Source organism: Actinomyces sp. Marseille-QA0893, from assembly GCF_976954355.1.
The window spans coordinates 172,245-229,915 of the sequence record NZ_CDRJSY010000002.1; the positions used below are offsets into that span (position 1 = coordinate 172,245).

Genomic DNA, 57,671 nt, shown 5'->3' on the forward strand with positions numbered 1-57,671 from the left:
CCTCGATGAAAGCCGGTGCTTCGAAGGGCGAAATATCGCGCCACGTAATAGGAAAAAGGGGACGCGAAACAATCTCGAGGACCTGATTGCACACAGCGTCAACAACTTCGGGGGTAAGACCACCGGAAACAGAGCGGCCGAATTGGGCGGGGATCAAACGCCCCTCGTCGAATTCAAAGAGAGCCATGAAGCCTCCAACCCCTCATGCCCTGCCGGCAGATATGTGTTGATGAATGAATAGATGCGATCTGGTCTTATTGTTCCACAATCACGCGGGGGCATGGTCGAAGACGAGCCGGGGAAGTTGAGAGTGGTGACAGGTGACGGGGCGGATCGAGATGCAAAAAGCGGGTCCGCATCGTTCGGATCTGATACCTCGGTACCAGGGACGATGCGAACCCGCCCAAGCAAGCACGGCCTGTTAAGACCGGCTAGAAGGACTGAGTCCTACGAAGGATCACTTCGCCTCGACAGCTTCCTTTGCCTTCGAGCGACGGTTGGAGAAGACCAACGCGTAGGCGCAAGCAGCACCAACAGCGGCAACACACAGGGTGATCAGGAAGATGATGTGGTAGCCGGCTGCAGGATCTGCAGCGTGGGAATCAATGATGTTCGAGGTCGAGTAGTTCGCCCAGATGACGGGTGCGTAGACCAGGAAGGAACCAACCGACATTGCGGAACCATTGATGTCTTCAGGCAGGTGAAGCTCAGCGATCGGAGCAAGGATCACGGACTTACCCAAGAAGACGCCGAAGGCCATAACGATCAGGAAGATCATTGCGGGCCACATCATCGAATCCGAGACGGGGAGCAGGTAAACCACACCCACACCGATGGCGATGACGGTCAGAGCGACAGCCATCATGGTGGTGGAGGACTTGAAGATGTAGTCAGCGAGGACACCTGCAACCAGGCCAGCAATGATGCCGACGAAGCCGGTCGAGAAGATACCGAAGGTCGAGGCCTGAGCGGTGGACGCCTGGTAGACGCGGGTCAGGTAGGGTGCGGAGGAGTAAATCAGGTTGACGTAGCTCCAGTAGACGCACATACCTGCGATGCCTGCGAACCACACGCGGGGCTGGATCAGAACCTTGCCGAGGCCCATGAGGGCTGCGGTGTTCTTGGAGTGGCCTTCGGACTCTGCAACAGCGTTTGCGGGGACGAAGCGGAGGATGGCGAAGATGTTCGGGATCAGCAGCAGGGAGTAGCCCAGGCCGAAACCAATCATGATGCCGTTAGCGTGAGCCGGGAAAGCAGCGATGCATCCGATGACGATCAGGTTCATGCAGAACTCGAGGCCACGACGCAGAGACTCGAGGAGGCCCATGGCCAGGCCGCGGCCCTTGGAGTCAGAATCGGAGGCCATGAAGCTGACACCGTTAACGACGGCGGGCCAACCGATTGCATCCCACACTGCCCATGTAGCAGCGATAACAAGAAGGGCTGTGAGGTTCAGGTTGTAGCCCAGAACCGGGGAGAGCCACAGGAACAGGAAGGTCAGCAGTCGCCAAGAAGCGAAGGCGATGAGGATCTTGCGGATCGGGAAGCGGTTGTTCACCCAACCTGCAGGAACGTACATGAACATTGCGAAGCCGAGGACGGTCATGATCTTACCGAAGTCAGCAACGCTGATGCCCAGTGCCTGGGTCATTGGGTCAAGCAGCGAACCCTTGAATGCCTCGAAGGAGACGTAGACAAATTGTCCGGTGAGGACGACAGTAAGGTAGCCGCCGATGCGGCCCTTCTGCATGAACTTAGGAAGGCGCGACTTTGTGCCTACTGAGGTTTCCGACATGTTGTTCAATTTACCTTTCGAGTTTTACTCACTGAAGATGGGCAAAAGAGTCTGCAACATCGGTGAAGACACCGGTTGCGCCCCAATTGAAGAGCTCGTGCGCTCGATCAATTGAATTCACAGTCCACACGTTCACTCCGAAGCCCGCCTCGCGGAATGCCTCGACCTTGGACTTGGTCAGACCGCGATCCTCGGGGTGAATGTACGATGCGCCGACAAGCTCAAGCATGGACTTCCAGTCATCGTAGAGGGCAACCGTCTCGTAGAGGCAGCCGACCTCGTACTGGGGAGCACGTTCCTTGATCTTCGCCAACAGCACGTGGTTGAAGGAGGAGAAGAAAACTTCGCGCTCGGGATCCAGCCCGGTCAGAGCATCGAGGATGGAATCGATGAGACGCATCGACATGGCACCGCCGGCCTCGTTCGACTTAATCTCAATGTTCGCATTCAGACCACGACGGTTGAGGAGCTCGATGAGCTGCTCAAGAGTCGGCAGGGGCTGCCCGACGAACTCGGGAGAGAACCATGCGCCTGCATCGATCGATGCAAGGTCGGACTTCTCCAAGCCGTAGTAGGAGCCACGGCGATTCGTGGTGCGATCCAATGACGTGTCATGGATGACGATCGGAGTGCCATCGCCCAGGATGTCGACGTCAGTCTCAATCCAGGTGAGTCCAGCGTCTGCAGTCTTTTCGAAAGCTGCAAGAGTGTTCTCGGGTGCGACACGGTTCAGACCGCGGTGTGCAAAAATGCGACGTTCCATAGTCAGTTCACTGACTTCCTTGTCGAGGGTGGACAAAATCAAAAATCGGACCAATCAATGTCCGATCTCCGTTGTTAATTATGAAACGCGTCATTTTTCGTGTCACCCGGTTATGTGTGTAGTAGGACACAGAATTGGACTTTATTTCTCAAGGTGACACCCTGTTATTTAGCGCATCTTCGCAGGTCAGAGACACTTCGATCAAAATTGCCCACGAGCATCATCAGTGCCTGCACTTATGTGCAAAGGCTTGTGCACATAAGTGCAGGCGGCCGCATCTATGACATCGCCTCTATAAAAATGCTGCTCGTCACATTTTGACTATCCCTGCACGCTCCGCAACCCAAGCACCAAAGCCCCTCAACATCTGACGAAGAAATGCACTGAAGGACGACGCAGAACCCGACGACGACGTTCAGGAAGGTATCAGCTAGCACAAATTTCACATTGTTACGGTGGCAACATGGTGTTGGTCGCTCTTTTGCTCGTGCTCTTATTCATCGTCGTGATCTTCTTCTACATGGGAATGCTTCTGTGGATGCTCTTCTCCCCCGACTATCTGCTTGTCATAGGGTTGTCCGGCATTTTCACGGCGGATCACATGGGTTGGCTGACATCCTCAGAAAAGGCCCACTTCATTTGGGCAGTTCTCGCGATGGTTGTTGTTGGATTCGCCTATCACAAGCTCAATCACCTGCTGTACTCGGTCTCTCAACGCCTCTACGCGATTGTCAGTTTCCCGATTGTGGTCGTATCAAGCCTGATCCTCATGCTGAACTTCGCCCTGAAGCTCGCAGAAGAAGTTGCGCCCAACCTTGCAGATGATCCAACCGTCGAACACGCAATTTATATTGTGTTTGCCATCATCATTGCCGTTTTTGCATGGCGTAAACGGCAAACGGCTATGGCTCGTCTGCACTCCCCTGCCAATATCGTGCTCACCAACGGCAATGTGATGGTTGTGGAGAGCAGTAGCGCGATGCCCGCGTCACCGTATACGCCACAAGCCCCGACAGTCGCTCCCGCGTCTGGCCCAGCACCCCTGCACACACCACCGACCACTTTCTCAGCGCAACCTGGCGCAAACTCAGGACCGAAGAAGTACTGAGACAGCACCATTCAGAACACGCACGAGGCCCCGCCAGCGCAAGCTGGCGGGGCCTACGGCATTCAGCACAAACCCCATCCGCCTTGCAGCAAAAATTCGTCCGCTCGCAGCAAAAACACATCCGCCTCGCACGCTTATGCATGCGAGGCGGACGGGGTCAGAACAGTGTCAGTTCATCTCAGACATCACAGTGCGACGTGATCCTCGACGGCTGCACGACCGGCTTCCAGACGTGCGACAGGCACGCGGAACGGCGAGCAGGACACGTAGTTGAGTCCGACCTTGTGGAAGAAGTGGATCGATGCGGGATCGCCACCGTGCTCACCACAGACACCGAGCTTGATGTCCGGCTTGGTGGAACGTGCGCGACGCACGCCCTCGGCCACAACCGTGCCAACGCCGTGAACATCGATCGACTCAAAGGGCGAGACACCAAAGATGCCACCCTCGATGTACTGCGGGAAGAACACGCCTTCAACGTCATCGCGCGAGAAGCCCCACACGGTCTGAGTCAAGTCGTTCGTACCGAAGCTGAAGAAGTCGGCTTCCTCAGCCAGATCCTCGGCGGTCATGGCCGCACGCGGCAGCTCGATCATCGCGCCGATGGTCACGCCAGAGAGGTCAACGCCCTTGTCAGCGGCAACCGAGGCGATAATCTGCTCACCTTCCTCGCGGATCAGCTGGAGCTCGCGCACGGAGCCAACCAGCGGAACCATGATCTCGGGACGCGGATCCTTGCCGCGGGCAACCAGCTCAGCAGCGGCCTCGCACAGTGCGCGCATCTGCAGGGCGAAGAGGCCGGGCAGGTAGATGCCCAGGCGCACGCCACGCAGGCCCAGCATGGGGTTCTGCTCGTGGAAGCGACGCACGGTGACCAGCATTTCCTCGTCTGCGGGATCAACGGTGCCAGCGGCCTTTGCGAGTGCAACCTTGACCTCGAGCTCGGTGAGCTGAGGCAGGAACTCGTGCAGCGGCGGGTCAATCAAACGCACGGTCATCGACTTGCCGTCCATGACCTCGAGCATTGCCAGGAAGTCTTCCTTCTGCAGCTTCTCCAGGGCGTCGAATGCTTCCTGACGCTCAGCGGAGCCTTCCTCAGAGAGGATGACGCGCTCAACCAGCGGACGACGCGAGCCGAGGAACATGTGCTCGGTACGGCACAGGCCGATGCCCTGCGCACCGAACTCCAGCGCGCGCTGCGAGTCCTCGGGGGTGTCGGCGTTGGCGCGCACCTGCAGGCGACGCACCTCGTCAGCATGGGTGAGGATGCGGTGGACGGCCTCGATCAGTTCGGAGGTACCGGGGTCGCCGGCTGCCGCAGCCAGGCCAGCTTCGAGGCCGTGGCTCAGGTAGGTGGTCACCGGGGAGTCGGTCACGGGGACCTCGCCCAGGAAGATTTCACCGGTCTGGCCGTCGATCGCGATAACGTCTTCACCGGTCAGGACGCGACCAGCGACGGTCACGGTTCCGGCCTCGGCGTCGATCTCAAGAGCTTCAGCGCCACAGACACAGGTCTTGCCCATGCCGCGCGCAACGACGGCGGCGTGGGAGGTCTTGCCACCGCGGGCGGTCAGAACGCCCTCGGCTGCGACCATGCCGGGCAGGTCGTCAGGGTTGGTTTCGCGGCGGACCAGCACGCACTTGACGCCTGCTGCTGCCGAGGCCTCGGCCTGAGCGTTGTTGAAGACGATGCGGCCAACGGCTGCGCCCGGGGAGGCGGCCATACCGCGAGCGATGAGTTCCTTGGATGCAGAAGAGTCGAACTGCGGGAACATCAGCTGGGTGAGCTGGTCACCGGTCACGCGGCCCAGGGCCTCGTCGCGGGTGATGAGCTTTTCGTCGACCAGCTGGACGGCGACGCGGAAGGCGGCGGCAGCGGTGCGCTTGCCGACGCGGGTCTGGAGCATCCACAGCTTGCCGCGCTCGATGGTGAATTCGATGTCGCACAGGTCGCGGTAGTGGGTTTCGAGCTTGTGCATGATTCCGCGCAGCTCGTCGTAGACCGGCTTGTTGATCTTCTCAAGGTCGGCCAGGGACAGGGTGTTGCGGATACCTGCAACGACATCTTCGCCCTGTGCGTTCTCGAGGTAGTCGCCGTACACACCGGAGTGACCGGTGGAGGGGTCACGGGTGAAGCACACGCCGGTGCCGGAGTTTTCGCCCATGTTGCCGAACACCATGGTGCAGATGTTGACTGCGGTGCCCAGGTCGTGGGGGATGCGCTCACGGCGACGGTAGATGCGTGCGCGCTCAGTATTCCAGGAGCGGAAGACGGCCTCGATGGCCATGTCCATCTGGGTGCGGGGATCCTGCGGGAATTCCTCGCCGGTTTGCTCGTAGACAATGGTCTTGAAGATATCGACCAGGTTCTTGAGGTCCTCAGCGTTGAGCTCGGTATCGCCCTTAACGCCGCGTTCCTTCTTCATGTTGTCCAGCGCGTCGGAGAAGAGGTCTCCGTCAATGTCCAGAACGGTCTTACCGAACATCTGGACGAGGCGACGGTAGGAGTCCCACGCGAAACGCTCGTTGCCGGAAACTTCAGCCAGGCCGTGGACGGATTCGTCATTCAGGCCGATGTTGAGGACGGTTTCCATCATGCCGGGCATCGAGAACTTCGCGCCCGAGCGGACGGAGACAAGGAGCGGATCCTTGGGATCGCCCAGCTTGCGGCCCATTTCTTCTTCGACCTTGCGAAGGGCGACGGTCACTTCAGTATCGAGACTCTCGGGGGCAGTGCCGTCGTGCAGGTAGACGCGGCATGCTTCGGTGGTGATCGTAAAACCGGGAGGAACGGGCAGACCGAGCTTCGTCATTTCCGCCAGGTTCGCACCCTTGCCTCCGAGCAAGTCCTTCATTGACTTGTCGCCCTCGGAGAAGTCATATACATACTTGACCATCTGGTCCCTCAACTTCCGTTGTTTCGGGGGGATACCCGTCCTCGGGTCCCTGTGTATTCACATAGTAACTAATGGGAAAGTGCCCTCCAAATGATACGGGCCACGCCGCGGAATCCCGCGGGGTGGCCCGTTCAGAATATGGTCAGCGTTTATCGGACGATGAATTCGACCAGGACATTCTCTCCCAAGTCAATAACGTCGCCATCGTTGAGTGCCACGGTGACGCGCGGAGGCACATCTTGAACGTTGCCGTTCGAGCTGCGAAGGAGCGTTCCATTGGCGCTTCCCAGGTCCATGAGCATCCAGGAACCGAATCCGCTGGGCATGACGGCCGCGTGCGAGCGTGAGATTTCGTTCGCGGGGCTGGGAACGCGCATCACGGTCGCGGCGGGGCGACCGGTGAGGACGCGCGCGTTGGGGTCGCGGCCCAAGATCACATCGTGAGTGAGTTCGACGGGCGCGGCACCCGCGTAGACCAGGTATCCAACGCTCGTGTGCGCGGAGTCGTCGCTCACGCGGCGCAGGACAGTTGCGCCAGTGTCCGCGTTGTCGAGTTCGAAGGCGGGCGCGAGCGGCCCCGCCGGCGTGCTTTCTTCGACTGCCGAGGCCGCATCTGGGCTTTCCTCAACAACCGGGGCTTCCTGCGGAGTGACATCCGTCACTTCCGCCACTTCCGCCTGAGGCTCTGCTTCAACCTGCGCCGGGGTTTCGCTCACCACTGGGGCTTGTCCCTCTTCAGCGACCGGGAATTCCTGGGGAACTTCAGTCGCTTCGGGGGCGACATGGGATTCGGGAGCCTGTTCAAACGACTGGGCCGCTTCGTAGGATTCAGCAGCTTCTTCCACCTGCGGAGCATCCGCTTGGGCTTCAGAAACGGCGAGCTCCTGAGCAGCCGACTCCTGCGCTGCAGCGTCTTGCATTGCAGCAAAAGCTTCGGAGGTGATGGTTGCTTCTAGGGCCTCGGGGCTGGTGTATACGGGTGCAGCTGCGGGAGAAAGCACGGCCTGCGTCGCGGCGACTTGAGCACCGGCTGCGAATTCCGGGGCGTCCTCACTCTGGGCGTCATCCGCCTCGGGTTCGGGTGCCCACAGGTACTGCGGAGCCGGTTCGTTTGCGGGCTCCTCAACGGGGGTTTCCACGACGGGTTCAGCGATGGGTTCCCACACACTCTGCTGGGCCTCGGGCTCAGGGGTAGCGGCGGGCTCAACGGAATCCTCCTGCGTCTGCGGAGCTTCCTCGACGGGCTCGGGCGCGGCCTCGTGAGTGGAGGCGGGGGCTGCGGAAAGCTCAGGCTCGACGGGGTAACCGACGCGGACCTGGCTGGCCTCGGCTGCCGTATCGGCGAAGTGTACCCACTGCTGGGAATCGTCGAAGGAGGACAAGGCGATGTCCATGATGGTCCACTCGCCGGGGACGAACTCCCACATGGACAGCGGACCGCCCCAGGTGAAGGGGGTCTCGTAGCCGGGGGCAACGGCGCGCACGTTCGCGCTTCCGCCAAGGGAGAGCAGCGGCACAGCGCCGCGCAGATCCATGTGTGCAAAAGGCAGTCCGGTGCTGGCAGCGTGATTCACCCACGTCGCCAAGTCCTCGTTTGAATCGTTGACAAGGCGCTGAGCGGAATCGGCGAGCTCAGCGGGAACCAAAGCAAAACCGAGAGGTCCGGCAACGATGAACCCACCGTTGCCGCGAACTGCATGGCGGCCCAATTGCAGCATGGAAAAACTCTTTTCTCTTATCGGGCGCGGCGCGCCGTCGTGACCGGGAGGGGCCTCACTGGGATACGTGGACGCACGCTCGCGCGTATGTCTCCATCGTAGCGGCTTCCCACAACCGATTGTGCACGGACGACAAGAGCGGTTGCGTTATCGCGCGTGCCCGCAGCCAAGGCCTGGTCAACCAAGGTGTTTGCGATCTCTTGCGGGGAAGCATTGTCGCTGACCGTGGCGAGGATGTCTTCGTTGCTCAAAACTCCGTGGACTCCATCGGAGCAGACCAGGACAAGGTCGCCTTCGCACATGGGAGTGAGGACGTAGTCGGCCTGCGGGAGCTCGGGCATTGCGGCGCCGAGCGCTCGAGTGATGACATTCGAAGGAGGAAGAACAAGGTCTGCGCCTGTGCGCTGCGCGAATTCTTTTGCTTCTTGAAGGGCCGAGTGGTCCGTCGTGAGCTGAACGATGCTGCCCTGGGCGATCAGGTAGGCGCGCGAATCGCCAATATTAAAGGTCAACCACTGGGGGCCGTCTTGGTCGATGGTGAGAGTCCCGCACAGCGTGGTCCCTGGGGCTGCTGGGTCTCCCTCCTCCCCTAACGAGGCCACGGCCTGGGCTGCGTCGCGGATCGCGTCGACCAGCTCGGCGGGGTTGGGGTCGATAGCGGAGAGGGCCTCGGGGCTGAGTGCGGTGGAGAGAACTTCCAGCGCGGTTGTCGAGGCGAGTTCGCCCTCGGTATTTCCGCCCATTCCGTCTGCGACGGCGAAGAGGGGTTCTTGGACGAGCCAGGAGTCTTGGTTCGAGGAACGTACGGGGCCAATGTCACTGGTCGCACCCCACGCGGTGCGGATCACGGTCCCACAGAGAGGAAGGTCCACAGTGTAACCTCCTTTGACGTACGTTCTCTTTTACGCGAAAATAATCCCATATATCGAAGAACTTGTGCACCTTTGAACGAAAACGCGTGTTTTCAGGTGCCAGGTAAGGTTGAGCTTCCCGTTTCCGGGTCGCACATGGGAGAAAGAGAGTTCCGATGATCGGCGATGTAGATATCAGCATGGTTGAGGAAATCCTTAAGGCCTCTCAAAGCAATCTCAATTCTTCTCGAGACGATTTTTCTTCAGAAACCCCAAAGGAACTCACTTCCCTAACTGCAGTCCAGACCGCAGCGAAGTGGGGCGACGAGTCGGGCCCTCAAGCAGCCCGCACCCAGTATTCAACGTCGATCTGTGAAATGAATACATCTGTCACTCAGCTCAATGCAGAGATTCTTGCGCTCCTTGGCGGCATCACGACCACCATTCAGAATTTTTCTGCGAATGAGCTTGAAAGTGCCGAAGCCGTCAATTATTTGTCCCAGCAAATCGAACAGGCGAAGCTCTCGGCTAATTCAGCTTCTTCTCATGAAGTCTCAGTAGCAATCAGTACTGCTGCTATTGCTCAGGCCGCACAAGCTTTCTCGGGTGTACTTGCTGGAAAGAAGCCAACAGAAGTACCGAAACTCAACCCCGAAGATCTTTCGGGCTTGCTGGAAAGCGCGAACGGCGGGCCAATGCCAGGCCAAGTTACGACGTGTCAGGCTCCGCCTCCGTCTACTACGGCCAATCAGTCCACGCTTGTGACGAATCCTTGGTCTACTTCTCAGAGCACTCCGCAAGTGCCTCCGATGATCGCGCGCCCGACGCCTTCTTCAACGCCAACAACACCTGCTTGGCAAACGTCGTCGACGCCTGACGATCCTTTCGGTGTGAATCTGCCCGGGCCTATCGATCAGAACTTGTATCACTAAATATGCCTTCCTGACGCATTCGTCATCGAGGCCGCTTCACTTAATCTTGTTCGTTCCCTTCAGAAAGACTGCTCATGGATAGCATGCCTGCTTCTCCGCTCTACGACCGATTGACCGACGTCGCCCAGCTTGACTACTCCGATCCCGATGCGGGGATGATCACGAACATCCAAACGCAGATCACATCTCTTCGAGAGGCTTGCACAACCTTCTCGCAAAATCTCGGGGTCCAAGGAGCGACACGCGCAGCTCTTGAGCAGCGCGTATCAGACCTCCAGACCCAATTGGATGTTCTTGAAACTCGCCTTCAGACGGTGAACAACGCGCACACCGAAGCCCGTGCGGCGATGACGACCGCGAAGACAACACACGGGACGCTCAGTCCCGTCCTTCTCACCGCACGCGATCGCAAGATGGCCGAAATGGCCTACTCACGCGAATCTCCGACATTTGCAAAAGACGTCGAAGATCACCTTCGAAGTCTCGCAGCGCAACGCAATACGCAGCGCGAAGCAGCTGCACAGGCAGCGTTGGACACTATGAATGCCGACGTGACAACGGCTTCCTCTGGTTTTACAAAAGAGGCCGCAGAGGCCAAGGCAGTCGGGGCGCCAAGTACCGATAGTTCCCCGGAACAAAGCCCAAGCGGGAGAAATTACCCATCAATTCCCAGTGGTGGTCGCTCTGGATCTACCGACGGTCCAATTGCCGGCGTGACGACTCTGCCCTCCGTTGTGCCTTCATCATCTGTTCTGGCGGGCGTGGACGTTACGACTATGCCGATTGGCGGATACATGACTGCGGACGGCCCGGTTGGGGGATATGTTCCGGCTCCAGTCACCGATGCAAACGACCCTCGTTGGCACTCTGATGATGACATCACCGGGGTTTCTTCACGTTCAAGGAACCTCGCTATTTCGGGCGGTGCACTGTCAACGGGCGGCGTCTTAGCGGGTCTTGGTCGAATGTCAAGCATGACAACCTCCGTCGGAAGCTCCATGGGCGCTCTTGCTTCTCGTGCTGCCTCATCGCAGTTCGGAACGGTTCCTGCTGGCGGTAAGCTCGCCCCTTCGACGAGCGCTCGACTGTCATCATCGAATGTTGTTTCACGGGTGCTCAACGATCTTGAACGTGGAGCAATTACTCCTCGTGGAACTGCTCAGGCTGGAAACTGGGGTAACGCTGCTCGTTCTTTCAATACAGGTGCTCCGCCGGCAAACGGAGCTGCTCGGACGGGTTCTGGTTTCCCGCGCGGAATTGGCGCTCCCGGTGCGACCGGTACTGCTGGTGCAGGTACTTCGGCTCAGGGCGGTGCTGCTTCGACGAACCGCGCTGCGACCATGTCTGCGCGTGCACGCGCTGCAGCGAGCATTCGTCCTGCCGGTGGTGCGGCTACCGGTACGACGGGAGCAACAGCGGCTGCGACGAAGGGCGGAGCAACTGGAGCAAAGGGCACGGCTGCGAGCGCGTCCAGGACTGGAACTGCCGGAGCGAAGGGCGCGGCAGGCACCGCGAAGGGAACTTCGACGGCGGCTGGTGCACGGACTGCTGGCGTTGGTCCTCGCGGGGCAACAACCGCTCAGGGCGCTGCATCTGCCTCTACGCGCGGTGGCGCCTCCTCTGCAAAGGGAGGAGCGACTGCTTCTGCCAAGGGTGCTGCTTCCGCTGCGAAGGCGGGAAGTTCATCGGCCTCTACTGGCGTGAAGGGCAGCGCCGCAACTGCTGGTGGCAACGCGGCAGCCGGGGCTTCGGCTGGACGCGCGGCTTCTTCAGCTATGGGACGCGGCGCTTTTGGCGGCGTTCCTGCTGCAACCGCGTCGAAGGAAGAAAAGGAGCGCGCAAAGCGCCAGGCGCTGGCTGGCTTCAAGGCTGTTCGCGTTGATGGCGTTGAGGAGCAGGTTCCTGTAGCCGCTGGGCTTTCGGCTGGTAGTGCTGCTGCATTGAAGCCGGTCGCCGCACGCGATCAGGGCGACCAGTGGTGATTTTTTCGTGAAGTGAGGCGCGAGGCCGTGGGTCTCGCGCCTCTTTCATTTCTCACGCTGATTCAGCTCGGTATATCGTGAGGGTGTTGTCCTATTCAAGGAGGAAAAATGAAGGTTTTCACTGTCGAATACCGTTACGTCACTGACCGCGATGAGGAAATGGCAGAGGTCCGCCCCACGCACCGCGCGTTTAATGGCGAGCTTGCCGCCCAGGGCCGTCTGATTGCCGCAGGCCCCTACACGGGCACGCACGATGCTCTGATTATCGTGCGCGCGGAAGATGCTGCCGGTGCTCTGGAGCTACTGGAAGCCGACCCGTTTAATCAGGCCGGTTTCATTGCCGAGCGCATTCCCCGCGAGTGGAACCCGGTGATTGGGGATATTCCGACTGAAGTCTAGGAAGCAAAGATCGGTAGCAGCTATTCGATGGCACGCCTAGGGTTCAGGAACGATGTCAGTAGAGGCACAACGCACCCTTTAACTACAAGTGAAATTGGACGTATAGCGCCCCTTCAACCATATCGAGTAAATGATGTGTGGGGCTGGTGCTTTAACCAACCCCACACATCAGTCACTTCGAATAATGTTCCTTTGCGTCCTCCAAGAATTCTTCTCCAGTTGCAATCTCCTGATTGACATCGTGCTGAAGGGCACCTAATGCAGTCTTATCCCCGACATATGAAGTCTTGGCATTGATGTCCTCATCCTTGATAGCACCGCCAAGGAACCTAACATAGGCCTCGCGTTGGTCGTCAGTCAGCTTCTCTAAAGGAGGCATTTCTGCAGCGAACGAGTTAAGCCCCAGATGCGCACCATTGCCTGAAAGAAACTCTCTGTCGAGCTCCGCCTTTGTTTGATCCGATCCAGCAAGGACACCTTTGCGAGCTAGGAAGGCATCAGTCACTGCGTCCTTTACCGCGGCACTTGTATTCTTTTCTTGTTCAATTCGTCGTGCCATATCAGCATCCGACAAATCTGTCGGAGCATACTTGTCCAAGAAAGCATCGACCCCAGTCTTAACACCGTAGTCAAAATCAGCCCCACCGATGGGAAACGGCTGTTCAAGGGGAGCTCTGTCGACCGCATAGTCGATCATGCCGCGAATCACTTTATTACGCGCAACCATCTCATTATCTTCTGCGAGTTTCGCATTAACTGGCGCCTCATCCAAGCCATTAATTAAAGTCTGCCAACCAGCAGTTTTCCTTGCAACAGTTGACGCCCACGAGGTACCGTATTCAGCATTGACCTGCTGCTTAAGTTCGAGACGATAATCCTTCCACGCTTCGGAGTTAATTCTCGACCAGGCAGGTCGGTGCCCACCTTCATAATCTGAATCGTTAGTTCCGTCACCTGAGATCAATGTTGGTTGGTCATGGGTAAGGTCTGTAAAGAGACCAGTTTTCGAAAACATTCTCTTTAAATCTTGATTACTAAGATCCAGAGGCGCGTGCTTATGAGTCTCATCGATGATGTTACCATTGCCCCCCGTACCTTTAGTATCCGTCAGCAAATCAGCAAGTTCGGAAACTCGCGGCGCAACCACAGATCCCATCCAAGAGCGCATCTTTGAATTGCTGTGGCCAAAATTATCTTCACCCTTGTTTCCCCAGTCATTCCAGCTACTATGATCGAGACCGTCTTGATAACCCAACATGAAGTTCTGCGCAATCTTCGCACGGTTCGTTTCATCGATCGTCCAGCGGTTATAGGCAGTTTGGTCCGCAACATACTGAGGATCTTGAAGTCCAAGCGGATAATTGTCAGCAACGGGCCTTTTCATAGTTTCAGTACCATACTGGGAGGCGTCGTTGACAACATCTCCCAAGGCATCACCAAGATCTTGGTATGCCGCTCCCCCGCCGGCAGCATTCCCTCTCCATCCAGTTAGATAGCGAGTCATATTCATCTTGCTTCCACCCACATCAAAGGAGGTATCCACATTAAGCACCGACCGAACTGCTCGCATACGCGCTTCCTCATGTTGCGCAAGGATCGACTGATGATCGTCGGCATTTAAACTATCAGGACGATCGGAAAGCTCAAGTACCGACTGCACCGGATCAAAGACTGACTTGAATTGTTCGGGTGTCAGCTTTTCTTTTCCAGCCAAGCCAAACAGAGCATACTCACTTGGATGCTGAGCCATGTAATCGGTGGTAGTTACACCAGTATGCTGATGGTCCCAATCTACGATATCGGCGAAGACAGATTTGTTCTTCCCATCTACCCGATCATAAAAACCCGGCCCCAGTACCAGCGATTTATTATCCCGGGCCGCAGCTCCAGTTAATTGAGTAAATATGTCGTAGCCATACATAGTGGCCGACGAATGTACTCCAATTTTTGGATGCTCATATTCCTGCCATCCGAACTCCATTAACTGAGAGAGGTTCTTCTGAACAGTCTGCTCGACGCTTTCACCATTTCTCCCAACTAATGCGCCGGACAACATGTCGAAAGACTTTTGAGTATCAGCCATATTCTCAGACAGGTTGCTCCCACCGGCTGCCATAACCATCAGGGAACCTAGATTTCTATTAAATGTTTCGTATCCGCTACTGATAAGGAACCCAGTCTTTTGGTCATAACCTGTCTGCAGTGCAGCAAGCGCCGCTTTATTTAGATCATCAACGTTAACATACTGGGCAATCGCCACTGCATAATACGGATTATCTAGATACTCCCCGTACTTCGAGTTGAAAGCATCAACATCTGCGGCCGTCAATGGCCGTTTCTTGAGCGCTTCTGCGATTTCAGGAGCTTTTTCTTGTGCGTCTGCCCACTGTGCCGCACCACTCAAAATAGGCGTGTCTGAACCAAAGAGGGCGACACCAACTCCGCTCCGCCCCCGCTGCATTGCCTCATCGGAAACAATTGTTTGGCGTGCCGCATTGATTGAATTAGCGGCGGTTTGAGCAGCAGCTGCTAGTGTGTCAAGTTGTTCGTTATACTGTTTTTTCAGATTATTTTGTGTATCCACAGCAGTTTGCGCTGCAATATCGAACTGAATCTTGCGTGAGGGGTCTCCAGCGGTGTAATGCTTCTTTGCGTCTGAGATTGCACGGTCATATGTTGAAATAGCCTCATCCCATTGTTCCTGAAGAGAAGTGACCGTGGTGCGGGTAGTGTCGACCTCTGAAATCCACGTATCCACCGCATCCGCTGCAGGATCGAATGCCTCTGATAGAGTCTTGGTTTTAGCACCTAACTTCATAATCTCATCAGAGGCTGCATCTGCAGCCGCACCTGTCCATTCTTCTGGGACAGAGTCTTTATTTTTTGCAACCTGAGTGTTACCAACGGCAGTTCCTGTTTTCCGAAACTCCGAAGCGCACTTCTCAGCCTCTGATGCAATGTCTGGAACCTGCCTAAGAGCAACGCTACCCACTGTCCTATCTACCATGATCAGAGTCCCCCTTCTAGGCCAAGGCGTGCCGCCGCCTGACGCGCTCTACTCTCGTTATAAGTTTCGGTACTGTCTTGATTCTTCGAAAAGTCGGCAACTCCCGAGCCCAGTTCGGCACAAGCATCCGAAAACTCATAAATTGCTAAGCTCATGAAAAGTCGATAATTCACCAAAGCATCCCTCAAAGCCATAATTCCTGTATCTGTCCTGTCGGGAAGAGGTAGCGCAGCTCCATTAGTCTCTAATTTGTTCAAAGCAGCGCCAACCTGACCGAGATCCTCCGCGTCAGTCCATTGCGCTTTTTCAACAATCCCAAGAGCCTCGCGGTCGAAGCTAATATCCGTCATTTGAACCTCTCAATGCTCGAACACGCGAAGTGCGGATCACCATCGGTCGTACGTTACCGTTGAAGAATAACATTTCAACCTTAAGGAAACCTAAATTGAAGGCTGTTGCCTACAGGCAAACAGCTACGAGTTAAATCCACTAGCCTTACTTCGATGACGGCTGGGGAACCTGTCCGTGTTGGTTTGCGTCTTGTTGAGTTTCGAACTGATGCTGCAGCACATCATGGAAATCACTTTCTGTTCCCATGAAATAGCGGTTAACCGAGGCGCGCTGTTTCTTAGTTAACGAATCATAGGGTTCTAAAGTGCCATCGTCGTTGACGAACGGCAATCCTTTTCGTGCCAATGCCTCGCTCCCCGGCGACACATCAACAGTACCTACGCGTTCAGTCCAATATGGAGACTCATACAAGACACGGGTGAGCCCATGTTGCATAAGCTCATGAGCCGACTTATTCGCGTCATCACGTTCAGAGGCCCATACCTTCGTTTCGTGATCAGTCGGCCACAAGACGTCTTCAGCTTTTCCGGCAGCAGATTTGACAATCGCCTTTGTCAAATCTTCAGCACCGGGAAACTGTTTTCCTGCATACTTCGCTCCCATATCAACGATGAAGTCTACGATCTTTCGCGTATCCTTATTTGTTTTATCCAGATCCCTTGCAACTGCGGAATCCCTGTCAGCATCCGCATCAAAAGTCTCTTGAATAAGTTCGGTCCACTTGTCAGTTACGCGATTGACCATATGCGAACGCGAATCGTAGTTAGGGTCATGAAGAACATTCGCAGCTTCATCCATATAGTTCGTAAACGCCGAAATCTGAACAGCTTTCAAAGCAGGTAGTCGACCACTCTCATACTGATCATCCAAGGGATTATTTGGATCGCCTTTATCAATAACCTTGGGCTGGTCAAAAGCCAGATCCTCAAACAAACCACCCTTGCCTGAGAAGCGCTCAACCATATCGCGAGTAAAGACTGCACTCACAGCGCCATGCGCACCTTCATCCGATCCTGCACTCATTCCCGATTCGCTATTGTTATTCATAGCTGCGGCAAGATCACTGACATACGGCGAAATAATTGAACCCATCCAAGATCTTAAATGGGCACTATTGCGACCAAAAACATCTTCGCCCTTAATCTTATCGCCCATGCCCCAGACGTTATTATCCCGGTCCAGCCCCTCCTGATATGCGGCCATTGTATTCGCCGCAATCGAGGCACGATGAAGTGCGTCCTCTTTCCAAATCTTGTGCTGCTGTAAAGCCTCTTTGTACGAGTCAGAGTCCTTTCCACCTTCGTAATCAAGAGGGTCAGGGAGGAGAATTTCTGCGCCAGGCCTTGACGCGTCAGCAAGAACATCACCTAAGGCTTCACCTTGATCATAGAAAGCCCTGTCACCAAATTGTGCGCCTCCTCGCCAAGCAACAAGGTAGCGAACCATAGACATCGGCTCTGCATCCTTGTCATACGGTTTGCCAACGTTCGCCGCACTCTCAACCGGATCAAAGTCGATATTTGAATCTAGAACGCGCCTCAACGCACCAAGGCGATTCTCTTCACTCTGATGAAGGATCGGTGCACTCTTCTCGTCCAAGCCATCCGGCGTGTCGGACAGCTCAAGTGCCGCTTGCACTGGATCAAAACGTTGCAGCACCTTGTCAGCCGGAAGGTTGTGATCGCATCCACACAATTGGTAGAGCCCCGGGTTCACTCCCTTTGCCAGCCTGGTGGAGTAGCCTTGCGAATCGTGATCAAATTTAACAATATCCGCAAAAACAGAGGAACCAGCTGAGGGCTTGTCGTAGAAGTTTGCACTCAGTGTAAGAGAGGGATTCTCGCTGGCAGCATGCCCCGCAAGCTGAGCGAAAATATCGTAGCCAAACAGTGCCGTTTCGGGGCGAACATGAGTGCCGGGATGAGTGTATGTCGTCCGGCCACTCTCTTTTAATTCATCAAGTTTCGTATCAAAAATCTGGGAGATTGTTGCACCATCTTTACCAATCAGGTGTTCGGACATGAGATCGAAAGATGCTTGGGCGTCAATCGTCTTTCCAGAGAGATTACTCCCTCCCGTTGCCATCACCATCAAGGCTCCAAGATTCTTATTAAAATCTTCAAAGGAGCTGTTTGTTCTCTGTCCGAAGTCATCAAATCCAGTCGCATAAGCAGCAATCGACGCCTTATTGATCTCGTCAATACTCACACGCTCCGCTACAGCAGCAGCAACATAGGGATTCGAAAGATGCTCGCCGTACTTTTCGTTAAACAAGCGGACATCCGAAGCTGTCATGGGTTCCTTTTTCAAAGCATCTGCAATCTTCGGAGCAAGCTCTTGGGCGTATTGCCACTCTGCAGCACTATCAACAATAGGCGTATCTGAACCGAATAGCGCCGCACCGACAGCACTGCGTCCAGCCTTTACTGCGTCGCGAGGGACTACGCTATCCGCGATTCCATTGATTGTCTTTGCCGCTTCACTTGCAGCTGTGCTGAGCGCCGTAATCTTCTTGTCATACGAACTTTTTAGATCACTCTGCTTGCTTATGATCTCCTGACGAGCTCTTGCCAAAGCAGCTTCTCGATCATAATCTGGGTCGCTTGCAGCATCAGCTTCAATTTGCGCGACCCTGTCGCAATAGTCGCTCAGCTCAGAATCCCACTCTTCCTGAAGTGTCTTGACCTCAGAAATAGCAGTATCAACCTCACCCCTCCAGGTTTCCAGCACACCCGCTGGCTCAGGGAATTTCCCTGACAAGGATGAGACTTTCGTGCCCATCGTCTGAATCTCGGTAACAACGGCCTGAGCTGTTTGCCCCGACCACTGCTCAGTGGGAATCGAGGCATTCTGAACAGCTTGAACATTGTTGGCCAACGCCGAACCCGTTGCCCTCCAATGCGAAGCGACTTCAGAAGCTGAAGAAACAGCCTTCGGAGCCTCTAGAGCCGAACTACCAGAACGAAAATCAACGTCACTCATTTGTTCCACTCAACTCCCAGGCGAGCCGCACGCTCACGGTTGTACTGCTCACTGCTGTCAAAGTTCTTGCGAGCGCTATCAACTCCAGAGCCCAAAGTCGCAAAAGCATCCGAATACTCTAAGACGACCATTGACATTGCGTCAGTAAAATTTTTCGCCGCCTGGAGCAACTCGCTTGGGCCTTCACCCCCAGGACCGGGAAGAGCAAAAGCAACAGAGCTCGTTGAAATACGTTTAGCCGAGGCACCGATCCCCGCAAGAGTGTCAGCGTCAGTCCACTGGTCATTCGCAACAACGCCGACTCCAGCACTATCGAAATTAATCTGGTCGGCGGTCGATTTTTCAGCTCCGGTCATTGGAAGTACTCTTCTCTTTCCAACGTGGTAACACCACTTGCCTGAGCAATACCTTCGTATTCCCATTTGGCGTGCGAATAGATCGATCATTAAATTACCAGTTCAACGACCTCTTCTTCAAAACACCGGAAATAATTCAAGCACACACCGTCTGATACGCGTTTAGCACCATCGCGATCATTGTTCCGAAGGCATCGCCATCATCAGAAAACTCTGGCTATTAGGCTCGCGACTCATCCCACGCCATCTGCGCCAAGAAGGTTCCTTGATCGCGCGAGACGACCAGGCCTCGGCCCTTGGGGAGCATACGCGGACGTTCGCGGCCAATGACCATGCCCTCTGAAGGGTTACCCGACATCATGATGCCCGTTGCTGACAGTTCAGACAGGGCCTGCAAAACAGACTCGTAGGCCGCACGCGAAGCACCACCCATGCGGCGAGTAATCACCAGGTGGAAACCAATGTCTTGCGCCTGAGACAGCAAGGGAATCAGCGGCGCAAGCGGAGAACCACTCAAACCACCCGTAGAGATCAAGTCGTAGTCATCGACCAGGACCCACGCCTCTGACCCCTTCCACCAGTTGCGCTGACGCAACTGCTCGGGAGTGACGTCCGGTCCGGGAAGACGCATACGCAGCTGCTCGGCAACCGCTTCCATGCTGCCCAAGATCTCGTCACGGTTCGAGATGTACATCGGCATGTCTTGTTCGCTCCACTCGCCCAGAAGGGAGCGGCGAACATCGACAACGACCAGCATGGCGCGCCGGCTTCCCGGCTTGGCCAAGACCTGATTGCCCAGGTTGCGCAAGAAAGAGCTCTTTCCGCACTTCGCATCGCCAAAAACGTACATGTGCGACTCGTTGTCGAGGTCGAAAGTCCACGGCTTCAAGCGGCGTTCTTCCAGACCCAGAACGATCCTCTTCTGAGGACCGTGAATGGCCTCGATCTGCGAGACTGTGATCTTCTCAGGCAGCAGGCGCAGGCGCGGGCCAAGCTCGGTTGCGGAAGCAATGCGGACAAGGGTCGCCTCGACGCCTTCACCGATCGTTTGAGGATCATGGATCCCATCGGCGCGCGGCAAGGCAACAAGCATGTGGTGACCCGTCATCGACAGACCGCGGCCCGGGCGCCCCTCGGGGACCTTGCTTCCCTTTTCACGGCGGAACTCCGAATCCGAAGGATCGCCCATGCGCAGCTCAAGACGCGAACCGAAAATATCTTGCATCTGAAGACGGAAGTCCATCTTGCGCAGTGCGGTTGCAATGAAGTGGACACCGAAGGAGAGCGCGCGCTCAGCCATGAGGCGAATGCGGTCTTCCGCATCCGGGAAGTCGCTTCGCAGGGTTCCCCAACCGTCGACGATCAGGAAGATATCACCATAGCCATCGTCGAAGCGTCCCTGTGCACGGCCTCGGCGATAGGTCGCCATGGAGTCGATGCGGTTCGCGCGGAAGTAGGCGGCGCGGTCCTCGATGATGCCCTCAATTTCAGAGACCATACGATTCAAGATGTCCTCGTCATCTCGGGAAGCAACGCCCGCAATGTGGGCTGCTCCCTCGAAAGCCGCGAAAGTGCCCGAGAAATCGATGACGAAGAATTGAACTTCCTTGGGCGTGTGTGTCAAGGACAATGCCATGACCACAGAACGCAAGGCGGTCGACTTACCTGAAAGCGGACCACCGAGGATCGACATGTGACCGCCGGCCCCGGAGAAGTCGTACTCCAGGGTCTCGCGGCGCTGCTCATGGGGAAGGTCGACAATACCGAGCGGGATGTGCAGCGGTCCCTTCGCGCGCCATTCGTGCGAAATGAGGCCGAGCTCGGGATCCACGGCCAGGTCCGGCATGAGCGAATCCATGGTCTCGGGGACATCCAGGGGCGGGAGCCACACCTGGTGGGCGGGCATTCCCTTACCCTTCATGCGCGCCACCGCAATGTCGATTTCCGTCATGCCCTCCCAGCGCTCGTCGCCGGGGGCAACGAGGCCGCCCTCGGGAACGTCATCCTCGGGAGTCTCATCCAGGACCTCTCCCAGAGAGAAAGGCAGCAGGCGGATACGCGCGGTTTCGGCCTGCGCGCTGGGTAGGACGCTACGAGGCGGCGGCGGGGCTGCGACGTAGGAGGCGCGGAAACGGATCAGCTGATCCGTGCCCGGCTGGAGGAAGCCCGAACCCGGGTAGGGAGGAAGGTCGTAGGCGTCCGTCACGCCCAGGACTTCTCGAGATTCAGAGGCGGAGAAGGTCTTCAGACCAATGCGGTAGGACAGGTGCGAATCCAAGCCCTTGAGCTTGCCGGACTCCAAGCGCTGCGAGGACAGCAGAATGTGGATCGACAAGGATCGACCCAGACGACCAATGGCGACGAAAAGTTCGCCGAAGTCGGGCTTCGCGGTCAAGAGTTCAGAGAACTCGTCGAGGATGATGAAGAGTGCAGGAAGCACGGGATAGTTGTGTTTCCCGGCCAAACGGTCCTCTTCGTAATCGGTGACGTTGGCGTAGTTACCCGCGTCGCGCAGGATCTCCTGGCGGCGGACCATTTCACCGTGGAGAGCGTCCTCCATACGATCAACCAGGGACAGTTCCGATTCCAGGTTCGAAATCATGGCCGAGACGTGGGGCAGATCGGACATGCCCGCGAAGGTCGCGCCACCCTTGAAGTCGACCAGAACGAAGTTCAGCTGTTCGGGAGAGTGCGTGAGTGCCAGGGCCAAGACCAAGGTACGCAACACTTCGGACTTACCTGAACCGGTCGCACCGATCAGCAGGCCGTGGGGGCCCATACCCTGTTGGGCGGCTTCCTTGATGTCCAAGACAACTGGGATGCCCTCCGGGGTCACCGCGAAAGGCACGCGCAAGCGGTCACGACCAACCCTGCGCTTCCACTGATGATCGGCATCGAAATCGCGAATATCTCCGATATTGAGCAATTCCATGAGGTCTTGGGAACGCTTGGGGTCGGGCTTACCGACGGGGGTTGCCGCATCCCTGCCGCCGGCGGTCAGGAAGCGAGTCAGGCGGCGGGCCACGGCCTCGGCCTGCGGAATTCCCATGAAGTCCGCGTTGGCAAGCACAGGCTTGGCTTCCAGGAGCAGGATCTCCATGGGGGTGCGCTCGTCGGAGCTCGGGTGAAGGAGGAGGCGCACGCCGGTGGGGGAAGCGAACATTCCCCACGAGGTGAGGACCTTGATGATCGTTACGCCCGCGCAGCCCTCGATGGAGCCCAAGTGGGAGTCCGGGGGAAGTTCTAGGCCGTCAGTGACGACGATGAGGTGCGGCCAAGGGCTGGCGTCGTTTCGAGGCTGGAAGTGGCCTCGGGTCGTCATTTCCTCGCCCAGGAGCTGCTCGAGTTCGGCGTAGCTCGTGCACACCATGCGCGCGCCACCCAGGGCGTCGGTCACTTCGGCGGAGCGGATGTGGGGAAGCCACTTCATCCACTCCCACTGGGAGAGATTCTCAGGGCTGGTGAGCACCGCGATCTTCAAGGCCGCGTCCGGCGTCATGACCGCCAAGTGGCACAAGAGTGCGCGGATTTCCCCGCGAGCAAGCTCCGCGTCACCGGCAACCTCAACGTGGGAGAACTGGCCAAGATCCAAGCTGAAGGGGAGGTTTTCGACCGTGTGGTGAACGTCGAGGAAGCGGCGCATGGCCGAGTGACACACGACGTCGGGGTTGGCCATCTGCGGGATGTCGGGTTCGACCAGGCGCATTGCGAGCTCCTGATCGGATGTGCCCACGCGAGTCGAAACTGCCGTCTCGTCGCCGACTTCGCGTTCCCACAGGCGCGATCCCTCTTCGGCGAGGAGCACCAGGGCATCGGGCTCGGGAAGGTACCACTGCATGAAGATTCGCTGCTTCGCGGCGATGTTACGCACGCTGGTGCGAGTCTCGGAGAGGTAGGAGAGGTATTCGCGGCGCTGGGAGTTGAGCTTGTTCCGGTACTGGGAGACTTGGCGGTAAATGTTGAAACCGACCATGGAGAGCATCATGAAGACCATGCCGCCGGCCATTAAGAGCATGCGCGTGTTCTGCCCTTGTGTGAGTGCCATGATCACCATGACACCCATCGAGCCCATCATGGGGATGACGGTCGCGAAGATCGAGCCCATTCCCCCGGCCTCAACTTGGCTGGGCGGTTTTTCGACAGCGATTTCACCGCTGGGGAGCTCGGGGGCTTCCGTTTCATTGACGGCCATACAGTCTCCTGGAGTTCAATCTCCCGTTTTTGTTCATATCTGTATGTATCCTAGCTTGTAGCTGGGCTGCCCGTGGCATGGTGCTTGTTTCGTCGGGTAGTCTGAATGATGGCTTTTGAAAAGAATTGACGACCAAATCCGGGTGATACCGAAGTGAAGGAGGGGGCGTGGCTCTCAAACAGGCGGCAGTCACTGTCACCGATGCTTCGGGTACTCAAGATCTCATTGTTCCTTTGGGGACAACAGTTACTGGCCTTCTGTCGATGCTCGATATCGATTCAACTGATCCGAGCCTTCAGATCACCGGAGCCGATGGTCGCGCTTTAAATTTGGGAGCCGTACTGGGAACAGACCTCCCCCAAGGCGTCCTTATTTCCATCACTTCCGGCCGCGAGCGCCAGATTCAAGAGCAGCGCGCGATCGAGAGAACATCCGACCCTTGGTTCCGCCCCTCCCTGGTCTTCACCATCTGCGGTCTTCTTGCGTGTGCGATGGATGCGCTCCTGATTTTCTGTGCGCTCGTTGCTCCCCGTTTTGCGACGAAGTTGTCCCTTCCCTGGTGGGCAACGCTCACGGTCGGGGCTTTGTCCTTGGTGCTGTGCTTGGTCATGCTTTACCAGCGCCGCGTGCACACCAACGCGGGACTGCTGTGTGCGTGGACGCTGAGCGCGGGGATTTCCTTCCTTGGGCTGCTGCCAGCGCTGGGCAACGCGCGAATTTACGCCGAGGCCTCGCAGATCATGACAATGTCGCAGGTTGCCGCGCTTCTCTTCCCCCTGTGGGGTGCGACCGGCGTGGCGCTTGGCCTGTGGCTGTGGCGCAGTACTCCCCTGAGCAGCGCACACGCAGTGAGCTGGGGGCTTCTCACGGGTTGCGCGACGGTTTTGACCTTCCTTGATGCGCCTCTTCATCGCGTTGCTCCTTTTGCTATTGCTTTCGCCGTTTGCGCGATTACCGCGTCGCCGAGCCTGTCGGTGCGGATTCCCGCCACGCAGTTGCTCGACATGCCGCTGGTGACGACTTCGGCGCCGACTGTCCGCTCCCCCGAGGTGCCCTCCCCCTCGCGTATCACGGGTCGACGCGTGAACCGCACGGTCACCGACGCGACCTCGCGCACGCGCTTGGTGCAATACGTGGGCTTGGGCTTGATCTTTGTTGGTGCGCCGGTCATTTACTCGATGGTTGGAATTCATTCGACGCGGCAGATCGCGTGCCTCGTGTTGGTCTGCGCTTCGGTGATCGCCTTGGTTGTGGTTCCCCGCGAGCGCCGCTGGGCGTCCTCGCGCGTTGTTCCTCGCGTGGGCGCGCTGATTTTGCTTGCGACGCTGTTGATTTCTCCCGCGTCCCGAGGCCTGGTTGGCAATGCTTATGCCGCGGCCGCTCTGGTCGTGCTGGGTTGTGTGTCGCTCATGTGGACTCGCATGCGCGCCGAGCAGGACCATGCGCCTTTGATTGGGCGTTTTGCTGATATTTTCCAGGCGCTTTCATTGACCGTTATTTTCCCGGCCTCTTTCTTCGCTGCGGACCTCTTTGACCTCATTCGACAGGTGGCATCATGAGCGAGCTTCGTATTACTCCGGTTCAGGTTCCTGTTTCTCAGGCACGGGGCGTGGACGAGATGGCTTTTGCCGGACAGCCGAGCTACCCTGGCCAGCCTGACTTTGGCGCGTCCATGGGATTCCCGGGACAGCCGGGGGCTTTTGCCGCGCCCGCTGCGGCGCCCCGCAGCTACTCAGCACCTGCGAGCGGTGGCGCGCTGGCGGCTGCTTACCTGATCGATATGGCGTGTTTCGCGGCGCTCACGGCCCTGGCCTGGTGGGTCTATCCCTCGTTGCCCGTTGTTGTGATTGTTGCCTGCGAGCTGTGGATTATCGCGACTTTTATTCGTGCGCGTTCGGGGCGTACTCCCGGCGCTTTTGCGATGCAGATCGCTGCTATTTCTACGCAGCCAACTCCCACCGAGCGCGGGATGGAGTTTGACCGAGCACCGGGCTTGGGCAGGCAGAGTGCGCATAGCTTCATCATGTTGCTCTTACACGTAACGGTCGTTGGACCGGTGATCACGTGGGCTATTGCTCGAGATGGCCAGACCTGGGTTGATCGCGTGTGCGGCATGGGGAACCTTGATATTCGTGCGAGCCGCTCGGGGGCGTCTGAGGCTGTTTTCGCCTCGCGTCAAACTTCGGCAAGCGAGGCCGCGCCTGGCTCAGTTGCTGCGCCCTCCCCTGCTCATCAGTGGGCTGGTCCTTCTGCTTCTCCCGAGGCCGTGCCTGGCTCAGTTGCTGCGCCTTCGCCCGCTCCGATGGCTCCGCCGACGACTGCACCGGTCCAGGTTGCTCCACCCGTAGCGCCTGTCTCCGCGCCAGATCCGGTGGTTATGTCCGCGCCGGCTCCTACCGGGGCACCGGTGGAAGCGCCGATTGCCGCTCCCGCGCCTACGGGCGCTCCTGTTTCGACGGCTGCTCCTGCTGTTTCGGCGCCCGTTCAGCAACCGGTCCCACCGGCGGGGCCCGCTGTTCCCGCACGTCATGGCGGGGCCTCGGCAATGCCGAAGGTTCCCCAAGCGCCGACCCCGCAGGCAAGCGCACCGCAGCAGGCCGCGCCGAGGCCGTCTTTCGCCTCGGCACCGACGCTGGCAATCATTGTTGATGACGGGCAGCGCATTGAGGTGAATGCTCAGATTGTTCTGGGGCGAGCACCCGAGCAGACTCCTGCGGACGCGCAGGCCATTGCGATTTCAGACTCGACGCGTTCGCTTTCGCGCACGCACCTGCGCGTTGCGCCCGCCGACGGTGAGGCCTTGTGGATCGAAGACACTTTCTCGGCGAATGGCACGCGGTTGCAGGCGCCTGACGGCTCAACCCAGCCGCTGCCTCGTGGGCAGCGCGTCAAGGTCCCGGTCGGAACCGTGCTCTTGCTGGGTGAGCGCAGGCTGTCGGTTAGTCGATAACGGCCTTACGGCTTCGGGTTTTTGCCCCGCGCGGGGCCGCAGCTCGCGGCCTCCGTAGGACGCGTTCTTGCTAGGCAAGCGGAGGTGTTGGCTTTGTCAGCGGGTAGTCGTAGTAATAACGCCTCGGATCTTGACCCGCAACAATGCGACCCATGTCGCGGAGCGTTCCAGTACCTGGATCCATGTAGACGCTGTGATTTCTCAAGACCGTCTTGGATCCTGCATCAAACAGCCCATCAGCATACGCGTAGGATCCTGTGGCATCGCTTGAAATCGGAATGAAAGTTGAGTCGTGATTCATTGGATCCATACCGAGCTGACCAACCCCGTACAACTCTGCGAATGGGATGAGCGGTGCCGCCGGAGCGCCTAACCCTAAGTAGTACGCCCATCTATCGTCACTCGCACCTTGGACCCAATCTCCCTTTGGAACACCCGATACGAAACGACGTCCTTCAGGAACGTGTATTTCTGAGGGGTCATAGGTTCCCATTCCAGGAGAGCCGAACAATATTTCATTGTCAACGACGCCGTCTGCAATCTTTGTCGTTGCTCGTCCCGAAACGACTGAGCCATAGGAGTGGCCCAACAAGGTCATATTTGCGTCGCCTGCGCCGTATATGCGAGACGCATTCACTCCTGTTAAGAAACCTGCCAGTTTATCCGATCCCTTTTCAGCCAAGTCCATTGTCACAATCTTGAGATCTTCTCCAAGATCTTTAGAAGGTGCCGGAGGAGCCTCATATCCCAGCCATGAGACCACTGCCACATCTTTTGTATCGATATTGCCTTCTGCAGCTGCCGCGTTTCTCAGGTTTGCACCCCGCGTAAGTTCGCTTTCAAGACTTTTCTCAACCGTCGTTCCGATGCCCGGTACGACGGTTGCAACATTCTTTGCATGGTCAACGTCACCTTGAGCCACGGCAGCTAGCACGCGCCCGTTCTCTTCTTGGAGGGTTAGGAGCGAGAGATACCCCGGACGCTGCTTTCCGTATGTAGAGGAGAAACCTACCTGCGTTCCGTCTTTAACGTTAGGATCAATAGGACCCCAATCTGTAAGTTTTTCTTCAATTTTTTTGTAGGCGTCCAATCGAGCCTGAGCTTTCGTTAGACGTTCTAGGAGTTCCACATAACGGACAGAGGGGTGTTCAACACACTTTTTCAATTCAGACTTGATTTCATCGACTTCATTCTGTGCTGCTTGCTTGAGTTTTGGTAGGCGAAGCCGATTCGCACGGTCTCGCGCCCACGCCTCGACGCCGTCAGCATTGCCAATGAGGTCAGGGTAGTTATCACAAAGAAATCTCTTTTGTTCTGGAGACTGTTGCGACCAATAGCGTGCCCGCTCTTCCGTCGGCATGTTCTTGAAATTCTCTTGCTCAACTGCGGACAGAGCATGGACACCTATGTTCGAATATTTCGCTGAAGAGACGTTCATCCCCGTCGTTGTTAAAAGTGCGTAGAAGGCATCATCAACCTTCTCTGCTTCTGCAAGCGCCTGCCGAATAAAAGGAGTAACTTCAGATGATTTGTCCGGCTCGCCCGATTGAGGAGGACGCGGGCTAAATGGAATGCCGTTGTCTCCAATCATGCATCCCCGAGCTGCCGCGGCCGATTGAGCAGCGTGAACCAGAGAGCGCACATGTTCGACAGAAGAGACTGTCTTTGTAACTGCACCGCGAACTTCTTGCATCTGCTCTGAGATTCCACGCAACGCCGCATGAGCAGTCGCCATCGCCAAACGCAGCGCATCTGCAGTTTGCCCCTCGCCTTGAAAGCTATTTTGGCGATTCTCAAGCGTCGCAACTTGCTGATCGATTGTTTGCTTCCTCGAATTCAGCGTTTCGGCATAGCTCGATAGCGCCTCAGAATTCCACAGTTGAATATCTGACCAGGTAGGCATTTTTTCTTTCTCCCCAAACTTTAGGCGACCGCAAAAACTTGGGCAGTACGACGACCCGCACTTCCACTGACAACGACGCTTCGACTATTCCCTACGGCCTGGGTGTTCTGCTGCTCAGTGAGTTGCAAGTTCACTCCGGCTGCCTTCGCCGCGCTGGCAAGTTCGTAGAGTGCCTTCGAGTGGGCGACAAGAAGAGATCTAAAGCAATCCTCGGTCGTGGAAGCACCCTTGATTGCCCGCGCACCCCGCATTGCAGTCTCGACGGCCTCCGAAAAATCATTAATCTGTGCGCCCTGAAGCTCAGACGCCACATTACTGAGATCCTGTGACGCGGAGTCATACTCCGCCGAGACGCAATTGATAACAGCCATCGCGCAACCTCCCATGACAAAAAGCACTAGTAAATAACCAGTCAGCCTTGACTGAAAATATTGAATTCATTTATGTATCGACTGGATTCTCTTTACCAGCACAACACATTTGTTGCACCGATCACACTAGCATTGCTGAACAGATGGTTCAACATTGCCAAGAAAATTGATCAGTCTTCCGGGATGTCGATATCGACGCGCCCCGCGATGAAATCACGCGGATTCTCCGTCGTCCCATCCGAGGGACGCAAACCCGTCTGATAGCGCATCAAGGTCACTTTCCCCTCATGAACAGTCACATACAAGAAGCCACCATTGACCGGGTCACTCCACGACAGCTGACGCACACCGCCCTTGTCCGACCCCAACTCATAATTAGAGTAGGTTTCAGACAAGACCTCGCGCCCGATCCTCTCAACCTCAGGAACGGGAACATAAGGACCAGCAACATCTTGCCCAACAAGCTCCCACGCTGGCTGCTCATGGCCTGACGATTGGTCAGTTTCCTTATTGATCGCCGACCCAAAACTGCGCGCTTCCCACGCACCTCCGCCACCGGCCTCGGCAAGGCGACGACGAAACTCAAGAATCTTCGGTTCCTCATCACGCTGAAACGCCTGAATGGACTGACGCTGCTCCAGGGGGAGGCTTCCATCCCAATAGACCATGCTTGTTGCCTTTCCGCTCTGTGATGGTGACGCTGACTGCGTAGTCGTACTCTGGGGGCCCTTAAGGAAGGGCGAACATGCTGCTAGGGCCAGCGCACACACTGCCCCCAGCGCAGAGCGCCACAACGCGCGCATCAGCGCTTCACCCCTGCAGCGACGCGACCGATATCCTGTAGCGTTTCGGTGCCATCTTCCAAATAGATACTGTGGTTATCGAAATTGAAATTAAACGGCTTACTTGCGGGCGCATCCTTGTTGTATTTCGGCGAGCCTGTCGCATCGTCCGAGAGGTGAGTAAACCCTGAATCAGAGTCCATGGGATTCTTGCCCAAGCTACCGACGATTCCGCCTCTGATTGCCCCCATACCCTGGACACTATCGCCCTTCGGGACGCCCGAGACCCACAGATGATTTTGATCAACGTGGTAGTTTTTCGCATCGTAGGTCCCCATACCGGGAGAACCACACAGCACTAGGTCATCGATCACGCCGTACTTGACCTTTGTTGCCGCCATGCCAGAGGTACTTGAGCCATAGGAATGGCCGACAAGAGTCATGTGCGCATCGCCCGCGCCGTAGTCACGCGACGCCTGCATACCGTTCATGAAACCAGCCAAACGGTCTGAACCCGCTTTTGCGAGGAAGGGGGAAATGATCCCCGGAATATTCTGAGGCTGACTCAAATCAGCCTTACCCGGGGCGTCATAGCCCAGCCAGGCAACAGTCGCGACATCACGCGCAGACAGGTTCCCCTGAGCCATCGCAGCGCTACGGAGGTTTTTGGTTTGTCGCATGTAGTCACCCATGCTGCCTTCGACTGTCGTGCCGATACCGGGGACAAAAGTCGCCACGTTCTTCGCATGATCAACGTCGCCTTGACCCATCGCGGCCTTGACTCGCCCGCCATCGTTTTGAAGAGTCAGGAGCGATACAGGATCCCCCTTCGTCCCGTGCTGGTAGTCCTCAAGGCTAATGCCCTTGTCAAGCTGCTCTTCCACGGCCTCGTAGGCTTTCACAGCCTTCTCTGCCTTATCCAGCTCACTCAGGTAGAACGCACGGGTATTGCCATCAATCCACGGACTCTTCAAGAGCTCCGTGTACGTGGAGACATTGTCCTTTGCTTCCTGCTTCAGTTTCGGGAGACGATTTCTGTTCGCTCGGTCCCGCGCCCAGCCCTCAACGCCGTCTGCATTACCGATCAGATCCGGGTACTTGTCACACAGATACTGTTTCTGCGCCTCAGATTGCTGCGACCAATACTTCGCGCGCTCCTCGGGCGTCATCTTCTTGAACTTCTTCTGTTCTGCATCCGAGAGATCATGCGTCTGCGTCGAGGTCGATTTCGCGGTACTCCCCGGCGTTCCGACGGTTTTCAACCGAGCGTTCAACGTCGTGTCAGCAGTATTGGCCAAGTCAACCGCCTGACCCACCAATCGATTAACCGAAAATTCGATGCTTTGCCGCGTGTACTGGCTCATTGAGTTTCCAGGAGAATTGCATGTCGCTATTCCATCCGCAGAAATCGTGCAGTGCGTCGTGGACGCCTGTTGCAGCGCAACCTTGACCGCGTTCTCGACCTGGGAAACATCACCCATTGCGACTTTGACGGCCTCTTGGATTTCAAGAAGATCATCAGCGAGCGTCATCAGTTCCTTGTGAGCAACGCCCATCTTCGCACGCAGCGCGTCCGCGGTCGCTCCCTCACCCTTGAAGGAAGTCATGTGCGCCTGAAGAGCATCAGCTTGCTTCACGACAGTGTCTCGCCTTGCGCCAACCGTCCCCGCGTAGGTGGACAAACCGGCTGAACTCCAGGTCTGGATCTGGCCCCACGTTAACGACATTGTTAGTCCTTCACTACGCCTGAATTACGCCATGACGGGAATCTTGGGTGGTGTGGGGAGCGAAACGAAACCGTCCCCCTCCGGATAGTCGGTTGGACTCGGCGCGTAGGGAGGCATCCCCTGGCCTGGCCGGTAGACGGGCGTATCCACCTGCGCCCCTCCGGTAGTCGTCGGCAGCGTCTCCATGGCGTATCCCGAGCGCAGTGAGCCGCGGGCTGGGTCATTGAGCGCGGTTGCCTTTTGCGCGATGACTGACGAGGCCGCAGAGCCCATATTCGCACCGCCAGGCACCGCCTGCCCCTGGCTATTGACAGCCGCCATATTCTGCGCTTCGGTCAGATCGAGATTCACTCCAGCGCTGCGCGCAGCGCTGGCTAGTTCGCTCAGGGCCGTGGAATGAGTCTGGAGGAGAGACGTGTAGCGAGATTCCACGGTGCCCGCTGTCGAAATCGACTGAGCGCCATTCATCGATTCTTGGACAGTCTCGGATAGGTCGTCGATCTTTGCACCCTGTAGCTCACTCGAAACCTGCGACAGAGTGACCGCTGTTGATCCGTATTCCCCGGCGACAACGTTGATGACGGTCATCGTGAACCCTTCGAAGAAGGAAGCGAATAGAACGATCAGTCCACTTCGACTGATCAAGTTGTTGAGTGTATGACTGTGGGTGAGCATGTGAAATGCTCACCCACAGTCATATGCATGCTTCTTATGCGCAATGCGTCGAAGAAGACTCAGCGACCAATTCCCATACCATTGAAGGTCGCTTCACCCTGCCTGTCTGTCGCAACATAGTTGCCAGCGATTCGATCCACCAATTCCGCAAAAGCAAGAAGTGCAGCGTGCATCTGCTCCATACCAGCGCTCCACTCACCCTGCTTCTGAGTGTAGGACTCCTTAGCAGCACCTTCCCATGTGGCGCTACGAGCCGCGACATCATTGTTGAACTGCTCGAGGTGAGCTCTCAGAGTGTCAGCCTGAAGTTTCAGAGCCGCAGAAGTTGACATAAGCTGACCAGGGGTTACCTTGAAATCCCCACCGTTCATTTCTTTTCCGATCTACTCACATGTTCAGCATGGTTACGCCGGTCTTGGCGACAGCCTGCTGGGCATCTTGTTCGTTCTGAATAGTTTGGGCGCTGACAGAGGCAAGCGATTGGTCAAACTCAGTGAGTGCCGTCGTTGCCCTATTCGAACCTTCGTTCCAGTCATTCATAATCGAACGGAATGCCTGCGATGTTCCACCTTGCCAGCTTGCAGCCACGGTCTCTACTTCATTGCGGACCTGACCGTTCAGAGCATTGATATCCGCCTGCAGACTGCTCACCGCCTTACGGATTGCATTATAGTTCGCTTGTTCAGCAGAAATATTTGCACCGCTCACAGTTCACCCTCCTAATTGTTGTTCGGGTTTCCCCGAAGTTCTCTATGCGATTGAGACCCTGTAACGGAGGGCACAATCTCGATGTCAGGTATTACATTATCGAAGCGATCTGGGAATGCAAATACAGGTTTCATGAAACCAGCTAGGCTTAAGACAGCACTATTGAGCAAAGGAACCTCATGGCAAGCACTACCGCATCCAGGCCTCCAGCCCTTATGCCCGTTAGCATTCGCATGGGTGAGAACACCGTCGATATGTCGGTGCCGACCAACGTTGCACTGGCAGAATTTGCCCCGAATATTGTGTCGCAAATCACACAATTATCTGCAAGTTCTGCCTCTCAGGGCTACCGAATTACGAATTCTCAGGGCAAGGTCCTCGACCAAAGCCAGACTCTGATCAATCAGGGAATCCAAGCAGGATCCGTTCTAATTCTGTCGAAAATTGGCGACAGCACACAGGATTTGCGCTATGACGACCTGGTGGAAGCGGTAGGAACCGCGGTCGAAAATGATCAGGCTCCGTGGAATTCTGACAATTCGGTCGATCTTAGCACACATGCTTCTGCGCTTTTGGTCCTCACAGCAGCCGTCCTCATCTTCACAGGAGGACGCGGAAGCACCATGGGACTCATCGTCGGATTATCCGGCGCAGTCCTCGCTTCCCTCGCCTGCGCGGTCATCGCACGCAACTCATCACGCCTCGCACCGCTATCTCTTGCCCACTCAATTCCGATCCTCGCGGGCGCAGCTGTCATGAGCGCGATTCCCGGCTCTTGGTCAGGTCTTCCCCTTGCAGGCTTTGGAATTGCAGCGATGGTGAGCGCCTCGGTACTCCTTGTCGTTCTCCCGAAAGCTCTGCGCGGATCCATCACGGCACCGCTCACCTACGGTTTCTCGGCCACAGCAATTGGCCTATTGACTGGCTTCGCACACCTTTCCACGCAACGCGCAGCAAGTGCGGTCTATACCTTATTAATAGTGCTTATTTTGATCGCACCCTGGTTTGCCATGGCCAGAATTCCTGTGCGCGTGACAGGAATCCAAGAAACTATCGATCCCTACGAGGTCGTCCACAAGGTTCACGAGGGTTATATTCTGACCGTTTCCCTCAAAACTGGTGCTTCACTGGGAAGCCTGATCTGTATCCCACTCCTCCTCGATACGCGCTACTCACTGCTCCTCCTGATCTGTGCGGGCGTTGCGCTCTTGCTCTCAACGCGCTCACTGCGCTCACGCACCGAAGTTCTTATCGGTGCACTGCTGGGAATCATCCTGATTCTCAGCGGCGCAATCGGAAGCGCAGTCTTGATGCCTCAGGCGCTCATTCCCGTCGTTTTGCTTCTCTTCGTCGCAACCGGCTTGGTCCTGGCACTGACCGTTATTGATCCCAAGATGCGCCCATGGGTCACTCGAATCGCTGACGCCCTTTCTCTTGTCAGCATGCTTGCACTGGTGCCGATCGCAACTTTGGTGTGGGGAGTGCTCTAATGCCATCTAATAAGGACATCCTCGAAGCCCAGCGATTCAACCGCCGCAGACTGGTCACCGCCTTCACTTCGGGCACTCCGGGGGGCAAGGAACTCGAATCAAAATCGACTACTCGCCCGCTCATCGTTGGAGCATCCATAGCCGCTGTTGTCGTCTTGATCGCAGTGGCAATTGGACGCTTCTTGCCGACATTGCCATCAGGCTGGGAAAACTCACACCTGATCATCACCAAGGGCGAAGGCGCACGCTACTACTCCATCGAAGGAACCCTGCGCCCGATTTCCAATGTCACTTCCGCGAAGCTTCTCAGTGAGAACGGCAAGATGGTGACCTCGTCGGTCGCGACCTCCTCACTTGAAGGTATTCCGAGAGGAAGTGCGATCGGACTGAGCGACGTCCCCGACGATATCCCTGCAGCCTCCCAGCTTCATTCCTACGAGTGGACGTCCTGCGCCTCGTCCTCAGGTATGAAAACTTGGGTCGCTGGTAACCCCGATGGGCTCCAAAACGCCAACACCGCACTAGTATCAAACGAAGGCCGTCTCTACCTGGTCTCAGGCGGCGTCCGCTACCCCATCGATCCTGCGCGGTCTCAAGCCATTATTAACGTCCTGGACCTGTCGGGACGTAATGTCACCCCGGTCAGTGCAAGCTGGCTGAGTTTGTTCACCGAAGGGTCAACATTGGCCCCGCTCAACATCCCCAACTTGGGCCGCCCCGTATCGGGAATGTCATCACGAATCACGGCCGCACAGGTCGGAACACTGATCGAAGTTGATGAATCAGGCACGCCCAGGCGCTACGTCATCACCGGCGACGGAACGATCACCCCGCTCACGGACTTCTCCTACAAGCTCTACCAGGCCTCGTGGGCAGATCGCGGAAGCCCGCAAAACCTCATGATCGACCTCTCAGAGCTCGCATCGCTGACCGTGTCCACCCAGGGAATCATCCCCGCCGACTGGCCCACTCAAGTTGGCGAAGTCCTCGGCGGCGACGAACTGCCCTGCGCGCAGTTGACCATCAACCATTCCCAGGCCTCGACGAAGCTCATGTCTCTCTCGACCACCCAAATGGCCCAACTCAAGCCGCGCGATATCAACGTTCGCGGTGGTTCCGGCGCCCTAGTTCGAGCCTCATCTGGCGGCGCGGCAGGACCGGTCATCTTCGTCTCCGACCTCGGGAAGGCACACGGGCTGGGATCAAATCCGGCCGATTCGCTGGCGCGACTCGGGCTGCCCGAAAACGCAGTCTCTCCCCTACCTGCAGCGTGGCTCGCACTGATCCCCGAAGGACAAGAACTCACCTCGAGTGCCGCATGGGAAACGGTGGGTGCTCAGTGACACGCGTCAAGAAGGCGTTCCTCGGCTCCTGCGCTGTGCTTGCCCTCTTTGCAAGCACAGCAATCCCCGCTGCCAACGCTGACACTCCGACACCGGAAAGCACTCAGAGCGCCTCCGAAAACGAGCACTCACAGCCCAAGGCAGGAAACGGGCCCTCGAAGGCGCCGGAAGAACCCTGCCAAATCGGCGTCGACAAGTGGCTCGCCCAAGCTCCCTCCGCGTATTCCTTCCTCGGAATGAAAGAGGCACTGGAACTCTCCCGTGGGAACGTTCGCGTTGCACTGGTTGATTCCGGAGTCGCCGCGAGCAACGCGCACTTTAAGGATGCGGTAGAACCCGGCGTCGACCTCGTCGAATCCGGCGACGGACGAAAGGACTCCTCCGGGCACGGGACCGCAATCGCCGGGCAAATTGCCGCGCGAGAAGTCTCAGGATCGGGCGTCGTCGGTTTTGCCCCGCAATCCACGATCGTCCCCGTGCGCGTCTACGTCGACTCGAGCGACGACGCCAAGCGCGCGGGAAAGGGGCCGACAGCTGCGCGAACAGCCGACGGTATTCGTTGGGCTGCGGATCAGGGGATTCGCGTGATCGTTGTCCCGCAATCCTTGACCTCTGACGATGTCGCCCTGCGCACAGCCACCCAATACGCGCACTCCAAGGGAGCGCTGGTGGTCGCTTCGGCTGGAAACGTCGAACAGAATGCAAACTCGGGTTCGCAAGACACAGCGGTCCGCTTCCCCGCGGGATACCCCGAGGCCCTGTCCGTCACCGCGGTTGACGCGCAAGGTAACCCCAGTCAGTCTGTCGTCCACGGAACGCACGTTGAAATCGCAGCTCCCGGTGCACAGATCGCAACCACCTTCTTCGCCAACGGTGACTGTATGTTCGCCGCCCAAGGGGCATCGACCTCGTACGCAACGGGATACATGGGCGCAATCACCGCACTGATCGCAGCACGCTATCCCGATGAAACGCCAGACCAGTGGAAGTACCGGCTCCTCGCAACCGCCTTGCGCAGCTCGCCTTCGCAGCGCACCGCCGAGGAAGGGTGGGGAATTGTCGCGCCCTTCAATGCGCTCAATTTTGTCAACGACGGGACCATGCCCGGGCCCCAAAACCCGATCTACCCGCCGATCCAAAAAACCGCGAACCCGGTCATAGTTAAACCGGATCTCCCCGTTGATACGACGACTCCGCGCAGGCTGTGGGCGCTTGGGATTTCCGGTGCGGGACTAACAATTGTCATTGCAGTCCTGCTGATCCGCCGCCTCCGCGCGAAAGACGAGTAGGGTACGCGACGGGTCGGGAGCGCCGCGAGCGCTCCGCTCTCCCGACGTCCCCCGGTCGCCTTCCCGCCTGTCTAGTGAGCGCTTGATTGCGTGGGAGCTGGAGTGCTCGGTTGAGCGCTCTTTTGTGCGCTTTGGCTCGGAGTGGGCTGCTCGATCAGCTGCCCATCGTCCCCGATCTTCACGCAGGCCTTCGTCGGCTGTGAAGAACGACCGTTTTCCGCCACCGAAACAACCTCGATGCACACGTCACCGGGAACGGTCTTCACGGAAACCGCATTCTGACGAGTATCCGCGACGACATCATCTTGGCCGGGCTTACTCACCGTGTACACGTAGCGCCTGCGGCCAGCCGAAGAGGAAGCAGCCGCGGGATCCGTCCAACTCCACTGAATATTGTCCCCGTTCACGCGGGCAACGAGCTGCTCGACCGCAGGCGGAGGAACCGAAACAGGATCTTCTCCTTGAGCGCTTGACGTCACGCTTGCGGAGGGAGTCGGGGTCGTATCGCCGACACCGACAATCTTCCCGCCGCCCGTCAGCATTGCGACAATAACAGCGCCTAAAACAACCATTCCCAAGACGACAAGCGCAACGATCGCGATGATTCTCTTCGGGCCCGAAGCTCGACCATCTGGCAGATATCCCAAGGGATGCGAGGTATCGAAAGTGTTCTCGGTCGTGTGCCCTGGAGCTCGCCACGAGTCCGGCGCAGGCGCATAGCCCGCCCCAAACGCCTCGCTCGCCCCTCCCCCAGGTGCAGGCACCTGACCCATCTGCGGATTAGCTGCGGAAGGATCCCCAAGTTCAGTAGCGCCAGCTTGCGTTAACGCCGCACCTGAAGCACCCTCCTGAGCTGCATTGATCCCCGAGGCCGTGGCCGGGCTGGCAGGAACATCGCCGCCAACAGGCCCCCCGGTAGCTGCGGGGGAAGTAAAGGAATAATCGGGAGCCGACGAGGGGCGAAGATCCACAGAAGATGGACGCAGGCGCGTACGCTCCGCATCAATCGATGGCATCGCACGAAGACGCGTTGCCTCGTCTTGAGCGGCTCCCCCGGAAAATTGATCCGACTGGTCCGCATTCCATGACGCAGAAGAGTCCGCCGAAGACCCCGATGCGGACTGCCCACCAAAACTGGAGAGCGCATTTCCATCGCGCAGCTCCATCTTCGTCACAGGACGCCCCATGAGCGTCTGAATTTCTTGGAGCTGACGGCCTAACTCGGCGGCAGAAGAGGTTCGCTTTCGCGGATCCAATTGCATCGCGTGGCGCAAGACCCGTTCCAGTTCCTTGGGGGCATCAGGGCGCGAAAGACCACGAATTCGTCCCTCGTACACGCGGGCGGCAACAGAAGCAGCACTATTGTCACCAACCGGGTCCTCGAAAGGACTACGACCGCTCAGGAAAGTCCACAGCGTGGTTGCCAGCGCCCACACGTCCTGGGTCGGATGCGCATGAGTCGAACGATTGTGCTGTTCCGGGGGAGCCCAAAGAACAGAAAAACCATCCAAGCTCCCCTTCTCCAGAGCACCGATGCGAGCAGCAACACCAAAGTCACCGAGCACCGGGTAGGAGTAGGAATCGAACATGACATTCGCGGGCTTGATATCGCGATGAACATAGCCATTGCGGTGCAGCATTTCGACGCCGCCGCACAGCCTGATCACGACGTCAAGCGCACGATCCACAGCCAAGGGCATTCGCCGCACCTGCTCGGCCACATTTGCTACCGGGCAAAACTCCATCTCCAGATAGGGACGCCCATCCGGAGAGGTTCCAATGGAATACAACTCCACCACGGCGGGATGGCCGGCGATGGAGGTCATCACATCGGCCTCGTGGCGAATCTGCGCATACTCCACCTGATCGCCCACCGAGCGCGCAACCTTCACGGCAACTTCGCGCGCAGGCTGTTCTTGGCGATACAGATGCACGTCCGCGAAACCACCCGAGCCGAGCGAACGCAGCCACGTGTGACCAGGCAGTTCAGGGGGCGGAAGACGACGTGCTGGAACCGAAGGCGTCATGACTGGTGTCCTCTAAAAGGATGGCGGAGGCGTCGACGAAGCACCCCAAGCGGAGATGCTCCATGCTTTTGGCGGTAGCGTGCGCTCAAAGAGGTCACAGACAGTGCACGACGAATCCTGGTCCAACGCGACGCATTCGATTTCAGCTCACTGCTGAGTTCATCAACGATCTGCCACGATTCATCGGCCTGCTGCGCAAGGGCCTCGTCACCGGAGAAGTCCGCGGTATCAGCCGCGCGCGCAACGCGTACTGGTCTGGGCAATTCCTCACCAAACTGGTACCACTGCGCGTTCGACATTGATCCAGGCTTCGCGGCACTCGCCGGCCACAAAGGTGAAGAGGTGAGCATCCACGCGGCCTCCTGGCGAGTCATATCCGTGGGAACGACAACGCCCGCATCGCGCGCAAGATCAACGACCTCATCCCACGAACCCGTAAGCGCACGTGAAGGCACAGCCCCGCGACGCTTCTTACGGCGACGACTCTTTGCCACAAGAATGGCAAGCAACGGAACCGTCAGCAAGGCAAGAACACCGCTACCGGTTGCAATAGCTCCCCACGGGATCTTCAAACGAGAATCATCATTCGAATCCGAACCACGATCCGACGTCGAAGGCGGAAGATCTGCCGGTTCTTCGGGAGGCTCCGGGGGTTGGAGCACCTGGGGACGCGGGACCGAGCGAGGACGAGTTTCCTCTGTAATCGGCTTCTGATCCCTGGGCGGTGTCGGGTCAAAAATCGCCCAGCCGACACCCTGGAATTCAACCTCAACCCACGCGTGAATATCTGAACCGCGCAGGTCAATGTCTCCACCCTTCGAGTCATTCGGGTAGGCGCCCATGACAACGCGAGCGTTCATGCCCAAGCTGTGCAGCATCAGGGCCATGAGCACGGAGTACTGCTCATCGTCACCGACCATCTGCTCGCTTTCGAGCATGCGAGTCAAACGGTCCGCGCGGCTACCCGGGCGGGACTTGGGATCATCGGCGTTCTCGTAGAAGCCCTTCTCCTTCAGGTGACGTTCGATTGCTCGAGCTTTTGCAAGGTCTCCCTGCTCGGCAGCAGACTTCTGGGTTGCGAACTCACGAATTTCGTCCGGGACACTGGTGTCTCCACCGGTATAGGGCACAGCGTGAGTTCCGGAAAGCTGACCATCAGACCAGATCGGAACGATCATCGACTCCGTGGAATACTCCATGTTCCCGCCCTGGACATTCTTCGTGGTCGACAGTGCGGCATTAGCCCAGGCATCGTAGTAAAGACCGTCCTGAAGAGTCGTCGCTTGCGCGGTAGCTTGAGTACCCGAGGCAGATGCGTCCTGGTTGAAGACCATAGTCGAGGGGGTTCCCACGATGGGGACCCACGGCCCCAAAAGCTGCGAGGTCTTCAAGGACATCTGGGCGGTCGAGCTGCCTTCAACAGGCTTGTGCTGAGGCAAGGTCGATCCGACGTGAATATAGCCGTTTGACGGTCCCCTACCCGGCGACAACATGGTCATCGTGGTGCCGTCGTAGCTATCCATGACACCGATACGCACGCGCGCGCCCTCGGGCAAACCATCCACGTGAATCAATGTGTCTTCTTTGAGATCCACGTTGTAGTGGCGGAAAGCAGACAAAGGCGAAGGATACTGGCGAGCATCCAACGGGGGTTGAACGACATCACGCAGAACGATGCGCGAATACCACGGGCCGTAAAGGTTCGTCAGTGGAACAGCTGCGCCCGCAACCAGGGCAATAACCAAGAGCCCGCCCGCAATTTGGCGTCCCACGTGGATCGTGCCCTGCGACCCTCCCCGAGTTGTTTCACCCAGGGTCGTTGCCGCATCGGCATCGATCGCTCCTCCGACGCGAACGTCTAGACCGGCCTCGAGGCGACGATACTGTCCTGCCCACGCGCACCAGCCCAAGGCAAGCGCCCACCACACAGCGACCAGGTAGATATTCGGGAAAGTTCCACCTTTACCCCACGCGATGCCAACAATGCCCATGATTGCAACGGGAAGAACCGCCGCGATCGCGCGTCCTGACCGCAGAACGAGGAGAGCTGCGATGAAAGAACACAGGAGTCCCGTCAGCCACGGAACCATCGTGGGACCGATGTACGCCGAGGCCGGAGGGGTAACAGTTAACAGGTCTTTCCACGAATACACGACCTGTAAAACCAAGAGCTGCAGGGTCCGGGCGGTTGGAAGGCCATAGAAAGTCGTCGAGGGATAAGCAGCCACTCCGCCAACAAGGAAGTGGGTCGCGATGAGCCCCGCAATCGAAGAGATCGTATCCCAACGCCAGAAGGACGAGACCCACGCAACGAAAAGTCCCGCAGCAACGCCAGCGCCGGCGGCACGCAAGCCAGCCCACGAACCGAATACGGCCTCGTGAATCCAGATTGTTGGAAGGAAAAGCGCAACCAAGCCGATGAGGAACCAGGCGGGCAAACCGGCGCGCGATACTTGGAAGCCCGCGCGCGCATCAAGATGAAGGCCTTGTGTTGATGTTGTCATCAGGACAGACCCCCCGCTGCTACCAGTCGAGGCAGATCGTCAAGCGTAGGACAATCCGCCAAGGTTCCATGACTCAAGCGACGCATCTTCGGGTGCCCCGGACGAACTCGGACAACTGCGCTGCGCACGTCGATCGGAATCGCGTTGAGCAACTGTGACGCCTGATTGTCGTCGACAGTCGGGGCGACAACCACGGTGACGACGGAAAGGCCCGGGCGCTTCGCGATGGCCTCGCGCAGGCGAGCCATCAGGTCTTCCTCCCCGGAATCCTGAATCGCACACAGGGCATCCAACATGCGCGTTGCGGCAGTCGTCGTCACCCAATCGGTGACGGTCGATAGTGACACATTTCGAGAGGCAGCCATATCTGCAACCGCAAGCGAAGCCGCAACCGACACCGCATTTTCAAAGGAATCGCGATCGCTCCACTGTCCAAGACGGGTATCCAAAATGATCAAATGGTGAGAACGACGCGTTTCCTCGAATTGGCGAACAACCAAGCGGCCCGTGTGTGCGCTCATCGGCCAGTGCACATTACGCCGGTCATCACCGGGAACGTAATCGCGCAAGGCATGGAAAGACACATCCGACGAGGATAGTTTCGCGGTTGTCACGCCTTCGACGTCCGCGTGAATACCCGTGGCATCGAAAGGAATACGGATCGTCTTGGGGTGAACGTACAAAATCACAGGCTTAGACCAAGTGCCAATACGACGAATCAAACCCAAGGGATCGGCTCGAAGCGCGCGAGCGGGACCGACGGTGACAACGCCACGGCGGTGAGTAACGACCGAGAAAACCTCACTCCAGACCTCACGACCCCCCAAAGGCGGAACCAAGAACTGCAAGGCCGAGGACGCAATAGGAAGCTCGATCAGACCGCTGCGCGCACGGCGATCCGAGGTGTTTTCTGCGGTAATTTCGCCGACGGCCGTCTGCCCGGCAACAATGCGCTGACGCGGAAGACGAATCGAAACCTTGTGAGGGGACGGGACAATCACCCAAATGATGGCAATAAGGAGAGCACCCGCACCTGCGCAGGCGATGAAGAATGCTTCGACCCAACCCCACAGGTACGAGACGAGTGCAGCAAGGAGTACCGAGGCACCAACAGCCCAACCGACAGAAGTCACCGAGCGCGCGCCGTGGCGCAAGTACTTCATGCCTGGAGCCGAGGCAACAGAGTGCGCAAACCGCGCAATGCCCTGGCGGAGTCCACTCAGAGATTCACGCAGATTTGCGCGCGCCGAGGCCAAGGATGAGCGCTTCTCAGCACGCTTACCAGAAGAGTGCTTACCCACGATCACCCACCTTTACTCGATACTGCAAGGATGCGCGCATTATCAGGCGCTCACCGCCGGAGCGGGAACCGAAGACAGTGCGCGAGCAATCACGCCCTGCGCGGTCGCTCCCGAGAAGGCCGCATCCGGGTCGACAACGATACGGTGTGCCCACACAGGTGCAGCGAGCGCCTTGATGTCATCGGGGAGGACGAAGTGGCGGCCCTGAGCGGCTGCCCACACACGCGCGCACCGGACCATGCCAATGGCGCCACGGGTCGACACACCCAAGGTTGCGCTGTCATCTTCGCGCGTGGCCTCGGCAAGGGCAGCAACGTACTCGAGCACGGCGCGCTCGGTGTAGGTCTGCGCGGCCAAATCCGCCAAGCGCACAACCTGACCACTATCCAACAGGGGCTTGAGGCGCTTCGAGCGGTCCGGGGCCGCCGAACCGTCGAGGATTTCCGCCATGGCTGCACGCGAGGGATAGCCGACCGAGGCCTTCATCAAGAAACGGTCAAGCTGAGCTTCGGGGAGCGGGTACGTTCCCGCCTGCTCCACAGGGTTTTGCGTTGCAATCACCATGAAAGGGCGAGGCGCAGCGTGAGTCACGCCATCGACCGTGACCTGCGCTTCTTCCATGACTTCCAGGAGAGCGGACTGAGTCTTGGGCGAGGCGCGGTTGATTTCGTCAGCCAAGACGATGGAAGCGAAAATCGGGCCCGAGCGGAAATGCCACTCGTTGTTCTTCTGGTCGTAGACATTCACGCCGGTGATGTCACTGGGGAGCATGTCGGGCGTGAACTGAATACGCGAATGAGTACCCGCAATGGTCGCGGCAATAGCGCGAGCAAGAGCGGTCTTTCCGGTACCCGGCGCGTCTTCCAGAAGGAGGTGTCCCCCGGCGAACATGGTTGTCAGTGCCAGGCGGATCACTGGTTCTTTATCCAGAAGCGCCTGAGAAATACCGCCGACGAGGCCAGCGAAGGTTTCTGCGAAACGCTGGGCATCTTGCGTGCTAAGCGCCATGGGAGGGACTCCATTCATCTTTCAGTGTCGAGTGATGTGCATATTGATTGTGTGTGGCGGGGTTGGGTACCCCGCGCGGGGCGGAGGGACGTGGTGTCACGGCTACCTCGCAACTGAGCAGGTGACTCGGCCGAGCAAAATCGGAAGATTACCCGAATTTGCCTTACTGAGTCGAACGCCCGTTTCGAAGGTGGAATTTGGTCCTCCTCGAGGAGTGAAGGTCGCGTAGCTCTGCGAGAAGTCATCCCACATCGAGCATCGCAGTGGCACCGCGTCACTTGCCCATGTCGAGGGCAATGTAATGCTGACCATCTGGCATTCCGCTAGCTCTGCCCCACGAGCATTCGCGGCGGTGCATTGAGATGTCGAACCGCTGAATGTACCGGGAATGTTAATCTTTGCGGTCTCAATGTTGGTTCCCGAGAGACGACCCCAAGTCGTTCCCAAAGAGTTTTGAGAACCGACAGAAACCTCGAGGACCTGCCCACCACTTGGGTTCAAAGTTGCGCTTCCCTGCAGGACCTTGCCCTGCGTGGGGCTGGCAGGGCCTGACGAGTCCTTGTACCAGAGGATGACTTCATCTGGGGCAAGGTAGCCAGCAGGCGGGGTTGCATCCCAGCTAACGACGACTGAGGTACCGTTCAGAACCATGCTGTACGTGGGAGGTGCCGGCTTCGAGTTTGCCTTTACCGTGACGGGCACAGCGTTACCGGGCACATCTTGGCCGTTCACATTTCCAACCTGGCGGATGAAAATCTGAATGTCGCCATCAGCTCCGACGTTGATGGTTTCGCCGCTGGTCACAGAATTCCACTGCCCATTTCCGCCAGAGCTTCGCGACCACTCCAAGTGCAGGTTGCGGTTATTGAAACCCTGACCGGGTGCGACAGCGAGGCCGCTCACCTTGGTCATTCCGTGCTCGCCCGTTGCGGTTGAAGAGAAGGACGACACATTCGGGTTCAGAGGCGAGGTATAGACCTGGAAGGCAACCTCAGATGAATCCGAGCTTTGATCGCGCCAGTTGTAGGCGCGGATCTTCACATGGTAGTTCTCACCGGTGGCGAGTTCCGCAGTGTACTCGTTCTTATCTCCACCAACTTCACCAACGGAGCGACCGTTCACCTCGATGGTGTAGCGGGTGATTTCCGCACCATTCGCGTTGGGGGTTGGCCACGTGAAGCGGACACGTCCGCGGTCACCTGAACCACCAAGGTTCTCGACGCGAATACCATCCGTGCGCTCAGGCGGTCCGAAGGGAACGACCTTCTGCGAGTTCTGAGACGTCGGTGAAGGTTCTTCGGCACCGTTACGCGCAGAGATCGCCACCGAGTAGGTCTGACCGTTTCGCAGACCATCGACTCGGTATTCGGTCACGTTTCCGGGGACCTCAATCTGGCGCGCGCCACCGTTCTCGTAGACGTAAAGCGTGTAATTACGGATTGCGGAGCCTTGGTTCGTCGGGGGTCTCCAGCGCACGATAATTGCACCGTTTTCAGCCTCGACGGTCGGAGGAAGCGGCGCTTCAGGACGCATATCAATGAGAACTTCAGCCGAGGCCGCCGAGGGATCGGAGGTACCGACCGCATTGTGTGCGACAACCGTGAAGGAGTGGCGAAGACCGTTCTCGAGGCCGTTCAGCTGACATGAGCCAGACTGGCAGGAATAGCTGCGGCCAGTTGCACGGTCCGTAGCAGTGAACCCGGTAATCGTCGCACCGTTATCTGCTCCCGCCTGGAAGGTGACCAGAGCAGAACCGGGGCCGGTCGCCGTGACCGAGACATTCGTCGGAGCATCGGGACGGTCACGGACAACGAGGCGTACCTTGCCTTCGACGATACGGTCCGGGTCACCGGTCGCATCCATCAAACGGTACCTAACCGTCATCTGCCCGCGGAATCCAACAGCGGGGGTGATATTCAGGTTGGTGCCCTGAGGATCAACGGTCCCTTCACCAATTTGGATGGAGGCACCGACAACGCGAATGGGCGTTCCCGGGAAGGGGTTGATCGTGTAACGAGTCAGATCGACGACTTCAAGTCCGCCCGATCGTGCTGTCTCCAAAAGTGCATCGGAAACCTGGATGAGGGGGCGAGTCGATGCGACAACCGTAATGGGCAGCTGACCACTGACCGCACCGGCGCCATCATCAACGCTGACGGTCACCATGCCAACCGGCCCCTTGGCACGGTCGACATCGGCGCGCACCAACAAGGTGTGTCCGTCAAGGCTAATTGACACGCCCTCGGGGAGGTTCGAAATCTCGTACTTGAAGCCAGCAGGATCCGCACCTTCTGGATCACGCACCATCTGTGCCAGATCGACTGCGGTGGCTTCTTCACCTGCAGCGACCCGAACTCCGGTCGGAACGAAAGTGACAGGCTGGTTTTGGGTCGCCTCGACTTTCAAGGGAATAGTCAGTGTCGAGGTCAACGCCGAGTCATCCCCTGCCGCTCCATCGGAGACTTCGAAGGAGAAAGATGACTTACCAGACCACTCTGAATTCACATGGAAGTGAACGTGGCGGTCATCGCTCAGGGTCATGCCCTCATCAATGCCGGCGGAGGGACGCAGCGTCGCCGCATTGGTAATGCGCGGGCTGCGACCGTCACGAACAATGACGTAGTCGGCGATATCCAAGGAGACATCTTCACCGGCTCTCACCTTGACGGGAACCTTGGTGGTGTCAATAGCCGGGTGATTGCGTTCCAGTCCGGGGACGGACACAACCGCCGAGGAACTTAAACCATCAGCGTCAGTGATCGTGTAGACGATCAGCATGCGCTCTTCCTTCGGAGTAATCACCAGGTCAGAGCCGGAAACCTCGACTCCTTCGGCCTTCGTCGTGACGCGGAGGTTATTGACATCGCCATCGGGGTCCTCGTCATTAGTCAAGACCGAGACCTTAACAGTTCCACCCTTGGCGGGAAGCTGCGAGGCGGAAACAACGTCATCGCGTGCGATCGGCGGTTGAAGTTGGGCATCATTGGCGACGTTAATGGTCAATGTGCCACGTGAAACACCGCCGCGATTATCCGTGACCTGGTAGGACACCAAGTAGGAGCCGTCCGCGGCAGGAGTCGTCAGGAAGATGGAATTACCGTGAATTTCGGGCTTGAGTTCTTCCGTCGTGGTCTGCAAAGAACCCGGAACAAGCGAAATCGTATCGCCATCGGGATCGATGTCATTGGTAAGGACAGCGACACCAAGCTGCCTATTAGGACGGGTAAGAACCGTGTCCGGTACCGCCGTTGGCGGCTGGTTCAAGGTAGCCGGAGGCGCGATACCAACACGAACTCGCGCCGAAGCCTGCTTACCCTGACGGTCTTCAACGATGTAGGTGAAGATATCGGTTCCAATGGTATTCGGGGCAGGGGTGTACTCCAGCCAATCGACGCCGAGCTCAACGGTGCCCTTAGTCGGGGATTGCTCGATGCCAACAAGAGTCACCGAGTCACCGTCGGGATCGATACCGTTCAAAGGCACGGAAATTCGCGTTGTTTCACCGCTGACTGCCCACGCAGTCAATGCCTTCGGCTGAGGCTGAGCATTCGTTCCGTTCTTCTCCAGAACCTCGAAAGTAACCGTTGAGGTTGCCATGTTTCCGGCGCTATCGCGAACCGTATAGGCCACGTGCATGACACCGGGTGTATTGCCGGCCTCGAGGCGGACCAAGTTACCGGTCACGAAAGGCGTACCCACGGCCTCGTTCGGGGTGTACTGAAGACTCGGGTCAACCTTCAGAGTCAATCCTGAAGGAGAACGGTCGTTGGCAAGCACCGGAACCGAGGCGATATCTCCGACGCGCACGCGAGTGCGGTCAGGCTGGAGCTCGGGTGGGAGTTTCGTATCCTCAGCAGTCGTAGGAACCACGGTCACACGTGCACGAGCTGTATTCGTTCCGTTGGAGACCACGTAGTCAAAGGAGACTGACGAATCCAAACCCGCCGGCGCAGTAATGCGCAAGAGGTGACGGTCAACCAGGGTAACTTCCAGTCCGAGGCCGTCGGGAACCTCGACCTGCTGAACGACCAACACGCCACCGGCCGGATCGGAGTCATTATTCAGCGGAGCGACAAGGGCGGAACCACCCGCAGGAAGAACTGCCAAGTCATCTTCGGCGACGGGAACTGCCTGTTCATCAACTTGGACAACATCGACTCGGACCACGCCCAAAGCGGTCGCCGGGCCATCACTCACCGTGTAGGTGAACTGGTAAGAGCCAGGGGCCTGTGCGACAAAGTTGACGGTTCCCAGTTCAAGATCCGGCGTGATCTGGCTACCTGCAGGAGCAACAGAAAGTGCAACCAATGAGAGGTTGTCACCGTTGGGATCGGTGTCATTTGCCAAAGGAGAAATCGTCGTGATTTCGCCAGCACGCGCGACATAGAAGTCCGCGTTGGCGACCGGCGGAAGGTTACCGGGATTTTGGACATTAACGGTCAAAGTTCCCGAAGTGGTCGTACGGCCGTCAGAAACTTCCAAAGCGATGGTGTGGATTCCCACGCTGGCGCCCAGGTCACGAATCTGAAGAGTTCCTTCTTCGCGGAACTGCAGCTCAATTCCCTCCGGGGCACGCGCGTTGGACAAGAAGATCGGGTCACCGTCCGGGTCCTGCCAATCCGTCAAAACGTTGTATTCAATCTGCGCGCGGTGTCCCAGAGCGATACCCGGATCGCGCAGCTGCTTGGGACCAGAATTCATATCCCACGGGTGGACGGTCACCGTCACCTTCGCGGTGTCAACTGCCTGGCCGTCGGAAGCCTCGTAAGTGAAGGACGTACTTCCTGTTTGGTTATCAGCGATATCTGTAATCTGCAGCGCTCGGCCACCGCGAGTGCGCGTGACCTTACCAAATTGAGGATCGGTCACTGGTCGAGCAGTCAGAACATCGCCGTCTGCGTCTGAATCGTTGTTCAGAACAGGAAGAGTAGTTGTGCGTCCCGGACGAATACCGAACTCATCATCAACTGCGTCGGGAGGCGTGTTGTGATCTTGTCTTTGAGGATCAGCAATCTGGTCCGTGATCTGAGGAGAATCTTCTTCCTTCTCCTTCTTATCAAGATTCGGATCCTGCTTATCCCAGTCATCCATCAAGACCATATTGTGTTCGGGCAGCCATACGGATCCCGAAGTAGTGTCATTCAGGACAATTCGAGTGCGGTTTGTTCTAAAGACGATCGTCGTTGCTTTCTTCAGGGAATCAACGATCATCTGATTATTCAGGCTGGGATCCGTGCAGTTACGAACATATGCGCCCGATTTTGCCCATGCCCCATACGCGCATCCCTTATGAAAGACAGGACGCGCGGGAGTTCCTGAAGCCCCATCACTTGATGCCGGGATCTTCGTGACCGCACCACCCTTGAGGGGGACCGAGATCAGTTCACGATCAGTTGCAAGAAGGACCGAAGAGGAATCCGGGCCGACATCCTGGAGGGTAACGGAAGCACTAATTCCATCATCTGCAAGATTGCGCAGGGAGCCATCGGGAAGAACCAGAACCCTGTTGCGAGTATCCAAGGCGACGGGTTGTTCACCAACAGCGGTCAGCATCAATTCGGCGTTAGCCGACAGCCCCTTGATGTCGGTGGACTTGAGACGGTCGAGCTGCCCCTCGCGAGTCACACTAATTCGACGTCCAGCACGCGGGGAGATCGCAAAAAGAGTGCCCTTTTGGGAAACAGTTGCAACGCCTTGATCCATGTCGGTGGCAACTGCGCCCTCATCCGTGTATGCGGTTGATGAAGGGCTGGATACCTGGGAAAGCCAGACCTGTCCCCCCGAGGCATCCATAACTGCCAAGCGCGAGCCGCCCTGAACAACGCGGGCATTTTCGGGCAGAGACGTTGCGGCACCCAGTGACACCTGAGCAACATCAACCGGGGCAACCGAGTGAGCGGTCTTATCGGTAAAAGTCACATCATTGCCGGACTGCCCGATATCGAATTCCGTCGTATTCGCTCGGAAAGCACCATCGAGGATTCGGGAATCGTAGTTCAGGTGGCCAACGAGTTTCTTCGAAGAATTCGTCACCCAAATGCCGCCGTCATCGACGTCGACTTCAGCGGTCGTAACGCCCTGGTGAAGAATGGCAAGAGTTGAAACAGTGACAGTGAAAGCCGCAACCAACGCAGCCGGAATCCGGCGTCGGTTCATGCGCTTTCGCTGAACACTATTCTTCTGCTTCATTTACTTCTCACCACTCTTGCACAGGATAGAGGTGTCGATTCTTAAAGTTGACCTCTTTTAGTGTCCCATGCACTGCCCTCATTTGAGGAACTGAAGTTCAATTTCACACAGGCCACTTTGAGCTTTTTCCCGGAATCTCGCGAAAAAATTCGCAGAAATTACATTCATGTACGTATTGAGTGCTGTGGACAAGTTGCACACACAAGCCGGGCGGGGGCCTGCGCAACAATTCTCGCAGACCCCCGCCCGGCCTCGTACAACAAGTCACGGCGAACTCAAGGGGAACTACCCAAGGACGTCCACCGCTTAGGGCCTCACTGGCCGTTGAAGGTGAACTCTCGTTCTTCTCCTTCGCCCTTCACGCCGACAGTGACAACCTGCCCCGGAAGGATGTCTCCGAAGAGAATGCGCTCGGAAAGCGCGTCCTCGATATCGCGCTGAATCGCGCGACGCAGCGGACGAGCACCCAGAACCGGATCGAAACCGCGGTCGGCAAGCAGCTCGCGCGCCTCGTCGGTGATCTGGAGCTTCATATCCTGAGCCTCCATGCGCTTGGCAAGGTTGGCAATCATCAGATCCACGATCTGCTTGATCTGTTCCTTGTCCAGCGGCGGGAAGACAACGACCTCGTCCACGCGGTTGAGGAATTCGGGACGGAAGTGCTGCTTGAGCTCTTCGTTCACCTTTGCCTTCATGCGCGAGTAATCGTGAGTGATGTTCTCGGTGGACTGGAAGCCCGTGAGCACGCCCTTATTAATATCGCGCGTGCCAAGGTTGGTGGTCATGATGATCACCGTGTTCTTGAAGTCAACCTTGCGGCCCTGCGAGTCGGTCAGGCGGCCTTCTTCCAGAATCTGCAACAGGGAGTTGAAGATATCCGGGTGAGCCTTTTCAACCTCATCGAAGAGGACAACAGAGAAGGGACGACGACGGACCTTTTCGGTGAGCTCGCCGCCCTCGTCGTAGCCGACGTATCCGGGAGGAGCACCGAAGAGACGCGAAGACGTGTGCTTCTCAGAGAACTCGGACATATCGAGCTGGATCAGCGCGTCCTCATCACCGAAGAGGAATTCAGCCAGGGCCTTCGCGAGCTCCGTCTTACCGACACCGGTCGGGCCGGCGAAGATGAAGGAGCCACCGGGACGCTTCGGGTCCTTCAGGCCGCTTCGAGTACGACGAATCGACTGAGCCAGAGCCTTAACCGCGGCATCCTGCCCGATGACGCGCTTGTGCAGCTCGTCTTCCATCTTGAGCAGCTTCGCGGACTCGGTCTGAGTGAGCTTGAAGACCGGGATACCGGTCGACATAGCCAGAACTTCGGCGATATCGTCCTCAGTCACCTCAGCGATCGAGTCGCGCGAGCCATCGCGCCAGCTGGATTCCTTCTGCTTGCGCTCTTCGGTCAGCTTCTGCTCTTCATCGCGAAGAGAGGCGGCCTTCTCGAAGTCCTGGTCGTCGATCGCGGACTCCTTATTGCGCTTCACTTCGGCGATCTTCTCGTCAAGCTCACGCAACTCAGGCGGCGCGGTCATGCGGGAAATACGCAGGCGAGCACCGGCCTCGTCCATCAGGTCAATGGCCTTATCGGGAAGGAAACGATCCGAGACGTAGCGGTCAGCCAGCTCGGCGGCGGCCTGGATCGCAGCATCGGTGATGATGACGCGGTGGTGGGCCTCGTAGCGATCACGCAGGCCCTTAAGGATGCCCACGGTCTCTTCGACGCTGGGCTCGTCGACCTTCACCGGCTGGAAACGGCGCTCAAGAGCCGCATCCTTTTCGATGTACTTGCGGTATTCGTCGTTGGTGGTCGCACCGATCGTCTGCAGTTCGCCGCGCGCAAGCATGGGCTTGAGCATCTGCGAGGCGTCAATGGAGCCTTCCGCAGCGCCGGCACCAACCAGGGTGTGGATCTCGTCGATGAAGAGGATGATGTCCCCGCGAGTGCGAATCTCCTTGAGGATCTTCTTCAGGCGCTCTTCGAAGTCACCACGGTAGCGCGAGCCGGCAACCAAGGCGCCCATATCAAGGCTGTAGATCTGCTTGTCCTTGATGGTTTCGGGCACGTCGCCCGCAACGATTGCCTGGGCGAGGCCTTCGACAACGGCGGTCTTACCGACGCCCGGTTCGCCGACCAGAACGGGGTTGTTCTTCGTGCGGCGCGAGAGGATCTGCATGACGCGCTGCATTTCAGTGCGGCGGCCAATCACCGGGTCGAGCTTGTTTTCGCGGGCAGCCTGAGTGAGGTTGCGGCCAAATTGCTCGAGGATCGCCGAATTCGTCTGGCCGCTTCCACTTGAGGAAGCGCCGACGCCAACGCTTTCACGCCCGTCGTCGCCATTGCGCTGGTAGCCAGAGAGGAGCTCGATCACGGTCTGGCGGACCTTGCCAAGGTCTGCGCCGAGCTTGATGAGGACCTGTGAGGCAACGCCTTCGCCTTCCTTGAGCAGGCCCAGGAGGAGGTGCTCGGTGCCGATGTAGTTGTGGCCAAGCTGCAGCGCCTCACGCAAGCTCAGCTCGAAGACGCGCTTGGCGCGGGGGGTGAAGGGGATGTGTCCCTCGACGGGCTTTTCACCTTCGCCGATGATGTCGATGACGGCTGAGCGAACGGCGTCCTTGTTGATGTCAAGGCTTTCGAGCGCCTTGGCTGCCACGCCCTCACCTTCAGTGATCAGGCCGAGAAGCAGGTGCTCTGTCCCGATGTAATTGTGATTGAGGCTGCGCGCTTCGTCCTGCGCGAGGACCACGACCCGTCGGGCCCGGTCCGTAAAGCGTTCAAACATCGTTTCTCCCTTTTGTTCAGATCGCAGCGAGGCGCAGGCGACCTGGTTTTCACTGACTCCCACACTACGGGGAACTCAGGCCGCGCGCGCGTTTGTTCACCGAGGGCAGATGGGTTTTACGGAGGCTCGGAGAGTATTTCGGGCCCGATACCCGTGCCCAATCCCTGCCCGGTCCCCGTGCCCACCTTCGGACAAAGTGCGTCAGAGCGCGAGAGGAAAGGACATGATCTGAACTCAGCGCCTTCGTTATGACGCACTTTGTCCGGGGGGAGGGGGAGGAGTGCGGGAGGTGACGGAATGCGGGCGGGGAAAGGGGAAGAAGGGAGGAAGCGGGAAGACGCAGACCCGACGCAGCAAAACCACCGAAAACTGACAAAGGCCGGAGCTGTCACCAGCTCCGGCCCTCTCCTACGACTTGTGTCTAGACCTCAATGACCAAGGTGTAAGGTCCGTCATTGACCAAATCGACCGACATCATTGCACCGAAACGTCCCGTTTCAACATGGATTCCGCGCGCACACAGCTCATCAACAACGGCATCAACCAGCGGCTCTGCCACAGGCCCAGGCGCAGCCTTCGACCACGATGGGCGGCGGCCCTTGCGCACATCGCCATAGAGAGTGAATTGAGAAACGATCAGTACGGATGCCCCGCTGTCCTGAATCGAGGTCTCATCCTCGAAAATGCGCAGCTCAGCGATCTTGCGGGCCAAGGTCTTCGCATTCTCGACCGTGTCGTCATGAGTCACTCCAACGAGGACAACGGCTCCCGGACCGTCAAAGGCTCCAACAACCTGGCCATCGACCGACACTGATGCGCGAGTAACGCGCTGCAAAATTCCACGCATGGGAGTGCTCCTTGGCTCCTCAGTTCATCATCCGCTTGTAGCTGTGCATCCCATAGTTACCAGCGAGACAAGCATCCGGGCAAGACTGAGGCTTTACCGGCTACCTATTGACTTCCCACCAAGCGCTGGAATATCCGGTCGACGCAATTCGGGATTATGAAATCCGGTCCCCGGACGTTCCTTCGGCGATACCGAAGATTTCCCGTCGACCGGCACGATCAGCTCTTGCGCAGCTGCAATTCCATCCAAATCCAGCACGACCTGGGGCGGAAGGGCGCGCGAAACCAGTGCCAGCGCGATCGGCCCCATGTCTGCATGACGCGCAACCGAGGTCACGATTCCCACGCGACGACCGGAGAGTTCGATAAATTGTCCACGCTGGGGGATGTCGCCCCTGGATCCGTCCAGTTGGAGGAAAACCAATCGGCGTGCGGGCCGCCCCAGATTCAAGATTCGCGCGATGGCTTCTTGCCCTCGGTAGCAGCCCTTGTTCGTGTGCACTGCGGTTCGCAGCCAGTCCAGTTCCGCGGGCATGGAGCGCCCATCAGTTTCATATCCCAGACGAGGCCGCCACGCCGCGATGCGCACCGCTTCCCACGCGTTTATTCCCGCTGCGCGGCGCTTGGGCTGGTCATTGCTCCAGGCCTGCCAGAACTCGCGCGCTCTTTCCTTGGGAATCAGGTGGATATGGAAGGACACATTCTTTCCCGGGTGCGAGCCACGGAAGTACTCTGCTCCCCCGTCAACCACGCCTGGCCACGGGTCGTTCCAGGTCATCGCGACCTGTTCATAGTTGGAAACACCACTGTTTCCAACGCTTCCAAGGATCCACCAACCTTGGGAGAGCGTGACTTCAACGCGGAGCGCGAAACGCATGGAGTTCAGCCAATCCGCAAGGCCCTGCGCGCTTTTGCGTTCCGTCACGAGGTAGAGCATTTCCCCGTCGTCGATCGCGCCGGCCGCGTATTCGATGTGGCCCTGAGGGTCGAGGATCAAGAGTTCCCGTGATTCCCCCGCTTCGATTCCCGTGAGCACTTGACTGGAAATCGAGGTGAGCCACGTCAAGCGATCTGGTCCGCCAACTTCGACGATGGCAAGATCGGGATGATCAACCAGCGCGCGACCGTCTTCTAAAGCCCACTGTTCTCCGGAAGGATCACCGTAGTGAGCGATAGCGCCATAGCCTGCCGCATCAGATTCCTGCGCGGTATTTTCCGCACCGCCAGTCGCTTCTTCGAAGTTCCCTTCTCCTGTCTGATCAGCGTCAAGATCATCGAGCACAACAGCGCCGGGAAGTTCCGCCAGCGGAGACACCCACTGCGTTTCACCGCCCCTTCCGCCATCACCGAGGCCGGCTCCCCCGATATCCGAAAAGAAACCTTCTCCGACCAGCGTCACTTACTCTTCACCAGCCTCTTCATTGACGCGCATGAGACGTCCCGACAATTCAACCTTGTCTTCTTCACCGTCAAGCTGCTTTTCGTTCGCCCACAGCATTTCGCCGGCAACCAGGCCGTACATTCGCGAAAAACGTTGGTAGACAGTTGCCGCAGGATCACAAATCAAAGCATCTGTTTCCATCTGAACGCGCGGCCCCATGGAGCGCCCAACCCAACGAGCGCAATAACCGTCACTTTGCGCACCCTGCGCAACCATTTCACGGGTCTCAAACTGGCCGGGTTCAGGCAGCACCCCGGACCCGGGAAGTAGAGACACATAGAGCGTTTCTTCGCGCATGAGATCGCCAATTTCGAGGGCGGCTACGCCCGTGGCTGCATCCCAGATGGGATCGATCGGCTCACGCGCGCTCGCAGAGTAAATCCTTGTCACGAGCTTCATCTGAACGCCGCTAATCAGACCCTCGACCTCTTCATAGATCGGCTGGTCTTCGCCTTCATCGACGCTGAGCATCCCCCAGCCTTTCCATTGGCCGAGCATCCAAGCCAGCGGGGCGATTTCAGTGGGCAGATTTTCTGGAATGACCATCATGCATCCAGACTAAGCGGCCCCACCTTCATCTGCGAACCGAAATTGACTGCCACCGCCCATCCGTGCGCGAATACCCACATGGACCGGGGTCTCGAGGCAATGGCTCCCCTAAGCGAAGGCCCCACGTCAAACGGGTCTCACACAGGGATTACGCGGCCAATCACTCCACGCAAGTCCCCGGACACTACCAAGCAGCCACGGCCTCGGAAATCGGCTAAATACCACCGATCCGGAACATGATGTACACGGGCAAGGCGGCGAGCAGGAACTTCGCGCTCCCACGCGCAATCGCGCCCATCGTCGGCCGCGCCCACTCGGTGTCCCCCATGAAACCATCCAAAACAATGACAACCAAGGCAACCGCGATTCCTGTAAACACTCCCAAAATCACGACAGCTGTCGTCAGCCCCGAATAGGCCGCGAGGCCGGGCAGAACGATTGGACTCAGGTCCGCACTTTGGCCGAGCTTCCACACCGCGACAGAGGCAAGAACGCCCGACAATAGAGCCGCACCAAGCGCTCCAAAAGACTGCGAACGGAAACTCGCACCAATCTGATCGCCCCACACCGTGCACGAGACAATCACGCAAGCAATCGGAACCGCGATCCTCCACCCCTGCGAGGAAGCAAGGGTCACCCATGACGACGCAGAAACAACCAGGAGCAGCGCGGTCATCGAACTCATGAGCGAAGAAGTCGTCGAGCGCGCCGCCCACACGACCCGCCCACTCTTCGAATAATCACGCGGCGTTGAGGCCGTAAAAACCTCGACAATCACAAGGCCAACCGTCCCCAACCCCATGACGGCAGTGGCCGCCATAAGGTCGGCGGTGAAAGTTACGACGCCCGCGGAAACACAGCCTGCGAGGCCGACCGTGACCTGGGCTGGGACCGTGACCTTCGTGTTCGTCAGCGATGGCCAGCCCGCCGCCAGCAGGCACGAGGCCAAGGCGACGACAACCGCGCACGCCCAGGATTCCCATGGTGAGAACCAGAGGGCACAGGTCGCGACGGAGAGAAACAGCACCGTAAGAGCAGATGTGTGGAGGCCGCGACGAAGCTCGGGTTTAATCGACCGATGCTCGTGAGAGTGCGTGCTCGAGTGGCGGCCTTCAGCCGCAAGCGCGAGTTCTCCCGCTCGAATACCGTGCCGAACACGAATAATGCCTGTGCTCAGTGTCACGGGCTCAATCGTGTCGTCATACTCGAGAACACTACGCGAAACCTGGGTGGGGCTTTCTTGCGCGGGTTCTTCCACCGCGCGTTGAGCAGCGAGTTCACGCTGACGTTCGCGGCGCGAGGGTAGTTTCGGAGGGGATGACTCGAGGTTCTCCATTCCTCTATAGTCCCACATGGATGCCTCCGGGGTCTTAATCCCAGCGCGGAGCCCCATCATGCGCATGGCACGCTCGTGTTCTATGCTCTTGCATGCGTACCGAGTTGTTAAGCCCCGGGCTCCAACTTCTGCCGCTACGAGCGGCCTTCGCGCCGACAGGCGCTTTCGGCTCGGTGCGCGCTTTTTTATGCGCAAATGGCGCTTACATGCACCAACGCCGCGCTCCCCCTCAACAAGGAAACGCGGCGCCGGCCTTAAAAAATCACGTGGTGTTGGAGGATTACTCTCCAAGCAGCGGGAAACGAATGACCGTTGCCTCGCGACCGGGACCAACACCGATCGAAGAAATCCTGCAGTTCACAAGCTCTTCGAGGCGAAGGATGTACTTCTGTGCGGCCTCGGGGAACTCATCGAAGCTCCGGCAGCCGGTGATGTCCTCGCTCCAGCCCTCGAGCATCTCGTAGACGGGGGTGGCGCGTGCGAAATCGACCTGATCCGGGGGCATTTCATCAACGACAACGCCATCAAGCTCGTAGCCGATGCAGACGGGAATTTCCTTGTAACCGGTGAGAACGTCGAGCTTGGTCAGGCACAGGTCGGTCAATCCGTTGACGCGCGTTGCATAGCGAACAACAACGGCATCGAACCAGCCGGTGCGACGCGGACGCCCAGTGGTGACGCCAAATTCTCCGCCGCGCGTGCGCAGGTCGTCACCGACCTCGTCGGTAAGTTCGGTCGGGAAGGGGCCCTCTCCCACGCGAGTCGTGTAGGCCTTTGCAACACCGACGACGCAATTGATACGAGTCGGGCCAACGCCCGCGCCCGCGAGTGCGCCACCGGCCGTCGGGTTCGATGAGGTCACGAAGGGATAGGTTCCGTGATCGATATCGAGCATGGTTGCCTGCCCGCCCTCAAAGAGAACGGTATCGCCGCGGTCAAGAGCATCATTGACGACCAGGGACACGTCGCACATCATCGGCTCAATGCGATCGGCGAAGGACAGGAGGTGGTCGGTGACTTCAGTGGGGTCCAGGGTAGGCAGACCCACGGCCTCGAAAATCGTGTTCTTGGGGGCGAGTGCGGCCTCGACCTTGGCGCGCAGCGTCTCGGGGTGGAAGA

At 57.9% G+C, this 57,671-nt stretch carries 38 protein-coding genes (2 of these 38 cut by a window edge); 9 read left to right on the forward strand and 29 right to left on the reverse strand.

Annotated features, from left to right (window positions below; all coding sequences use genetic code 11):
• The 3 genes from ACWNMW_RS03740 to ACWNMW_RS03750 all read right to left on the reverse strand — a co-directional run.
• On the reverse strand, positions 1 to 187 hold the start of the coding sequence (locus tag ACWNMW_RS03740; RefSeq protein WP_449490067.1) for a hypothetical protein. 1,031 nt of this gene lie to the left of the window's left edge; 187 of the gene's 1,218 nt are visible here — the first part of the coding sequence; it begins with the start codon at positions 185 to 187; its stop codon lies beyond the left edge, outside the window.
• Between the two features lie 270 nt (positions 188 to 457).
• Positions 458 to 1,795: an MFS transporter gene (locus ACWNMW_RS03745; RefSeq protein ID WP_449490068.1), complete on the reverse strand. Its 1,338-nt coding sequence runs from the start codon at positions 1,793 to 1,795 to the stop codon at positions 458 to 460.
• Between the two features lie 28 nt (positions 1,796 to 1,823).
• Positions 1,824 to 2,558 carry a glycerophosphoryl diester phosphodiesterase gene (locus ACWNMW_RS03750; protein WP_295893062.1) on the reverse strand — a complete coding sequence of 245 codons (735 nt, stop codon included), beginning with the start codon at positions 2,556 to 2,558 and terminating at the stop codon, positions 1,824 to 1,826.
• Between the two features lie 463 nt (positions 2,559 to 3,021).
• Here ACWNMW_RS03750 and ACWNMW_RS03755 point away from each other — a divergent pair, with 463 nt between their 5' ends.
• Positions 3,022 to 3,666, forward strand: a complete 645-nt coding sequence (locus ACWNMW_RS03755; RefSeq protein ID WP_449490069.1) for a hypothetical protein — start codon at positions 3,022 to 3,024, stop codon at positions 3,664 to 3,666.
• Positions 3,667 to 3,851: 185 nt separating this feature from the next.
• Here the strand turns inward: ACWNMW_RS03755 and ppdK are convergent, their stop codons facing one another.
• The 3 genes from ppdK to ACWNMW_RS03770 all read right to left on the reverse strand — a co-directional run bounded on the left by ppdK (position 3,852) and on the right by ACWNMW_RS03770 (position 9,153).
• Complete coding sequence (gene ppdK / locus ACWNMW_RS03760; RefSeq protein ID WP_449490070.1) at positions 3,852 to 6,563, reverse strand: pyruvate, phosphate dikinase; 2,712 nt, start codon at positions 6,561 to 6,563, stop codon at positions 3,852 to 3,854.
• A 149-nt stretch (positions 6,564 to 6,712) separates the two neighbouring features.
• On the reverse strand, positions 6,713 to 8,281 hold the full coding sequence (locus tag ACWNMW_RS03765) for an FHA domain-containing protein (RefSeq protein WP_449490071.1): 1,569 nt from the start codon (positions 8,279 to 8,281) through the stop codon (positions 6,713 to 6,715).
• Between the two features lie 17 nt (positions 8,282 to 8,298).
• Entirely contained in the window at positions 8,299 to 9,153 is an 855-nt protein-coding gene (locus ACWNMW_RS03770) for a PP2C family protein-serine/threonine phosphatase (protein ID WP_449490072.1), read from the reverse strand.
• Positions 9,154 to 9,308: 155 nt separating this feature from the next.
• Between ACWNMW_RS03770 and ACWNMW_RS03775 the strand changes: the two genes are divergently transcribed.
• The 3 genes from ACWNMW_RS03775 to ACWNMW_RS03785 all read left to right on the forward strand — a co-directional run bounded on the left by ACWNMW_RS03775 (position 9,309) and on the right by ACWNMW_RS03785 (position 12,445).
• Positions 9,309 to 10,064 carry a hypothetical protein gene (locus ACWNMW_RS03775; RefSeq protein WP_449490073.1) on the forward strand — a complete coding sequence of 252 codons (756 nt, stop codon included), beginning with the start codon at positions 9,309 to 9,311 and terminating at the stop codon, positions 10,062 to 10,064.
• Positions 10,065 to 10,138: 74 nt separating this feature from the next.
• The gene (locus ACWNMW_RS03780; RefSeq protein ID WP_449490074.1) at positions 10,139 to 12,046 is read left to right on the forward strand and encodes a hypothetical protein; all 1,908 of its coding nucleotides are present in this window, start codon (positions 10,139 to 10,141) and stop codon (positions 12,044 to 12,046) included.
• Positions 12,047 to 12,154: 108 nt separating this feature from the next.
• Entirely contained in the window at positions 12,155 to 12,445 is a 291-nt protein-coding gene (locus ACWNMW_RS03785; RefSeq protein ID WP_449490075.1) for a YciI family protein, read from the forward strand.
• 172 nt (positions 12,446 to 12,617) lie between these two features.
• Here ACWNMW_RS03785 and ACWNMW_RS03790 read toward each other — a convergent pair whose 3' ends face one another.
• The 5 genes from ACWNMW_RS03790 to eccCa form a co-directional block, all read right to left on the reverse strand.
• Positions 12,618 to 15,437: a hypothetical protein gene (locus ACWNMW_RS03790; RefSeq protein WP_449490076.1), complete on the reverse strand. Its 2,820-nt coding sequence runs from the start codon at positions 15,435 to 15,437 to the stop codon at positions 12,618 to 12,620.
• 17 nt (positions 15,438 to 15,454) lie between these two features.
• Positions 15,455 to 15,802, reverse strand: coding sequence for a hypothetical protein (locus tag ACWNMW_RS03795; protein ID WP_449490077.1), 348 nt, complete (start codon positions 15,800 to 15,802; stop codon positions 15,455 to 15,457).
• Positions 15,803 to 15,947: 145 nt separating this feature from the next.
• Positions 15,948 to 18,785, reverse strand: coding sequence for a hypothetical protein (locus ACWNMW_RS03800; RefSeq protein ID WP_449490078.1), 2,838 nt, complete (start codon positions 18,783 to 18,785; stop codon positions 15,948 to 15,950).
• Positions 18,782 to 19,141 carry a hypothetical protein gene (locus ACWNMW_RS03805; protein WP_449490079.1) on the reverse strand — a complete coding sequence of 120 codons (360 nt, stop codon included), beginning with the start codon at positions 19,139 to 19,141 and terminating at the stop codon, positions 18,782 to 18,784. The genes ACWNMW_RS03800 and ACWNMW_RS03805 overlap by 4 nt, the downstream gene beginning before the upstream one ends.
• Positions 19,142 to 19,361: 220 nt before the next feature.
• Positions 19,362 to 23,333 carry a type VII secretion protein EccCa gene (gene eccCa, locus ACWNMW_RS03810; protein ID WP_449490080.1) on the reverse strand — a complete coding sequence of 1,324 codons (3,972 nt, stop codon included), beginning with the start codon at positions 23,331 to 23,333 and terminating at the stop codon, positions 19,362 to 19,364.
• A gap of 167 nt (positions 23,334 to 23,500) precedes the next feature.
• On the opposite strand from eccCa, the gene ACWNMW_RS03815 reads away from it, so the two are divergent.
• Complete coding sequence (locus ACWNMW_RS03815) at positions 23,501 to 24,892, forward strand: hypothetical protein (RefSeq protein WP_449490081.1); 1,392 nt, start codon at positions 23,501 to 23,503, stop codon at positions 24,890 to 24,892.
• Positions 24,889 to 26,283, forward strand: a complete 1,395-nt coding sequence (locus ACWNMW_RS03820; protein ID WP_449490082.1) for a hypothetical protein — start codon at positions 24,889 to 24,891, stop codon at positions 26,281 to 26,283. Before ACWNMW_RS03815 ends, ACWNMW_RS03820 begins: the two co-directional genes overlap by 4 nt.
• A gap of 70 nt (positions 26,284 to 26,353) precedes the next feature.
• On the opposite strand, the gene ACWNMW_RS03825 is transcribed toward ACWNMW_RS03820, so the two are convergent.
• The 7 genes from ACWNMW_RS03825 to ACWNMW_RS03855 all read right to left on the reverse strand — a co-directional run bounded on the left by ACWNMW_RS03825 (position 26,354) and on the right by ACWNMW_RS03855 (position 32,449).
• Positions 26,354 to 28,186 (reverse strand): alpha/beta hydrolase, encoded by a 1,833-nt coding sequence (locus tag ACWNMW_RS03825; RefSeq protein ID WP_449490083.1) that lies wholly within the window; start codon positions 28,184 to 28,186, stop codon positions 26,354 to 26,356.
• 20 nt (positions 28,187 to 28,206) lie between these two features.
• On the reverse strand, positions 28,207 to 28,557 hold the full coding sequence (locus ACWNMW_RS03830) for a hypothetical protein (protein WP_449490084.1): 351 nt from the start codon (positions 28,555 to 28,557) through the stop codon (positions 28,207 to 28,209).
• A 170-nt stretch (positions 28,558 to 28,727) separates the two neighbouring features.
• Positions 28,728 to 29,225 (reverse strand): DUF4853 domain-containing protein, encoded by a 498-nt coding sequence (locus ACWNMW_RS03835; protein ID WP_449490085.1) that lies wholly within the window; start codon positions 29,223 to 29,225, stop codon positions 28,728 to 28,730.
• Between the two features lie 134 nt (positions 29,226 to 29,359).
• On the reverse strand, positions 29,360 to 31,066 hold the full coding sequence (locus ACWNMW_RS03840; RefSeq protein WP_449490086.1) for an alpha/beta hydrolase: 1,707 nt from the start codon (positions 31,064 to 31,066) through the stop codon (positions 29,360 to 29,362).
• Between the two features lie 24 nt (positions 31,067 to 31,090).
• A complete protein-coding gene (locus ACWNMW_RS03845; protein WP_449490087.1) occupies positions 31,091 to 31,711 on the reverse strand; it encodes a hypothetical protein in 621 nt (206 codons plus the stop codon).
• An 89-nt stretch (positions 31,712 to 31,800) separates the two neighbouring features.
• Positions 31,801 to 32,112: a WXG100 family type VII secretion target gene (locus ACWNMW_RS03850; protein ID WP_449490088.1), complete on the reverse strand. Its 312-nt coding sequence runs from the start codon at positions 32,110 to 32,112 to the stop codon at positions 31,801 to 31,803.
• A gap of 16 nt (positions 32,113 to 32,128) precedes the next feature.
• Positions 32,129 to 32,449, reverse strand: a complete 321-nt coding sequence (locus ACWNMW_RS03855; protein ID WP_072456763.1) for a WXG100 family type VII secretion target — start codon at positions 32,447 to 32,449, stop codon at positions 32,129 to 32,131.
• 179 nt (positions 32,450 to 32,628) lie between these two features.
• On the opposite strand from ACWNMW_RS03855, the gene ACWNMW_RS03860 reads away from it, so the two are divergent.
• Genes ACWNMW_RS03860 through ACWNMW_RS03870 form a run of 3 tightly spaced genes read left to right on the forward strand, consistent with a single transcriptional unit; the run spans position 32,629 to position 36,571 of the window.
• Complete coding sequence (locus tag ACWNMW_RS03860) at positions 32,629 to 33,939, forward strand: EsaB/YukD family protein (RefSeq protein ID WP_295894119.1); 1,311 nt, start codon at positions 32,629 to 32,631, stop codon at positions 33,937 to 33,939.
• On the forward strand, positions 33,939 to 35,282 hold the full coding sequence (gene eccB, locus ACWNMW_RS03865; protein WP_034500427.1) for a type VII secretion protein EccB: 1,344 nt from the start codon (positions 33,939 to 33,941) through the stop codon (positions 35,280 to 35,282). The genes ACWNMW_RS03860 and eccB overlap by 1 nt, the downstream gene beginning before the upstream one ends.
• The gene (locus tag ACWNMW_RS03870) at positions 35,279 to 36,571 is read left to right on the forward strand and encodes a S8 family serine peptidase (RefSeq protein WP_449490089.1); all 1,293 of its coding nucleotides are present in this window, start codon (positions 35,279 to 35,281) and stop codon (positions 36,569 to 36,571) included. The genes eccB and ACWNMW_RS03870 overlap by 4 nt, the downstream gene beginning before the upstream one ends.
• A gap of 71 nt (positions 36,572 to 36,642) precedes the next feature.
• Here the strand turns inward: ACWNMW_RS03870 and ACWNMW_RS03875 are convergent, their stop codons facing one another.
• The 11 genes from ACWNMW_RS03875 to ACWNMW_RS03925 all read right to left on the reverse strand — a co-directional run.
• Positions 36,643 to 38,598 carry a protein kinase domain-containing protein gene (locus tag ACWNMW_RS03875; RefSeq protein ID WP_449490090.1) on the reverse strand — a complete coding sequence of 652 codons (1,956 nt, stop codon included), beginning with the start codon at positions 38,596 to 38,598 and terminating at the stop codon, positions 36,643 to 36,645.
• Positions 38,595 to 41,102, reverse strand: coding sequence for a transglutaminase-like domain-containing protein (locus ACWNMW_RS03880; RefSeq protein ID WP_449490091.1), 2,508 nt, complete (start codon positions 41,100 to 41,102; stop codon positions 38,595 to 38,597). The genes ACWNMW_RS03875 and ACWNMW_RS03880 overlap by 4 nt, the downstream gene beginning before the upstream one ends.
• Positions 41,102 to 42,403, reverse strand: coding sequence for a DUF58 domain-containing protein (locus ACWNMW_RS03885; protein ID WP_449490092.1), 1,302 nt, complete (start codon positions 42,401 to 42,403; stop codon positions 41,102 to 41,104). Before ACWNMW_RS03885 ends, ACWNMW_RS03880 begins: the two co-directional genes overlap by 1 nt.
• 42 nt (positions 42,404 to 42,445) lie before the next feature.
• On the reverse strand, positions 42,446 to 43,411 hold the full coding sequence (locus ACWNMW_RS03890) for an AAA family ATPase (RefSeq protein ID WP_034500429.1): 966 nt from the start codon (positions 43,409 to 43,411) through the stop codon (positions 42,446 to 42,448).
• Positions 43,412 to 43,513: 102 nt separating this feature from the next.
• The gene (locus tag ACWNMW_RS03895; protein WP_449490093.1) at positions 43,514 to 49,600 is read right to left on the reverse strand and encodes an Ig-like domain-containing protein; all 6,087 of its coding nucleotides are present in this window, start codon (positions 49,598 to 49,600) and stop codon (positions 43,514 to 43,516) included.
• Positions 49,601 to 49,914: 314 nt separating this feature from the next.
• On the reverse strand, positions 49,915 to 52,380 hold the full coding sequence (locus ACWNMW_RS03900; RefSeq protein WP_299059333.1) for an ATP-dependent Clp protease ATP-binding subunit: 2,466 nt from the start codon (positions 52,378 to 52,380) through the stop codon (positions 49,915 to 49,917).
• A 421-nt stretch (positions 52,381 to 52,801) separates the two neighbouring features.
• Entirely contained in the window at positions 52,802 to 53,227 is a 426-nt protein-coding gene (dtd, locus tag ACWNMW_RS03905; RefSeq protein ID WP_449490094.1) for a D-aminoacyl-tRNA deacylase, read from the reverse strand.
• Positions 53,228 to 53,320: 93 nt separating this feature from the next.
• A complete protein-coding gene (ygfZ, locus tag ACWNMW_RS03910; RefSeq protein WP_449490095.1) occupies positions 53,321 to 54,625 on the reverse strand; it encodes a CAF17-like 4Fe-4S cluster assembly/insertion protein YgfZ in 1,305 nt (434 codons plus the stop codon).
• The gene (locus tag ACWNMW_RS03915) at positions 54,626 to 55,216 is read right to left on the reverse strand and encodes a heme-binding beta-barrel domain-containing protein (protein WP_449490096.1); all 591 of its coding nucleotides are present in this window, start codon (positions 55,214 to 55,216) and stop codon (positions 54,626 to 54,628) included. It abuts the gene before it with no gap.
• 214 nt (positions 55,217 to 55,430) lie between these two features.
• On the reverse strand, positions 55,431 to 56,552 hold the full coding sequence (locus tag ACWNMW_RS03920; RefSeq protein ID WP_449490097.1) for a hypothetical protein: 1,122 nt from the start codon (positions 56,550 to 56,552) through the stop codon (positions 55,431 to 55,433).
• A gap of 280 nt (positions 56,553 to 56,832) precedes the next feature.
• Positions 56,833 to 57,671, reverse strand: the 3' portion of a protein-coding gene (locus ACWNMW_RS03925) for an adenylosuccinate synthase (protein ID WP_449490098.1). It continues 448 nt past the right edge of the window; only the last 839 of its 1,287 coding nucleotides appear in the window; its start codon lies beyond the right edge, outside the window — the gene reads right to left on this strand; the stop codon is at positions 56,833 to 56,835.

Bases quoted from the DNA above. Each gene is read 5' to 3' on its own strand.
- ACWNMW_RS03920 (WP_449490097.1), bottom strand. From the start codon at position 56,552: ATGGAGAACCTCGAGTCATCCCCTCCGAAACTACCCTCGCGCCGCGAA.
- ACWNMW_RS03805 (WP_449490079.1), bottom strand. From the start codon at position 19,141: ATGACCGGAGCTGAAAAATCGACCGCCGACCAGATTAATTTCGATAGT.
- ppdK (WP_449490070.1), bottom strand. From the start codon at position 6,563: ATGGTCAAGTATGTATATGACTTCTCCGAGGGCGACAAGTCAATGAAG.
- ACWNMW_RS03860 (WP_295894119.1), top strand. From the start codon at position 32,629: ATGGCAAGCACTACCGCATCCAGGCCTCCAGCCCTTATGCCCGTTAGC.
- ACWNMW_RS03755 (WP_449490069.1), top strand. From the start codon at position 3,022: ATGGTGTTGGTCGCTCTTTTGCTCGTGCTCTTATTCATCGTCGTGATC.
- ACWNMW_RS03875 (WP_449490090.1), bottom strand. From the start codon at position 38,598: ATGACGCCTTCGGTTCCAGCACGTCGTCTTCCGCCCCCTGAACTGCCT.
- eccB (WP_034500427.1), top strand. From the start codon at position 33,939: ATGCCATCTAATAAGGACATCCTCGAAGCCCAGCGATTCAACCGCCGC.
- ACWNMW_RS03900 (WP_299059333.1), bottom strand. From the start codon at position 52,380: ATGTTTGAACGCTTTACGGACCGGGCCCGACGGGTCGTGGTCCTCGCG.
- ACWNMW_RS03800 (WP_449490078.1), bottom strand. From the start codon at position 18,785: ATGAGTGACGTTGATTTTCGTTCTGGTAGTTCGGCTCTAGAGGCTCCG.
- ACWNMW_RS03795 (WP_449490077.1), bottom strand. From the start codon at position 15,802: ATGACGGATATTAGCTTCGACCGCGAGGCTCTTGGGATTGTTGAAAAA.
- ACWNMW_RS03835 (WP_449490085.1), bottom strand. From the start codon at position 29,225: ATGGTCTATTGGGATGGAAGCCTCCCCCTGGAGCAGCGTCAGTCCATT.
- ACWNMW_RS03825 (WP_449490083.1), bottom strand. From the start codon at position 28,186: ATGCCTACCTGGTCAGATATTCAACTGTGGAATTCTGAGGCGCTATCG.
- ACWNMW_RS03840 (WP_449490086.1), bottom strand. From the start codon at position 31,066: ATGTCGTTAACGTGGGGCCAGATCCAGACCTGGAGTTCAGCCGGTTTG.
- dtd (WP_449490094.1), bottom strand. From the start codon at position 53,227: ATGCGTGGAATTTTGCAGCGCGTTACTCGCGCATCAGTGTCGGTCGAT.
- ACWNMW_RS03890 (WP_034500429.1), bottom strand. From the start codon at position 43,411: ATGGCGCTTAGCACGCAAGATGCCCAGCGTTTCGCAGAAACCTTCGCT.
- ACWNMW_RS03830 (WP_449490084.1), bottom strand. From the start codon at position 28,557: ATGGCTGTTATCAATTGCGTCTCGGCGGAGTATGACTCCGCGTCACAG.
- ACWNMW_RS03880 (WP_449490091.1), bottom strand. From the start codon at position 41,102: ATGACAACATCAACACAAGGCCTTCATCTTGATGCGCGCGCGGGCTTC.
- ACWNMW_RS03785 (WP_449490075.1), top strand. From the start codon at position 12,155: ATGAAGGTTTTCACTGTCGAATACCGTTACGTCACTGACCGCGATGAG.
- ACWNMW_RS03895 (WP_449490093.1), bottom strand. From the start codon at position 49,600: ATGAAGCAGAAGAATAGTGTTCAGCGAAAGCGCATGAACCGACGCCGG.
- eccCa (WP_449490080.1), bottom strand. From the start codon at position 23,333: ATGGCCGTCAATGAAACGGAAGCCCCCGAGCTCCCCAGCGGTGAAATC.
- ACWNMW_RS03915 (WP_449490096.1), bottom strand. From the start codon at position 55,216: ATGATGGTCATTCCAGAAAATCTGCCCACTGAAATCGCCCCGCTGGCT.
- ACWNMW_RS03775 (WP_449490073.1), top strand. From the start codon at position 9,309: ATGATCGGCGATGTAGATATCAGCATGGTTGAGGAAATCCTTAAGGCC.
- ACWNMW_RS03765 (WP_449490071.1), bottom strand. From the start codon at position 8,281: ATGCTGCAATTGGGCCGCCATGCAGTTCGCGGCAACGGTGGGTTCATC.
- ACWNMW_RS03850 (WP_449490088.1), bottom strand. From the start codon at position 32,112: ATGAACGGTGGGGATTTCAAGGTAACCCCTGGTCAGCTTATGTCAACT.
- ACWNMW_RS03745 (WP_449490068.1), bottom strand. From the start codon at position 1,795: ATGTCGGAAACCTCAGTAGGCACAAAGTCGCGCCTTCCTAAGTTCATG.
- ACWNMW_RS03820 (WP_449490082.1), top strand. From the start codon at position 24,889: ATGAGCGAGCTTCGTATTACTCCGGTTCAGGTTCCTGTTTCTCAGGCA.
- ACWNMW_RS03780 (WP_449490074.1), top strand. From the start codon at position 10,139: ATGGATAGCATGCCTGCTTCTCCGCTCTACGACCGATTGACCGACGTC.
- ACWNMW_RS03750 (WP_295893062.1), bottom strand. From the start codon at position 2,558: ATGGAACGTCGCATTTTTGCACACCGCGGTCTGAACCGTGTCGCACCC.